The following is a 57,671-nucleotide window of genomic DNA, read 5'->3' on the forward strand; positions in this document are numbered from 1 at the left end:
TCAAAACTATATTTTGCCATGAAAAAACCGACCTCCCAATAGTTAGATTTTTGGTCTAACTTTTGGGGGTCGGTTCAAAAATATCTCTCTACTTTATCAAATCATCAATAAGGTTTGAAACATTTTTAAGCTGTTTCGGTGAAAGTTTCTTTAAGTTAGATATTATACTATTTAATTCTTTTGGATTTGCATTGTCAAAGTCAAAAAATTCTTTTGGTGTGACATCTAAATAAGTACATATATAAAAGAAAACAGTCATTGATGGCAGATTATTTTTGTTTTCAATATTGTTGATATATCCGGCTCCCTGTCCTAACGATAAACTCATATCTCTTGCAGAAACACCTTTCTGATTTCTAAGTTGTGCTAATCTTTTTGCAAATAAATCATCTAAATTCATAAAAAACACTCCTTTTATATACTATTGTACAGTATAAAATTAGAAAAATATCCTGTTGAACCGTCAAAGCGTATTGACATATCCTGTTTAATGGGATATTATTTATATTATTATCCTGTTCAACAGTTTATATGAGCGATTTTTGTTGATTATAGATAATAAAAGTGCAGAAAATTAGATAAAATGACGAAAATACAAGAATAATATACCAATCTACAAAAATATAGTTATAATGGAAGGGAGGAATAAAATGCTTAAGGAGGAAATGGAAATGCGTATTGCTATTTGCGATGATGAAAAAATTGCGTTGGAACAAACATGCAATATTGTAAAAGACGTTTTTGATGAAATGCATTTAAAATATTTTATAGATGTGTATATGGATGCGAATGAACTATTACAAAATAAGGATCAATATGATATAGTTTTTTTGGATATTGAATTAAAAGATTCAGATAAAAATGGTGTATGGGTAGCTAAAATGATAAAACGCTATTATCCTGAAAGTATTATTATTTTTACTACTAATTATGAAGAATATATTGATGAAGTAATAGAGAAGTATGCTTTTAGATATTGGTCAAAACCTATTGATAGATATAGATTGAAAAAGAGCATTGCACCAATTTTGGAAAAGATGCAGACGATTAAAGTTGAAATATATGAGAGTAAACGAAAATTTGAACTGCCTCTTCGTAATATAATGTACATTACTCCAGAAAATAAGCATTGTAAAATTGTAACAATATCTAATGAATATGTGGTTTCTGACTCTTACAAAGAAATAAAGGAAAAATTTCCTACGAGAAATTTTTGTGAATGTCATGGTAGCTATTGTGTAAATTTGAATTATGTAGAGAAATACACAAAAACAACAGTATATTTGGCATATAAAACAAAAAAATATAGCGTTCATATGTCAAGACGTCAGTATCCTTTTTTTAAAGAACAAATGTTTATTATAGGAGGAGAGCAAATATGATAGAAGGAATTAATTTATTAATATCTATTTTTATTGGATGCATTGTGTTTATATATTATACAAATGCATTATTTAAACCAAGAACCAAATATTTATATGCGAATATTAGTATAATAGTAGGATATATGATGTTGTATGCTATTTCTTCATTCTATCAGCCTACTTTAAATGTAATAGCATTTTCTATTGCAACATTTGTGCTTATGTATTTGTGTTTTAAAGTGACATTGAAAAATGCTATTATTCAAGCTTTTATGCTAACTGCAATTATGATGCTTGCAGAAGGGGTTTTGTTTATGTTTACAGGTATAGGTATCTATCCTAAGGGTTTGTTGGATGTATCTTTAAGTGCGCGAATAATCCATGCGGTGTTATCAAAACTCATATATTTTTTAGGTATAATTATTGCAAAACATGTTGCAAAAGGAAAGTCAAAATATGAAGAAATAGATGGTTTTTTGAGCTTGCTAGCAATACCTTTCTTTACAATTTCTCCGTATTTCTTTTAAAAATATATGGTTTTGGAGGGCAAATATGAAGAAATTGATATCAATGGTTATAGTGATTTCATTGATGTGTTCTGCAACAATGGCTTTTGCAAATGGAATAGAGACAGAAGAAGAGACTGTGAATTGTGAGATTATAGAAGAACAGCACAACATAGATGTAAATCAAGGAATAACCGGTTTTGGAAATATAGATGTGGAATGTTGTGAAAATATTTCGGAAGAAGATGAAAAAGATTTTTTGCAAACGTGGGATGAGGGGACAGGAGAAAATGATTCTGATATTATGCTTACATCATTTTCCGGAACAGGATGGCAATCGTGTGGAACTATGACAAGTGAAAGAAGTTATATGTCAAGCGTGGTTGTCAATAACAATATTTATACATTCGGTGGGAGTGAACGTGGGGCAGTCACAAATAAAACTGAGATGTATAATACAATTAGTGAAACATGGACAACAAAGAAAGAGATGCCGTTTGGCAGATATAAACATATGGCTGTAACATCAAATGATAAGGTTTATATTTGTGCAGGATATGACTTGTCAGGAAATGCAGTAAGCACGATTTCTGTTTATGATGTCAACTCAAATAAATGGCTTGAGGAAATTATAACCCCAAACAATAGTACAAATTATTCAGCAGGAATGCATAATGGAGAATTATATATTTTTTCCGGCAAAGAAAATGGCATAAATAGTAATAAAGTATATAAGTATAATTTTGACTCACAAACATGGAAGCAACTTGCATCAATGTCTACTTATGCAATAGATAGTTATGCTGTTCCAACAAATAGAGGCTTTTATGTAATAAACAACCAATACATATATGAATATAATATTAAAGATGATGAATGGACGTATATTGATAAAATGCCGAGAGAAGTATATGATTGTGCGTTTGTAAATCGCGGGGATATGGACACAAACGAATTATATATAACTGGAGGACGTAGTGAAATAAACAGTGGAGTATCAATAGCAAATACTAAATATCGCTATGATACTGATTCCCTATCAACTGTTTCTAATTGGAGAGCAGAATGGTACAATGATTTAAAAATGATACGGGGCTTAGCTTGTCATAATATGGTAATTGCAGACGATGTTATTTATGTGTTTGGCGGACAAGTTACATATGGAGAAGATCAAAAACTAATGTTCAAGCGTAGTATATTTGATGAAAAAGATGATAATCCCGAACGTGTGAAAAATAAATGGGTTAATTATATATATGGTTCAATAAATTCTGTGGATGATGTAGATACTTATCAATTTACTCCTTCAGTGGATGGATATTATGATATTGTACATTGTAACCCTATACAGTCAAATAATCTAAAATATTCATTCAATATAACTATAAAAGAACCGGACGGAAAAAAATTAGTTGATTCTATGTATACAGAATCATTTGGTGCTACTTATTTAAAAGCAGGAAAGACATATAGTATTGATATTTTTGATATTGAACAAACTCATCGCGGAAACTATATGTATCGTATAGGTAAAGTAGAAGATGATGCCTCGGATAATATAGATAATGCTCTAACCATACCAATAGAAACTGAGATTCAAAAATCATTTATAGGTAAGGATGATATAGATTTTCTAAAATTCACTATTCCGACTACAGGAACATATGATATAGAGATTACTACACAAGACCCTATTGATTTCGAGTTAAAAACTCTTGCAGATGCAGTGGTATTCAATGCTAATAAGAAAGAAATATATGATTTTAATACTTATTTTGATAATGTATTTAATTACAAATTTAAAGCAGGAACATATTATATAGCTTTGAAACCATTTAACTTTTATTATAGTAGAAGTACATCAGGCTATGCTATCAATATACATAAAACAGCAAAATTGAACAATTTATATAATAATCGCGCACGACATGGTATGGATAATATAAATGGCAAATTATATGTGTTTGGTGGAGTAGGCAGTAATTACGAGGTGCTAAGTAGTATTGATGTATATGATCCAGATACAAGATTATGGACTCAAGAGGATAATAATACAGAGAACATAAAAAAGGATGCTGCATTTATTACATCGGATAATAAATTATATACTGTTGGCGGATATAGTAACGGAATATATTACAGTGATGTAAGATCATATGATACTGAAAAAAAGGTATGGCGCACAGAAGGAAATATAAATACCAGACGCGGACGAGCAGGTATTGTAACGGATGAGAGATATATTTACATAATAGGTGGAAGGAATTCGGATGGATATGTTAATACTGTGGAAGTGTTTGATACTGCAACCGGAAAGGTATCTCAAACATTCGATTTGCCAGAGCCTATGATGGATGTACAATCTTTTATTAGCGGTGGGACATTATATATCGTAGGTGGTACTACTTATAATGGATACTCTAGAAATGTGTATGCCAGAGTCGATGATATGTGGAAACCTAAGGCAACGATGCCATATGAAAGTGAATATATTAGAGGTAAAGGTTATAATAACGATTTTGTATGTGCTGCAGTGAATAAGAAGGGCAATGTTGATATATTAAAATATGTAACGGATACAAAGTCGTGGAAAATAATTACAAGTAATTATATTAATGATCTTATATATTATGGATTTGATATAATGGATAATCACATCTATTTAACAGGCGGATATTCATATGATTCAAGAGAAGTGTCCGATAAAACATATTCATATGACATTTTGACTGATATAGCAAATCAGAATTCGGATATTCCTGTTAGAACAGTGGGCTTTGAGTACGAACAAACAAATAACAGTGACATTGCAGATGCACCTGAGATTTTAAATGTGAACGCGAAGGTTCTTGATGACAACAAAGGGATATATGAGCTTTATTTAGATGAGGGGGATTATAATTACGATACAAGGTCACTTCCGTTCTTCTTTTGGTCGGCGAGAGAGGGAATGTTCGCTGGTGCAAGTAAAGATTATAGGCGAGTTATATTCTATGCTGACCCAAATACAGGAGATAGAAAAGTTAAAGTGGTCGTAGGCATAGGTGATGGTCGTGGTTACGTTGATAAAAAATCGTTTCTTTTAAACGGAAACAAGGAAAAGAAGTGAGGTGGCACAAATGGTAAAAAAAATTATATCTCTAATTATTATGATAACTATTACAATGATGATGACATCACATGTGTTCGCACAGGATACAGTATTTATTGACGATAATTTTGAAGCATCATCAACCGAAAATTGGATTGATAATACAGGACGTGGGATTAAGTCTGTTGAAGGTGATATATGGAATAAATATATGGTATTGACACATAAAGATTCATCTTTTTATAATTTCCAAGCACGAGATATATATTCTACGGGAGTATTATACTGTGAATTTGATATAAAATTTACGTCTGCAGCTATGCAGATTCAAACTAGAGAGTCAAGAGATATATCTGCTCAGGGTTTTACTATGGCAGGAAGACTTCGAAAAACAGCGGATTATTTAGAATATTATTCTAAAGGTGACTTTCATATCATGTATAAAGCAGATAAGAAAGGATGGTTTACCCTGAGTGATATTTCTAAGTGGTATACTATTAAAATGGCTTTAAATGTGAATACACAGAAGTACAGTATTTATGTTATAGACAGAGATACAAACGATTTACTTGCCCAAGTAGAAAATGCTGATTTTGCTGGAGAATGTAATTATATAAATTACTTCGCATTTTCATCAGAGGATAAGCTATGTATTGATAATGTTCGAATTACAAATGTAGATATTGAAAATCTTTATATTTCTGGTGAGGTATATCCTCAAATTCCTAATAGTGGCAGTGTAACATATAATTATTTTGCCAAAGCAGCTACAAAGAATAATGGCACTGAAATTAGAACAGATGTACATTGGTCACTAAAGACTCCTAAAAGGGGTGTCAGTATTGATTCAAATACAGGAGAGCTAAAAGTAACCTCGTGGGCAGAACCAGGACCAATATTGATATATGTAGAAAAGGATAATCTGAATTTTTTTAATTCAACATATTTAATTGACTTGGAACAATAGATTTACAAGTAGAATTTTGGGAGGAGGAAACAAATGAAAAGGATAATATCATTTATATTAACTTTTTGTATGTTAATGAGTCTAACAGCAGCTTTTGCAGAAAATGACAATGAAATAGAAAACAATGAGAACATTATTGATACAAGCTCGTTGACAGATGAAAATGTGTTGTATAAGGCAATACAGGAGAAGAATGGTTTTTCCCTGTTCGGGCTGGACGATAGTAATGATGAAGGGATTACAACAGATTTTGATGTTGTAATGGGATTTGATATGTCATATTCTATGTATGAATATGACATAAACGGTGATAAGCGATGGATAGATAGCTTTAAATCTATTTCAGAGCAAGTGCCGGAAGATACAAGATATGCGGTACTATCATCAAATTCTGAGGGTTTTACCGACGATTTGGATAAGGCAATATCAGATGTACAGGAAAAGGAATATACAGGGACAAACGATATTATATCTATTTTGGACAGGACAATTAGTGTGTTTGATGAAGAATCAAGCAACAGGAATAAAGTTGTCTTAGTAACAACACATAAAGTAGATGATATTTCGGCTCTTAAAGATAAGATGGACGAGCTGAGCGACTACGGAATAATACCATTTGTATTTGTATTGAATGCAGATACGAATAACGCATTAAATATGGATGGGATATATCAATGTCCTACGGATTTGGATTTAAGATTATCTATATCTGATTTATATTTAGCATTTTGTGAATTTAATATGACAGAAGCAGCGCAGACTTATGCTAATACCATAGATTATAATGTGTATAGAGTATTAAGTGATTTTCGAACTGATAGACATATGTTTGTCGGAGCAGATAACAATGCAGGTTTACAAATGGCATCAATGTTGAATATGTATAAATGTGTACCATTAAAAGCAAGTATAGGAACTAAGAATCAAAGTGAATATGATTTGTTTAATACAAGCAGTTATTCGGGCAATAACATTGATTTAAAGGATAAATTACAGAGTTTTGTTTCTGGAGAAAATGCAAAATTTGGGGAAGTTCCATATGATTTTCAATATGTATGGAATAGTATATTTGGGCAAATATCTAATAATAGGAAAATTATTATTTCAAATCCAGATATAACTCAAGCAGCAACTGTTTTAAGAAAAAATATGAAACGTAGATTCCCTATGATGATGAAACATGATGATGAGTGGGAAATTGTATATGAATACAGAAACCCGATTGGTGGTTCACTAGTAAGGTATAATGAGAATAAAGAGATTGAGTTTAATAAAATTCAGGCTGTGTTTGATACATATGAATATTTGATGTCAACTGTTGGCAAAGCTACAAATTTGTATGAAAAAGTAACAAGAACAAATTCAGAAATTACTGTTGAAATACAATACCCATCAAATTACGATTTTACGATAGACAATGAACAAAATGACTTAAATACAATAAGACGTGAAGCTTTGGACGGTAAATCGGGGTACATAGATTTCAATTCGGTAGATAAAACGCTTTATGTAACCGCGCAGTGTACGGGAGAAAATACAGAACGTAATTTTGTGGTGGGTTCTCTTGTTACATTTACAAATGGTCTGGCTGATATATACGGCGCCAATAAAGTATATTATACAAGGTATTATAGAGATATTACTATCAATGACTGGTTTCATGATTACATCTTTAAAGCAACAAATTTAGGCATTGTTTCGGGTACAGATGAAAATAAGTTTGAACCCAATAATACAATAACGCTAGCACAGTTATTCAGAATGATGTTTGAAAGTGCAAAAGTTGACGGAATATTGACTGCGGATGATAACCCAACAACATATTGGGCATATCCTTATATGAAAAAGGCAAGCGAATTGGGCTTTAAGACAATAGATGATCAAGATATAGATGTTAGTATCAATAAACTTGATAAGTTGATAACCATAGGAGAGACTAAAGTTAGCAGGGGAGAGGCGGCTAAATATATTTGTCAGTTGTTTTTCGATCAAAGAAAAGAAGTCAATGTACCCACCTTATTATACGATAAAGTTGAAAACATAGAGAATGAAAGAAAAAATGCATATAAAAATTTTATTGATGTATCGGGCAATAAGAATGAAAACTACATATATAAGTTGTATATGAATAATATTTTGAACGGTCAGGATAAAAACACAATGGCGCCGGATGCGGATATAAGGCGTTCAGAGATATGCACAATACTTATCAAATGTTTGTTTGACATGGATGAAAACATTCCTGTTATTATAGCAAACATTGAAGAAAATACAGAAGCAGTTCCTGTTGATGTTTATATGACTACTGATGAGAGAATCATTAAGAACATTTCCTTTAATAATAACAATAAGGCTGCCTTTAATATACATATTGAAGATGATGAAGAATACGAAGTGGCAATTGATGGTGGTACAGAAGCAACAATTCAGGGTGAAATGGATTGTATAGAAGGTACAGGCACATTTACCCCTGAAACAACGCAAAAAGGAAATTTTGTTTATACAATTCGCGGACCAGGTGTATTTCAACTAAATTTAGTAAGAACGGGAATAGACATTATTAATTTAAAAATAACTAACATATCTACTCAAAGTCAAGTTATACCATTAAATCAAGTTATCACGCAAGATATGATAAATAGAAATAAACTGTCATTTACTGCTGAGAAAAATGGATGTTATATTATCAATGTTACGCCTGGTACAACCTTTAATTTAACCGACCAAGCAGGAAGAAAAGTGGAAGAATACTATACTGAATTGTATAGGGGATTTAACAGCAACGTACCTCAATTTATAACCCAGAAAATGAGAGGAGTCAATAGAGAGCTTAACTATATAGACAGCAATGGAAACAAAACATCTCTAACAGAGGAGTGTGCTTGCTATAAATATTACCTTGAAAAAGGCACAACAATTACGATAGATAATATTAGTAATAATGAATATAAATTACAAGTGGATGAGCCTCAAGATGGGGATATTGTATTCCATCAACATGAAAATGAAGGCGAATACTTTATTTATTCAGATGCGCCTGAAGCAATAACAGATAATACTTTGGCAGATTATGCTCCTTATGCTTTTATAAGAGAGGAACATTTAGGCAAGGGGAAATATACTTTTATGTCTTGGCATCTTAATTATTCCAGTGAAGATGTCACTATGGATGTGCAACTTTATTCGGAAAATGCTAAAATTAAGGTCAATGCTATTGGTATAAATGCACCTCAAATAGATAGATGGGACTCGGATTGGACATCACCGCAAGCCATTTTGAATATGGAATATTTTAAGTGTGAAAAAATTTTTAAGGTGAAAACCAATGAGTATGATAATAGATTGTATGGTAGAATAGATGAAGGCTACTACACTTTGAATTCGGCAGAAGGTAATTCAGTGTGGCTTCAAGATATCTATAATAAAAAAATATATAATAATGGATATAATAAAAATATATTAGAATATCCTCGATTACCGAAATATAATGATGACCAAATGCCGTTTTATATAATATTTGAATTCGAAGTTTTGGAGGGCGAAGTTGTTCTTAACCAAATGGCATATAACAACAGAGAAAATATTATGAGTATAGGTGAAAATAATGCACCATATATTGGAGAAGGTGCATTTAAAGGAATTTCCAACACTCCTAATGAAGTTATATCGGATTTTTCATATGAAATAAAGGGAGATGAAAAGTATATTCCCGTAAGAACATTTAATCTTAATAATCCTCTCGGATATAAAAGTGTATTTTGGGAGTCCAATGTTAATCCGCAACAGGACGCAACACCAAATGTAAACATTCCAGGTATTGAAGACGGTAATGGTAATTTATATAAGTATAGGGTTAGAGACATTGCAACGGAAACAGAATTGCTAAAGTTTAGATACGTAGATAATAGTAAAAAAGATAGATATGACTATGATACAGACGATAATGTTTGGTATTTCGATGAATTTCATGATAGAAATTATAGTGCTGATAGTAGCATAGTAGGCGATGTTCCCAACCGTTTAATAGCTACTGAGGCGGCATTAAACCGTTATGATGGTGAAAATGAAAGGAATAAACTCCCAATAGCGAATTATTCAGTTATAGAAACATATAACATCAAACTTAAAAATTCAACAGAATCTACAAAAACTATTGAGTTTATATTAGATAGTGAGTCATGTGAATTTTTGTATTTAGAGAATTTGCATAAAAAACCGGTAATGTTATCCAAAGGTTCTCATACAAGAGCGCAAGTAATGTATTATATTGTATTAGAACCCAACCAAGAGATAGAATATAAGATGAAAACAGGTTTATTTACAGCGAATGACGGTAGTATGAGAAATTGTTTTAAAATCTATGAAGGAGAGAAAGATTATGGAGAAATTGTTGGACAAGATGGAGAAAAACACCCCGTGCATATTGTTAATAATTTGCATGATTACGATGATGATTGGAATTATCCACGCCAATGATACATATGCGATTGATTTTGAAAATGAAATAATAAATCCTAAAGATAGAGTTGTATACACAGGTCAAGGGTATTTTTCAGTATATTATGATGGAAAAGCACACAATGCATCGGCATGGGAAGTCACATATTCAAAAGATAAAGTCAACTGGAGGAATGCAGTCACCGATAGTAATTACGAATTTCTGGACAGTTTAGTAAGTTCAAGTAATCGACCCACTTCACAAGTTATTGAAACGAATGATGGATATATGGTTAGGAGAAAAAATTGTATACGTCATGGTCTTAATTATGTGACTAGAGATGATAATATTATTTTATTGGATAAGAATTTTAATGTTTTAAAATCATATTCCGGAGATTATGTCAGCGATATGTCATATATAAATGGAGTGTATTATATAAATACATATTCTCAATATGGTGAATATATCCCTGAAACTCATATGAATGTTGTGTCAGAGGAAAAATCATATTATTCAACGGATTTTGAAAATTGGCATGTATACAATGAGAGTGGTGGTATACCGATTATAAACGACGGACATGAGTTGTTTATTAGAAATGGCAAATTGCAATATAAATATAATCGTTATCTTACGCAAGGATTGGGAGATATTGCATTATCTCAAAATGGGGTTGCGAAGCAGGGTATTATTTATGAGAGTGTAGATATTGGTGAAATTATTCAGGTTCATGATTATTTATTTGCCAATCTTGTGTATGATGGAACAAATTGTCCAGATAAAATAGCCGTATCAAAGGATGGAGTATATTTTACTATCATATCTATCCCAGAAGAAAATTGTTGGCTTAGCGATGTTTTTGAACTAAAAGATAATAGATTTGAATTTGATATAACAAATAGCTCCAAGTACTATTCTTGCCCTATTGAGCAAATAGATGAAGCATTAAATGTAAGTGATATATATGTCCAATTCCAAGACAAAATACTTGGTTTTGAAACACCGCCTGTAATAGAATCCGGCAGTACACTTGTTCCAATGCGCTTCCTGTTTGAGCAGATGGGCGCAGATGTTGAATGGAACGGAGAAACACAAACCGCGACCGCGACACTTGATAACACAGCAGTTACATTTGCGATAGATGATACTAATGCAGAAGTAAATAACACGCCTGCTACTATGGACGTCCCTGCACGTCTTATAAATGGCAAAACGATGGTACCGCTGCGCTTCCTCTCAGAAGAAATGGGCTTTGAAGTTGCGTGGGATGCAGAATCAAGAACGGCAATTATAGAGTAACAAAGATGACGTCAGATGGTTTATAAAACAGTAAACAGATAAAAAATTGAAAGATGAAACCGACATCAGGCTAATGGTGTCGGTTTTGTGTTTACATAGAAGATGTACATAACCACTTTTTCCGTAGAATACTACCATTATTTCCAGAATTATTTACAAATTTTTCGGGGAATTATATAATCATAGTGAAATAGTAGGAGGCAGATATTTATTATGACCGAACAGAAATTAATTTCGCTGGTAATTGATGAAATTATAGAACATAAACTGAGTCATTATCGAATGAAAAATAGGGAGTATAGCAAGCTCAATATAGAGCTGACGCAGTTAGGAAATAAAATGCAATCAGTGTTAGTAGAATTGTCAGCAGAGAAAGCCGATATAATAAATTTGTACATTGCAAAGCACGCAGATTTAGCGGATAAGGACTGTGCATTCTTGTATGCACAAGGAGCAAAAGATTGTGTAAAGTTACTTAAAAGATTAGGAGTGCTTTAGAAGAAAGCGCACTATGCTGTGCGCTTCTTCATTTGGTTTTGATAAGTTCGTGAACAGCGGCAGTTATTGCATTTATAGTCTTTTCATCACACAGATACAGCATATTTACCAGTTCGTCAATAGAAGTATCTATTTTTGGTGATATACTGTGTCGTTCAGGATAAAAAATAGTATCAGCAGGAATGTTCAAGGTTCGTATGAGATTATAAAGTAACCAATATCCAGGTTTTTTCTGTTCATTTTCTATCGCCATAATATGGCGGGAACTGCAGTTTAACATTTCTGCTAGCTGTTCTTGTGATATTCCCTTATGTAGTCTAGCGTTTTTTATTTGTTCGCCTAAAATATCGTGTTTCATAGCACTGAAAATTCACCTCCACATATAGTTTACAATGTTTTCTGTGAAATTAACACGATTAAATGCTTCGTGATAGAGCGAAGTTATAATTCAGAAGCAGCATAAAGCTTCATCAAAAAAAACGATGGTTTGATGAGGCTTATTTGATTGTAAAAACTCCTCAAGCTTAGTTTCTTGGAGGGGTTTTATTGTTTGCAAAACATATGGGGAATGATTTATTAAAAAAATCAATGTGCTTATTTTAGCTGATTTAAAACTCGAACGTGAACAATCGAAGCGTATATACACGAACATATCTAACACGGTTGTGGAAAATCGTGTTTTTTTAGTATTTGAATGTTTTATGAGAGCGCCGCCAATGAGGTCTTTTTCAAAAAATAGGAAAAGGACTAAGATAATGAAAAAAAGTTTGGAATTTTCAAAATTATTTTTTCAAACTCGGAAAAATTTGCGGAGTTTGAGTGGTATACTGCTCCCGAAAGGAGGGGAGCAATGTGAGGGATAAATTATGTGTAAGCGAAAGAAGAACAAAAATACTTGAATTTCTTGTCAAAAAAAAGCAATCAACTCGATGTGAATTGGCGACAGAATTTAATGTTTCTACAGATACAATCGACAGAGATATAGTTTATCTCAGTGGCATTGCTCCTGTTTATACGAAACAAGGTAATCAAGGTGGAATTTATATATTGCCTGAATACAGAAGCTATAAAAACTATCTTACAGACGAAGAGGAAGAATGTCTTTATGCCTTGATAAAAAAATCTGCTAATGATGAGCGAAGAATTATTTGCGGCATTATTACCAAGTTTACAAAAAATACTGTTATGTATAAATAAAATCCTTTCATATACAAAGAAAGCACAGAAGACAATGCTGTAGCATAATAAAGAGCAAACGGATACATTCCAATATGGAAGAGCCTTATACTTGATACGCCAAGACACTGCATAGAGGTAGCCGAGCGATAAATATCACTAGTAAAAATCAAATTGCAAGTTTGAATGGTCAAGACGTCATATTGGTATAATGATACTTCTGCCTAGCCGTAGACCGCGCTTTAAGGGCGTGTATGCAAGCATCGGGGGCAGTCCGGGCAGCGCCGGGAAGGTGAAAATCCTATGGAGCAATTTTGCAAATTGCCGTCCGCGTAGCTTAGATATTTTTATGTTTTTTGAACGTATAAGCTTCTTGTACGCTGAAAAAGGGTTAAAATATTTAATTTGTGAACGAGAATGGATGTGATATGATTGTTGGAAGAATATAAAGATGTGATAAATGTTAAAGATTTGTGCGAAATTCTTAACATCGGTAAGAATACAGCGTATAAATTATTAAAAAACAACGATATACCCAATCGTAGACTGGGCAAGAAATATATAATTCCTAAATTCGGAGTGATTGAGTATTTAAAAGGAGTACAACTTTAAAAAAATATGTTGATAAAGTAGGCTGTTGATGATAAAATAATATTGTCAGCAGACTACCGAAGTTAAGGAGGAATGACATATGAGAGGTAGTCTACAGAAAAAGGGCGGAAAATATTACGCAGTATTCCGTGTTAATAAAAAGCAAAAATGGATAAATCTCTGTATTGATGCAAAGAAAGGTAATAAGCGAGAAGCCGAAGCGGCTTTAACAAGATTATTAGCGGAGTATAATGAAAATCCCAATATGTTTGATAAAATTGACTTTGTGGGATACATAAAAAAGTGGCTTAAAGAAGTGATTACGCAAGTTGATATTATTACATACGAAGGATATAAAACCGATACGGAAAACCATTTAATCCCGTATTTTGAACAAAAGAATTTAATGCTACAAGATGTGAAGATAGCAGATATTGAAAAATATTATAATTATAAGGCGGTTACGGGAAGGTTAGATGGTAAACCTGGCGGATTATCATGTAGAACTCTAAAAATTCACGGTACAATATTAAGTTTGATTTTTAAGAAAGCCATTCGTGAAGAACTAATAAGAGATAATCCATGTCAGTACGCAAGATTGCCTAAAATGCAGAAAACCACTGTAAAACCTTCATTTTACACAGTGGAACAGTGTAATAGGTTGCTTGAAGTTTCTAAAAGTACAATGTTGCACGATATGTTATATATGACTATTATATACGGGTTAAGGCGGAGCGAACTTATGGGGTTACGGTGGGATGCAGTCGACTTTGAGAATAATACCATAGTAATTCAGCATACGGTTGTTCTTCAAAATCAGGTGGTTGCCAAAGATTCTACTAAAAATAAAACAAGTAATCGCGTATATCCTCTTTTGGATGATGTGAAGCCATTGTTAGAAAAACTGTTAGAAAAACAAAAAAAGAATAAAGAATTTTTTAAAAATTGCTATTCTGATAGTGGATATATTTTTGCAAAAGAAGATGGTACACCGTATTATCCAAGTTATCCTAGCCACGAGTTGCAAAAAGTTTTAAAGAAAAATGAGCTTCCGCACATTAGATTTCATGATTTGCGTCATAGTTGTGCATCGATGCTTATTCTCAGAGGGTGGAATATGAAAGATATATCAGAATGGCTTGGACATGCGGATATTAGCACTACAATGAACATTTACGGTCATATAAGCATGAAACATAAGAGAGAATTGGGACAGGGACTAAAGGGTATGTTCAGTGCATAAAAAGTGTTAGAAAAGTGTTAGAAAGTGTTTTAGAGATTGATTAAAAGACAAAACAAAAACCGCTCAAACGTAGTGTTTAAGCGGTATTCGTGGTACGCGATCAGGGGCTCGAACCCTGGACACCCTGATTAAGAGTCAGGTGCTCTACCAACTGAGCTAATCACGCATATTCAGTTTTAATGTCTGACGACAAATAATATGATAGCACATTAAAATTATTTTGTCAATACTTTTTTGCAAAAAATATTGTTTTTTATAGAAAAACAAAAAAATATCCGAACCGAGGTTCGGATATTGTAACTTATGGTACGCCCGGAGGGATTCGAACCCACGACCTAACGGTTCGTAGCCGTTCACTCTATCCAACTGAGCTACGGACGCATATCTGTTTAAGCTACGCATAATATATTACCATAAAGGTGAGGGTATTGTCAAGAACTTTTTTGTAAAAAAAGAAAAAAATTTGATTTATCTATCATATAGTATGAAATTTTTAACCGACAAATTTTGCATTGTTACATTGATATTAAAGGTATATTATTTTTATAAATTAACCCTTTAAAAATTTTTTGAAATGTGCTATAATGATAAGACTGTAACAGAATTATAGATATTTCGTATTATAATCATATGAGAATTATATTATAATGCGAGGTGTTTAAAGTGGGCAAACTTGTTATAGACGGCGGAAATAAGATAAGCGGTGAAATCGGTGTACAAGGTGCGAAAAATGCCGTACTGCCGATACTTGCAGCCACGGTTATGGCTGACGGAGTATGTACTTTGAAAAACTGTCCATATCTTCGTGATGTAGATAAAACAGATTTGGTGCTTGAAAGATTGGGCTGCAGAGTACATAGGGCAGGCAATACCGTAACGGTTGATACAAGAGGTATGTGTGACTGTAAAATATGTGAAGATTTAATGCGTGAGATGCGTTCTTCAATCATATTTTTGGGAGCGATAATTTCAAGGTGCAAAAAAGCGGTTGTAAGTATGCCTGGCGGTTGTCCGATTGGTTTAAGGCCGATTGATTTGCATTTAAAGGCTTTGCGTGAACTCGGTGTCGATATTCAGGAAGAACACGGCTATATAAAATGCAGTACTGATAAGATTGTCGGCGGAAACATACATCTTGATTTTCCAAGCGTCGGAGCAACCGAAAATGCTATGCTTGCCGCAGTTTGTGCGGAGGGTTTTACAACTATTACAAATGCGGCGCGTGAACCGGAGATTGTTGATTTGGGTAACTTCCTGAATTGTATGGGTGCAAAAGTCCGCGGTATGGGCGGCAGTGTAATAAAAATAGAGGGAGTGAGCAAGCTTCACGGTGCGGAGTATACGATAATGCCCGACCGTATTGTTGCCGCAACATATCTGGCCGCATCTGCGATTACGGGCGGAGAGATATGTCTTAAAAATGTCAATCCACGCGATATGGTAGCAATGCTCCATGTTCTTTTGGATATGGGAGTACAGCTCAGAATAGAAAAAGATAAAATTATTCAGAAAGCTCCCAAGAAACTTGAAAGTATACATATAGTAAGAACAATGCCGTATCCGGGTTTTCCGACGGATATACAATCGCCGTTTATGGCGCTTGCAACTGTTGCAAGAGGAACAAGTATATTTATAGAAAATATATTTGAAAACAGATTTCAGCATGTTGATGAACTTACACGAATGGGTGCCGACATAAAAGTAGAAGGCAGAAGTGCCGTTGTAAGAGGCGTAAACGCTTTGCAGGGTGCAAATGTTGTTGCAAGAGAACTGCGCGGAGGCGCGGCGCTTGTTGTTGCGGCACTTGCCGCAAACGGTACAACGACGATTGGCGGCACAGAATTTATAGACAGAGGTTATGAAAATATAGAAAAGTATCTGCTTGAATGCGGAGCGAAAATCAGACGAGAATAATTCAGGGTGATAGTATGGATGAAAATAATCGTAATATACGAGTCGTCAAAACAGGCGGTCGTAAGGTTACAAAAACTACAACTGAATATGATTGGAGCAGGTTAGAGAAAAGAACCTTGAAAGAACATAAAGATGTTCCCGAAAGAAGTGTTCGGCGTGAACCTACACAGCTTGAACGAAAAATTCGCTACCAAAAAAAACAAAAGCAACAGCGTCTTAAAATACAGCGTAGACGTGCATTGCTGGGATTTGTTTTGGCGGTGATTCTTGTAAGCGTGCTCTTATTTATGACACCGATATTTAATATTCGTTCCGTATCGGTTGAGGGAAATGTTCTCGTAACAGCCGAACAGTTCCAAGAAAAGCTAAAACCGCTTGTCGGTCAAAATCTTTTCCGCAGCGGCAGACGAAAAATAAGAAATACGTTAAAAACAATACCATATATAGATACCGTTGATGTGCAGAAAAGGTTATTCCCACCGTCAGTAAAAGTTACGGTGACGGAATATACACCGTCTGCGTATATAAAAATTGACGGTAAGACATTGCTTGTAAATTCTGAATTGAGAGTTTTAACCGATACCGGCAACAACGGTGAAACATTACCGACGGTAACTGGATTGACGGTTACGGATTATAAATTGGGTGAAATTTTAAAAACCGACGAAAACGAAAAATTCGATATTACAAAAATTTCGCTGTCAACGCTTGAGGCAACGGGTATTCTTGATAAGGTTATCGAAATAAATGTTACCGATGTGACTGACATAACAATGAATTACGATAACCGAATAACCGTACAATGCGGTACGCAGTTGGATCTTGAACGTAAAATAAGACTGTTCAGAGAAACTGTTATGAGTAACAGTTTGACTGAAAATGCCCGCGGAACAATGGATTTAAGCGAGTCCGGAAAGGCGATATATACACCGTAAAAATAAAATTGCACAAAAATCGAAAACAAAACGACTATAATATTGTGTAAAAATTTTCGGCGTTTTGAAAATTTGTGGGAAAAAACTATTGAATAAGTTGAAAAAACATAGTAAAATAATATATATGCGGAGATTTCCCTGTTGGATTTGTTGGGGATAAACTACGAAGGAGGATATTTAGATGAGTGATATGCCTATCGGTTTGGAAGAAAACACTACAATAGACGGCGCAAGAATAAAGGTTATAGGTGTCGGCGGCGGCGGTAACAATGCTGTAGACCGTATGATCGAGGCCGGCGTTACAAAGGCAGAATTTATTTGCGTCAATACAGATGCACAGCAGCTTGCAAATGTAAAAGCACCGACTGTACTTAATATCGGCAGAAAGCTTACAAGCGGTTTGGGAGCAGGTGCAAAGCCTGAAATCGGCAGACAAGCGGCTGAAGAATCAAAAGATGAAATCAAGAATCTTGTAAAAGATACAGAAATGGTATTCGTAACAGCAGGTATGGGCGGCGGAACAGGTACAGGTGCCGCACCTATTATCGCAGAGGCTGCGAAATCTCTTGGTGTACTTACAGTTGCGGTAGTAACAAAGCCTTTCTTCTTTGAAGGACCTCAAAGAATGAGAAACGCTGAAGAAGGTATTAAGAACCTTGCAGAAAAGGTTGACGCTATTGTTACTATACCAAACGATCTTCTGTTAAAGATTGCAGACAAAAAGGTTACAATTAAAGATTCATTTAAACTTGCAGACGATGTTCTTCGTCAAGGTGTTCAAGGTATCATTGAAGTAATTACTCAAAGAGGTATTATGAACTGTGACTTTGCCGATGTAAGAACAATTATGAAAGACAGCGGTGTCGCACATATGGGTATCGGTGTCGGCAAGGGTGAAAATGCCGCTCAGGACGCAGTTCGTGCGGCTATTGAAAGTCCGCTTCTTGAAACAAGTATTGAGGGTGCTGAAAACGTACTTCTTAATATCACAGGCGGAAGTGAATTCTCACTTGTTGATATGGGCGAAGTATCAAGCATTGTTCGTGACCTTGTAAGTGAAGAGGCAAATATTATTGTCGGTACTGCTATGGACGATAATCTTAAAGATGAAATTAAGGTTACTCTTATTGCAACAGGTCTTGACGGTTCATTAAGACGCGGTAAGGATAAAGCTAATGATGTAAAGAATATTACACCTAAGTTTACAGGTTCTTCAACATCAAGCGACAGAAAGACTCCGTCTTATTCATCATCAGTTTCTGATTATGATGATAATGCAATTTTCAAGAGAAAGTTAAAGCCGGGAATGGGTAGTATAGATGTTCCCGATTTCTTTAAACCGGGCAGATAATTTAAAAATTAAGTAATATAAAAGCCACGAGTAAACTCGTGGCTTTTTGTGTGCTTTTTGTATGCTTAAAGAATAAATAATGTTTTTATCAAATATATTATTACATATCGTCAAAACTGTTGCTTTCGGATTTTTCAACACTACGGAGTTTTCGCTCCATTGCACGCATTCTGACACCGATAAGTTTATCAAGTTCGTCACCTGTTTGGGTAATTCTTTTTTGTGCCGTTTCAAGAACTGAATAGAATTTTTCAAATTCACCCTTGACTTCGCCTAAGACTTGCCAAACTTCGCTTGAACGTTTTTCAAGTGCAAGTGTACGGAAACCCATTTGCAAAGAATTTAGCATAGCCGCCATAGTGCTTGGACCTGCTATATTTATTTTATATTCACGTTGCAAAACTTCGACAAGACCGAGATTAACTGCCTCGGCATAAAGTCCTTCTGTTGGGAGGAACATTATTGCAAAATCGGTTGTGTACGGCGGTTCAACGTATTTTGTGTGAATATCTTTTGCGAATTGCTTTATTCGCTGAACGAGTGCTTTTGAAGAACGGTTTATAATTTCGCTGTCGCCGGTATCATATGCGTTCAGTAAATCGTTGTAGGCGTCAAGCGGGAATTTTGAATCAATCGGAAGATATATAAATCCTTCGTCGTCGTGCGGAAGTTTAACCGCAAATTCAACAACTGCGGAACTGTTCGGTATGGTTGCAACATTGGTGTCGAATTGCTCCGGTGCAAGTATTTCGTCGAGGATTGCACCGAGTTGTATTTCACCGAGTATACCACGTGTTTTAACATTTGAAAGGACTTTTTTTAAATCACTTACACCTGATGAAAGTGCGGATATATCGGCGAAACCTTTGTACATATCGGCAAGGTGTTTTTCCATACTTTGACGCATACTTTTGATTTCGTTGTCCATTTGTGCAAAACGGTTTGTCTGCATATTGCCGATTACCTGTTGATTTTCCGATATTATGTCGGAAAACATTTTGACAGAACCGTTTATACGTTGTTCAAGTCCCGAATCAGACGGCTTTGAACTGTTTTTTAATGTAAAAATCAGAGTTATAAGTACACATATAATAAGTATAATTAAAAGAATAAGTATCGCTGTTTGCATTATTAATCTCCATTCTGTATTACGATTTTATTAACATTATACTATTAAAATAGTGAACAATCAACAAAAATCCGATTTTTTTCGACGAAAATATTGATAAATTATAAAAAATTAGGTATAATAAAAATGTAAAATATGTATAAAAGGAGATGGCGCGATAATTATGGGAAAATTAAAAAAGTTTATTATGAACAAAATAGAAAAAGTTAACGTGCAAGTTTCAATGCTGACTTGCGGACTTATCATATTTTCTTGCCTGGTTATATATCTCGTTACATCGGGCGTTATGATTTCGATGCTTGCCGACGCATACAATGAACGTGCAAATCTTACTTTTACAACCATAGAATCTCATTTTGACAGCAGACTTTTTACTGAAGATGTGCCTGACGGCGTATACGGTGCGGCACTGAGCTATTTATCCGCGGTAAAGGACAATATGGCGATTTCAGAAATATTTGTTGTGAGAAAAGATAAAAACGGCGATTTCCAATATATACTCGATACGAAAAATGACAAGATAAACACTGTTATAAATAACGAAAAGATAACAGGAAAAATTGAAAAAGAAATAAACGACTTGTATACAACGCATTATGCCGATGCAGGTGCTTTTTATGCGTCGTTGGACGGCTTTCGGTATTTGAATTTTTATCCGATAATGGACGGCGGTACTGTGAAGGCCGTTGCTTGTATAGGAATTGACGCGAACAGGGTATATATTTTCAAGATTATACTTCGCGTTATAGTAATAATACTTATACTTTTGTGTTGCTTGATTTCAGTACGTTTTTCAATGGCGATATTCAAGAGGATTTCAAATCCGCTGTATCAGGATATGTCGAATACGGATACGCTTACAGGTTTGAAAAACAAGAATTCGTTCACTGTTGATATGCACAACATAGAAAGCGGAAACCAATCGCGGTATGCTATTGTTACGATAGACTTAAACGGATTAAAGAATATAAACGACAGTCGTGGACATCAAATGGGTGATATTTATATTCAAAACGGTGCCGACGCGATAAGAAAAGCGATGGAAGGTACTGATTTTATCGGTTACAGAGTCGGCGGCGATGAATTTTCTGTTGTATTAAAAGACTGCGATATTGATATGGTTAAGAATTTTGCGGACAGAATCGCAAGAATGGCAGACAGTATTAATCGCGGAGGAATTAAGACTTCTATGTCAATCGGTTATGCCAAGTTTGACGCGGGAAAAGACAGAAACTTCTCTATGACAATGGAACGTGCCGACGCAATGATGTACGAAAACAAACGTTTGTATTATAAAACTAAAAATTTAAAAAGACGAGAAGAATAGATAAAATAACCTCTGACAAATCATACTTGTGCAGAGGTTATTTTTTGTGCGATTTTACTTTACTTTTTCTGAAAATAATTATATAATATAATTATCTGTATTTAAGGAGAAAAAATATATGGTTGGTTTTAATTTAATAAACATAATAATCAATGTGCCTATAACGCTTATAGCGTTGACGGGACACGAATTTGCACACGGTTGGGTATCGACAAAACTTGGTGACCCGACACCCGAACGTGAGGGAAGATTGACTTTAAATCCGCTTGCACACCTTGACCCTGTCGGTACGTTGTTGATGATTTTGACAGGCTTCGGTTGGGCAAAACCTGTCGGGGTAAATCCGTCATATTATAAAGATACAAAAAAGGGTATGGCACTTACCGCAGCGGCAGGACCGCTTGCCAATTTGATTATGGCTTTTGCGGCATTGCTTATATATGCGATACTTCACGTTTTATGTATAAAGCTCGGTTTCGGTACAAGCGTTCTAAACGGTGTTGCAACTTTTGCACAGCTTTTTGCGATAAGAAATCTATGCTTTATGGTGTTTAACATAATTCCGATACCACCGCTTGACGGTGCAAAAGTACTTGGAATGTTTCTTCCGAACAAAGCATATTACACTATGCTGAGATACGAAAGATATTCTATGCTTTTAATTATGGTGCTTTCGCTTACCGGCGTTCTGAACGGCATAATCGGAACAGGTGTGAATTTCTTCTTTAACGGAATTATCAACCTGTTAAACAGTGCTATTAACTTGATATTATAGGGTGAAAAATGGATAAGATATTATATAAACTTGATACGTTTGAAGGCCCGCTTGACTTGCTTTTGACGCTTATACAGAAAAACAAGGTCAGTATATACGACATACCGATTGTTGAGATAACGGCGCAGTATCTTGAGGCGATTGACGGAATTGAAGAGGCTAATCTTGATAATACAAGCGAATTTCTTGTTATGGCGTCCAATCTTTTGTATATAAAATCGAAAATGTTACTTCCTAAAAATGAGGAAGAAGAGGACGAGGAAGACCCGAGAGAAGAACTTGCGCGTAGGTTGGCTGAATATCAGCAGTTTAAAGATGCGTCAAAGGAGCTTAGGAAGAGTGAGTTTACAACAAAAGAAATGGTATTTCGTGAGCCTGAAAAAATTAAATTTCCTATGCCCGAATACGATATAACGCACGATACGAAAGAACTGATTGATGCGTTTAACAACATATTTCAACGCAGACTTCGCAAGGCAAAACCCGAAAAACGTGCGTTTTCAAAAATTGTCGGCAGAGAAAAAGTTTCGGTTGACGATATGGTTGAAAAGATATGTAAAGTGTTAAAGCATAATAAACGTGTACAGTTTGAATCGCTTTTTAAAGCGGACGATTCACGTCCTGAAATGATTGCGACGTTTTTGGCGGTGCTTGAAATGATAAAGCTGAACAAGCTGTATGCGGACTATGACGAAAAGTCAGATGACTTTATTCTTACAACGGAGAAAAAGAATGGATAATATTAAATATGCAATAGAGGGAATACTTTTTGCGGCAGGGGAGCCTGTTAAGGCGGCAAAATTGGCTGTTGTGCTTGATACGAGCATTGACGAAGTCAATAAGGCGGTCGATGAACTGAAAAAAGAATACAGCGAAAATCACAGAGGATTTAATATAATTGATATTCTTGAGGGTTATCAAATTTGTTCAAGACCTGAATATTATACCTATATACAGGAAATATTAGGAGAACAGAGAAGGCAGCCGCTTTCAAATGCGGCAATGGAGGCACTTGCGATAATTGCCTACAAACAGCCTATAACGAAAGGTCAGATTGAACATATAAGAGGAGTAAATTCGGACGGCTGCGTAAACAGACTTTATGAACGCGGACTGATTGAAGAAAAGGGCAGACTGGACGCACCGGGCAGACCGATTTTATATGTGACGACAGACACGTTTTTAAGGTGTTTCGGACTTACAAAGCCTACCGATTTACCACCGCTTGATTTGAGAAGTCTTAACCTTGAAACATCACAGGGACTGCAGCTTGAAATCGATGAGAACGGTGAAAATATTGCTGCGGAAAACGAAGAAAACACTGAACAATAACAAAAGGAGGACAGCATATGACAGCTTTATATATAATATTAGCCGTCGTGGCTGTTATAATGTTACTTTTGCTTATACCGGCAGACTGTATTCTTGAGTTTTCGTATAATAATAAGGAAAATAACGGATCTGTAATTATAAAGTATGTGTTTTTAAAATTTAAGATTTTTCCGAATGACAAGGTTGAAGAAGAAGTTGAAAACGAAGAAGAAACGACCGACAAAGAAGAAAAGAAAGAAAAATCGGATATTTTAGGGATAATAACGCTCATAAAAGAAGTATATAAACAGTTAAAAAAAGATATATTAAATTTACTTGACTATATAATTTGTCACGCAATTAAGATAAAGGAACTGAATGTATCGTCAAAATTCGGTACGGGAAATCCAATGTATACGGGAATTGCGACGGGTGCGGTCAATGCGGGAGTATATAATGCAGTAGGCTGGATTGACAGACGAATGAAACTTGAAAAGTGGGATGTGTCGCTTGACGCTGATTTTAATAATGCGTGCTTGGATGTGGGCGTATATTGCAAACTTAGGACAAACTGTTTATATGTTTTGACAATAGGATTTAAAACGGTAAAAGTTGTTTTGAAAATACAGAAAATCAATAGGAGGATAAAAGAAAATGGCTAATAAAGTTAGTGAAATGTTTGAGGGATTAACAAATAATTTCAAAGGTATGATTGATGCAAATTCGGTCGTAGGTGAGCCGATAATAGTCAATGACGGAACGATGATTGTGCCTATATCAAAGGTGTCATTTGGTTTCGGCGGCGGCGGCTGTGAATTTGACAGAAAGAAAAACGATACTCAAAGCCTTGACGATAAAAACTTCGGCGGCGGTATGGGCGGCGGTGCGTCGGTTGACGCAATGGCGTTTCTTGTTATAAATAACGGTAACGTGCGTTTGATTCCTATGGAGGGCGGTTCTTCGCCTGTTGACAAACTAATCGACCTTGTACCCGAAGTTGTGGACAAGGTTAACGGATTTTTTGCGGAAAGACGCGAAAGAAAAGCACAGAAAAAAGCTGAAGAAAATGAATGTGCAGACGAAATAATTAATCAGGGAGAATAAAATGATAACAACAAGAGATAAGATATTGTCGGCAGTAATGAAACCGACAAGATATACGGGCGGAGAGCTTAACTCCGTCATAAAAAATCCTGCCGATGTTGATGTGAGATTCGGTTTTTGTTTTGCCGATACTTACGAAATCGCAATGTCGCACTTGGGGCTTAAAATTCTTTACCATACTTTAAACGACCGTGAGGACACATATTGTGAGCGTGTTTTTGCACCTTGGACGGATATGGAAGAAGAAATGAAAAAGCATGGAATGAAGTTGTTTGCACTTGAAACAGGTGACGAAATAACTCATTTTGATATGCTCGGATTTACTTTGCAGTATGAACTCAGCTATTCAAATATAGTGAATATGCTTATGCTTGCGGATATTCCGGTAAGAGCAAAGGACAGAGACGAGAGCTATCCTATTGTTTGCGGCGGCGGTCCTTGTGCGTATAACGCAGAACCTGTGGCGGATATATTTGATTTCTTTATGCTCGGCGAGGGTGAAGATTCGATACATGAGGTTGTTGAAGAGTATGTTAAGTGGAAAAAGAGCGGTAAGAAAAATAAACGTGATTATCTTGAAGCAATAGCCGAAATTGAAGGTATTTATGTGCCGTCATTCTATGATGTGGAATACAATGACGATAATACGGTAAAGAGTGTTACACCGAACAATCCTCATGCTAAACCGAAAGTAAGAAAGCGTATAATGAAAGATTTTAATGCTACATACGCACCGGAAACGATTATTGTACCGTTCGGTGAGGTTGTACACGACAGAGTTATGCTTGAAGTTATGCGCGGTTGCTTGAGAGGCTGCCGTTTCTGCCAGGCAGGCTATATATACAGACCGTTAAGAGAAAGAAAGCCGGAAAGACTGTTGGGTATTGCGGAAAACTTGCTTGCGTGCAGCGGATATGACGAAATATCACTGTCATCGCTTTCAACAAGTGATTTCAGCGGACTTCGTGACCTTACGGACGGACTGCTTAAAATAACCGAAGAAAAGAAAATCGGTTTGTCGCTTCCGTCACTTAGAATTGATAATTTCTCGCTTGAACTTATGGAAAAAGTGCAGAAAGTCAGAAAAACAGGTATTACTTTTGCACCGGAGGCAGGAACTCAAAGACTTCGTGATGTTATCAATAAAAATATAAATGAAGAAGATATTATAAATTCAACAAATATGCTTTTCAGAGGCGGTTGGACAAACGTAAAATTGTACTTTATGATTGGACTTCCTACCGAAACTATGGACGATGTTTGCGGCATAGCCGACCTTGCGCAAAAGGTGCTTGAAGTTTACTTTGCAATCCCGAAAGAGGAAAGAGCAAAGCAGATAAATATAACCGTAAGTACGTCGAGTTTTGTGCCAAAGCCTTTTACTGCGTTCCAGTGGGCAAAACAGGATACACGTGACATGCTTATCGAAAAGCAGAATACATTAAAATCGGCTATCAAGTCAAAAAGAATACGTTATAATTGGCACGATAATAAGACAAGTTATCTTGAAGGTGTTTTTGCAAGAGGCGACAGACGTCTTAGCGAGGTTATAATTAAGGCTGTTGAAAATGGCTGTAAGTTTGACGGTTGGGGAGAGCATTTTAAGTTTGATGTATGGATGCAGACTTTTGACGAACTTGGAATTGACCCTAATTTCTATACGGCGCGTGAACGCAGTTATGAAGAAGTTCTTCCTTGGGACCATATCGACATAGGCGTTACAAAGAATTTCTTGATGCGTGAAAATGAAAAAGCAAAACAATCTGTAACAACACCGAACTGCCGTCAAAAATGTGCAGGCTGCGGTGTTAAATCATTCGGTACGGGGGTCTGTTATGAGTAATTATATATTGAAATATTCGCGAGATGAAAGAGTAAAATATATTTCTCACCTTGACTTTGTGCGTCTGTTCCACAGAACAGTACGTCGTACAGGTATGAATTTTATGTTTTCAAACGGATTTAATCCTCACCCGATTATGATGGTTGCACAGCCGTTGTCGGTAGGCGTGACTTCTGACTGCGAGTATATGAAAGTAGGCTTTGACGGCGATTACAGCGAACAAGAACTTGTCGATACAATCAATAATGCTTTTCCGCCGGGATATAAAATCCTTGCCGCAAAAAAAGTTGAGGGCAAGGAAATTGACCTTACAAAACTTGACAGAGCGGTGTATACGGTTGAACTTGAATATGAGGGCAGTGCGGATATTGAAAAACTTCTTGCACAAAACGAACTCAAAGTAATGAAAAAATCAAAGAGCGGTGTAAAAGAGTCGGATATACGTCCGTATATATACAGCATTGAAAAAATAAGCGAAGATAACGGCATACTTGTGCTTAAAATGTGTATTTCTGTAGGCAGTGCGTATAATCTTAAACCGCAGAGTGTTATTGACGCAATGGAAAAATATTGCGATAATTTCAAAGGCGGTTTTATGAACGTACACAGAAATTCAATGACAATCGGAGATAAAGAGATTTTGTAAAAATATTATATAAATCACTTGAAATAATACAGAAAATATGCTATAATAGATATAGTTATTAATGTTAAATAGGAGTGGTTATAATGGTAAACGGTATTGAACACGTTGCTGTTGTTTCAAAGGACACAGCCGCACTTAAAGATTGGTATATGGAAATGTACGGCGGCAGAGTTGTTTATGACAATGGTAAGGGTACATATTTTCTTCAGTTTGCCGACGGCAGTATGATTGAGTTTGTTACGGCAACAGACGATAAAACCGCTGACGTTGAAAAACAGGCAGGTATCAGACACCTTGCTTTTTCTGTAACTCCGGCGGCTTTTGACGAAATCGTTGCAAAGCTAAAGGCTGATGAAAGAGTTGAAGAAGTACACGATGTATCTGAAAATGCAAAGGGATTAAAGACATATTGGTACAGAGATATTGAAGGCAATTTCTCACACCTTATCTATCGTCCCGAACCGTTAATGTAATTCTTTTTTAAGAATTATTAAATTAGTTAATATTTATATTAAATATAAAAATACAAGGAGGAAAAATTTAAGATGAGTGAGTATTTAAACTTTAGTCTTGAAGGTAAAGTTGCACTTGTAACAGGTGCATCATACGGTATCGGCTACGCTATTGCGTCAGCATATGCAAAGTCAGGTGCTAAGATTGTTTTCTGCGATATTAAGCAGGAATTTGTTGATAAGGGTATGGCTGCATATACAGCTGACGGTATCGACGCTAAGGGTTATGTTTGCGACGTAACTAACGAAGAAATGGTACAGGAAATGGTTAAGAAAATCGAGGCTGAAGTAGGCGTTATCGATATTCTTGTAAACAATGCAGGTATCATTAAGAGAATTCCTATGTGCGATATGACTGCTGACGAGTTCAGACAGGTTGTTGACGTTGACCTTAACGCTCCGTTTATCGTATCAAAGGCAGTTATTCCTTCAATGATTAAGAAGGGTCACGGTAAGATTATAAACATCTGTTCAATGATGTCAGAGCTTGGCCGTGAAACTGTATCAGCTTATGCTGCTGCTAAGGGTGGTCTAAAGATGCTTACAAGAAACATCTGTTCAGAATACGGTGCTAACAACATTCAATGTAACGGTATCGGCCCTGGTTACATAGCTACACCTCAAACAGCTCCGCTAAGAGAAAAGCAAGCTGACGGATCAAGACATCCGTTCGACCAGTTTATCTGCGGCAGAACTCCTGCAGGCAGATGGCTACAAGCTGAAGAACTTACAGGTCCTGCTGTATTCCTTGCTTCAGATGCATCAAATGCTGTAAACGGTCACATTCTATATGTTGACGGCGGTATCCTTGCTTACATCGGTAAACAACCGTGATGACAGCTTAAATACGTTTTTAAACCGACGAAAATTTTTCGTCGGTTTTTTTATATAAAAATGAACCAAATGCCGCCCATGACTATCTAACTAATGTACAAACAAAAAGCGCTGATGTTTATACAGAAAGGTAAAATCCAATGGACAGAGAAAAATTTACACAAGAAGTTCTGAAATCAGAGAATACAATGTACCATATTGCAAAGGGTATGCTTAAAAGTGAAAGTGACTGTGAAGATGTTGTTTCGGAGGCTGTTTTAAAGGCATATACGAAAATTCACACTCTTAAAGAAGAAAAGTATTTCAAAACGTGGCTTATAAGAATTTTAATAAACGAATGTTATAAAAAGTTGCGTGAATATAAAAGGGTTGTTTCGATAGAGGACTGTAACAACAGTTTTGAATATAAGGACAATTCAAACTACACCGAGCTTTATAATGCGGTTAAAAAGCTGAAACACAAAATCAGAATAGTAATAATGCTACACTATATAGAAGGTTATTCTGTCGAAGAAGTAGGGAATATATTAAAAATTCCTGTCGGAACGGTTAAAAGCCGTCTGCATATCGGTCGTAAAAATTTAAAGGAGGAACTTGAAGATGAATAAATATGATTGGAAAAATGCCTTTCCGAAACCGAGTGAAAATTTTCATAATAAACTTTGTATGACGTTGGATAGTTTTGAAAAGGAGAATGTAAAAATGAAAAAAGTATCTTTTAAAAAGAGTATCATTATTGCGGCGGCAGTATTGGCTGTCGGCACAGTGGCATTTGCGTCAAAAGGTGCAGTCAATTATGTTATGGGAAGTACATCGTCAAAGCCGGATTATACAAACATTCCCGCTACGGAAACGCTTAATAAAAATGTGGGCTTTTCACCGAAGATTGTCGAACAATTTTCAAACGGCTATACATTTAAAGGCGGACATAACGGAAAAAATAAGTATGTTGACGAAGAAAACGGAACAGAAGAAAAGTATAAATCGTTTATGGCTGATTATGAAAAAGACGGTGACAAAGTTATGTTAAGCGCCGACACTTACGCGGACAGTCATAAAGACCGAGGCAACAGCGAAGTAAGCGATTATAACGGCATAGCAATAGCATATATATCGTATGTAAATAAGGTTGTTCCGGCTGATTATCAGCAGACTGAACAGGATATGAAAGACGAGGAAAGCGGTAAATATGTATTCAGCTACGGCGCGGAGAAGGTTGAAATTTCACAAGTGCAAGGCGTTGAGTGGGAACAGGACGGAATTTATTACAATATTACGGCAATAGATTCACCGCTTGATAAGCAGGGACTTATTAATATGGCTAAGGAAGTTATTGATAATTAATATGTATTTATAAATCAAAAAGGTGTTGCATATTGCAACACCTTTTGATTTAATTATTCTGTTTTTTGCCAAAAATCAACAGGAGTCATATCGTTCCAAATAAACACTTTATCAGGTTCAAATTGAAGTAAAACAGTAGATTGTCCGGTTGTTGTAGGCGTAATATCGGCTAAGTCTGTCAAAATACCGTTTGAATATTTTGCGGCATATCCTTTCATATCTGTCAGGCAACCGATGTTTAAAGCAACATTCTGACCGTTTACGGTTATTTCGCTTGTAGTGTAATATCTTGCATTTGCAAATTCAACACTTGATGTTGAGTTTGCGTTGGCTTGATTATAAATCTGAACGTATGTGATAGGTGAAGTCCTACCGGTTGCTGAGTCGGAGAAGTTTCTAAGGTTAAGGTCACTCGCCGAGGCAACCGTATTACCTGTTGAATCAATAACAGTCAACGTAACAGTCGCACCGTTTCCGTTGCCGACATTTGTAAAGTTGTAGCGGAAAGTATATGTTTCGCCAAGCTTGATTGTGCCTACGGAAGACGCTCTTGTGTTTTTCCATGCAACATTCAATTCAGTATCAGATTTTTTTGTAAGATACCAGCCGCCGCCTGTTTGCTTGTCAGCCATAAATCTTACGAAAAATCCTGCCGCATTGTTTTTGTCTGTGTTACCGTTTGCAGGGATTGAGTTGATTTTCACTGTATGTTCGAGCGTGAAGTCACCCGCATAACTGCCTATTTGTGCCGTTGTTAATTCTGATGTTGTGCTTGATGTTTCATACAGTTTATTAAGTGCGGCAATGTTTGCGTCCAATAACTGAATTGTTAAATATGCGGTTTTGTCTAAATACGTTACTGTAAGAGTTTGTTTACCAAGCGTGTTTCCAAAACCTGTCACTTCAAATTCGCTTGAGTTTAGCACCGATGAAGTACCGTCAGAGTAATATGCGGTAACTGTAATTGTGTTTTTATCGATATTTTCACCGAGATAGTATGTTGATTTTGAAGTCTGTGCAGTAATTCTTGAAACAGATTTTACCGTTATTTTCAAATCGGTCGTTTTGCCTAAGTACGAAACAATAAGTGTCTGTTCGCCGATTATATCTTTATCAATTTCGGAAACTGTGTAAGTGTTTATTTCATCCGAAGTGCCGTCCGAATAATTAGCCTTTACAACCATACCTGTTCTGTCAAACGATTCGCCCGGAACATATGAAGTTTTTGTAGGCTGTGTTGTTACGACTATGCTTGTAAGTGTTCTTGTTTCAAACACTTCTTTACCCATATAGAAGCCGACGTGCGGAGGTTGATTGTATGCCGTTTGCTCCGCCGCAACACCGCTGCGGTATACAGGGTCTTGCATAAGTGTTTTTATTTTATAATCTGTCGTATCGGTTGTTGAGAATACTCGAAGAGCCGTTCCGTCAGAAGTAGGGTATATAACTTCTTCTCTCCAGTCACCGAAAAGGTCGGCTTGAAGTGACGGATTTGCCTTTGTACCGTTGATTGAAACACAATCATAATTTCCGGCACTGAATATATTGCTCATATTACGACCGTTCCAATCGGTGATATTTGCACCGTCAAGCAAGTTGTCGTATAAATCGCCGTCCCAGAAAATACGGAAATTCATTGAAGGTGTATTTCTGCCTGTAAGCGAAGTTGCAGTTGTGAAATCAGTGCCGCCGTTTGACTGTCTTGCAGAGTTTTTTGCACTCCAAATTTGATAGTATCCGCCGGCACCGACATTTGCCATAACACCGCGGCCTGTGTCGGCGGACGCACCTTCGTGGAACATAATATTGCCTGTTTCGGCGTCAATAACAGACATACCGAAATCCAGAGTTATGTCATTACCGCTAAGGCTGTTTGTTCCGCTGTCCTCGTGGACTGTGAAAAATTCAAAACCGGTATGTGTAGGGTCGTAGTTTCCTATATGAAGCGCGTCACCGTGCTGTAGATATGTACACCATTTAGGACGAAATTCATTGTCGTCATTGACTTCCATACACAATGCACCTGTGATAAATTCGTCTTTGCCGTCATTATCCACGTCGGCAACGGTACAGTTGTGGTTGCCGTTTCCGACATATTGATAAGCACCGTCAAAATATCCCTCTTGACCTTTTTGCGTATCAAAACGATAAGTAGGGGATAAAGCTGTACCGTCCCAGCTTATACCGGCAATACTTGTACGCTGTTTGCCGTTTCTGCCGAAATAGTAGCCCCTTAAATATATTGCATACGGCTTTTCGCCGTCAAGATAAGCAACATCAGATACAAAACGATTTGAACGGTTACCGAAATCGTCGCCGTAGTCTACACCGTTTTCACTTCCGCGAGTTGTCGGAAGATTAATAGTGTCCATTGCGACACCTGTTTCGCCGTTGAATACTGTCAAAAATTCTTTACCTTCGGTAATTCTGCCGTAACCTCTGTAATCGGCAGTTGAATTTTCTTCATCTGTTATTGCTTTAATTTCTTCATCGGTTTGTGCGGCATTTGAAACATATTTGCCTTGTCCGTCCTTTGAACCGAGTGAAGTTTGACACATTACTTCAGATTTGCCGTCGCCGTCAAAGTCGTATACAAGGAACTGAAGTGTGTGTGCACTTGAATATACGTTTTTACCGAGTGCAATATCGTTCTTCCAAAGCTTTGTACCGTCTAATTTGTATGCGGCAAGATGTACCGTGCCGGAATATGCAGGGTCACCAGGCGAACCGACGTCATGTTCGGAAGATGTCCATTTCACGATTATTTCGTACTCTCCGTCGCCGTCAACGTCACCCGTTGAACAGTCGGCAGGGAAGAATGAATATGTAGCAAGCTCATTGCCTGATGGGTCATAAATTGTTTCATCATCAGGTTTTGAAAGCGGTATGTCAAAATAACTGTTTTCATTTACCGTTACTGCGTCGCACTTATCTCCCTCAAAATCGTTCATAACGGGTGCAACACTGTAATTTGTACCAACGGTTGAATCAACATAATTTGTTTTGGTTGCGACTTCGCTTATTTTTTTGCCGTCACGATATACATTAAATGACACATTTTTATCGGCACTGCCGAAAATATTGTCCTCACTGTCAAATAATCGCCAACTTAAATATACACCGCCGTCTGTTTTTATTGCGATAAGACCGCGGTCAAGCTTTTCCATTTGACGTGTGTGCACATTTTCATCGGTATATCCTGTAGAAGAATTATACCAATAGTTGTAGCTTACCTGTTGCGTGTTTGTACTGTCAGCATACGCAGACATATTTAAAGCTGCTGCCGATGATATAGCAAACACTGTCGAAAGTACCGTGCATAAAAGTTTTTTCATAAAAATACCTCCAATTCTCCCTTAAATTTTATCATATCATAAATTGATAAAAATTGATAATTAAATAACAGTGAATTTAGTTTAATATGACGATAAAATTTGTAATGAAAATATAATGAATTTTGTAAAGAATAATGGTTGAAAACTGTTAGTAATGTATGGTATAATGATAAACTGATATAGAGTATTTAAAGTCAGAAGGGATTTTTAATATGAAGAAAAAAATCATGGCGGCTGTTTTATGCACTTCGATGCTGATTCCGACAGTGTGCGTCAATGCGGAAACAAGTGAAAGCGACATAAAAAGTGCTATAGAAAAAGCAATAGAATGGAAAGCTGATAAGGATAGTCCGTTTTACGGAATCGGATCATACAGTTCTGATTTTTATATTATGGCTTTGAACCGAATGGGTAAAAACTATGATTACAGCAGATATTTGGCGGGCCTTGACGGAGTTGCGGCAGGTTACGGCGAAGAACATAATGCCTCGTCTATGCAAAGAACAGTGCTTGCAACGATAGCGTCGGGCGGTGATCCGAGAAATGTCGGCGGACGTGACTTGGTTGCGGACGGTATTTATTACAGAGATAATGTTTCACCACTCGGAAAAGAGGGTGTAAACGGATATTCGTGGGGACTTATTGCTCTTGATTCAAAGAGTTTTGAAACTCCTGAATGGGCATTGTCAAACAGAAACGATATACTTGCAGGGATATTGTCACATCAAAATACGAACGGCAGTTTTGATGACAGCGTGTACAGTACCGCAGTTGCAGTTACGGCGCTTGCACCATATTACGAAACAAGCGGTGCGTATACGATAACGCAAAATCAGACGGGTTATGTGATTGATTTAAGCCCTAAAGATGCGGTTGAGGACGCACTTAATTATTTGTCGGCAGAACAGGACAAAGACGGTGATTGGGGTGACCTTGAATCAACGGCAATGACTGTTATCGCACTTGATACGTTGGGTGTTAATGCTGACAGTGACGGCAGATTTGTGGCTAAAAACGGCAGTGCGGTAGACGGCTTAATGCAGTATCAGCAAAAAGACGGTGGATTTTCGACCGGTAAGGGAAAGAGTAACAGTGAGGCAACATCTTTGGCAGTGTGCGCACTTACAAGCCATTTGAGAAAGTTGCAGAATAAAGCGACATTCTTTAATTTTGACATAAATGATTCGGTTGTGTTTGAAACACCTGCACCGACGAAAGCACAATCTTCAAACAATACGTCAAATAAGACATCATCAAGTACATCAAAATCAAATACGACAACAAAGACAACTACGAAACCGAAAACAACAACAAAGCCTAAAACGACAACAAAACCAAAGACAACGACTAAGGTGACGGGAACAATGAAACCGACAAAAACGGCTTCGCCTATGGAATCATCATCACCAAAGCCGTCCCTGACACCAAGACCGACAAAAAAGCCGGCACTTGTAGGACCGGTTGAGATGCCTGGACCAATGCCGTCATTTGAACCGAATGAAGCACTTCCGCAGGAAAAGGGACATCACGACAGAAAGAGCGGAGGAGCGGCAGTTGCGATTGTAAGCATAGTAGCGGTACTTTGCTTGGCGGCAATAGCGGTTGTATTGTATCTCGGTAAAACAAAGAAATTTGAGGGTAAAGGTATATTTAAGTATCTTGCACCGAAAAAGAAAAAGAAGAACGAAATATATAAGGCAAAACAGCATAGAAGGACAGAACAACACAGACGTTATGAAGAACGTGAAAAGTTTAAAAAACGACGTAAATTCGATAAGCGAAGAAGATAAATAAAAGGTGACTGCATTTTTGCAGTCACCTTTTACATTGCAGACAACCTTTTCAGCCTTCCATATGCTTGCCTAAAAAGCCGGCGGCGGATTCTGCTAATTTTTCTTCAACTTCAGACGCAGTTTCACCATCTTTTAAAATGAATAAAACAGAGCCGATCGTGTCACCCTCCGATACTATCGGAACAACAACGCCCGCGTTGTATTTTTCAACACCGTCAGCGACTGAAACAGGTTTGCCGTCTTTGTAGCTTACAATGATTTTTTCGTTCATTACATTTTCAAGCTCACTGCTTACAGGCTTTTCGATAAGCTCTTTCTTCGGTAATCCCGATACTGCAATGACATTGTCACGGTCGGTTATACAAGCACCGTGTCCGCTTGCTTTGGCAAGTGTTTCAACATAATTTGCGGCAAAGTCACCAAGCTCGCCGATTGGGGAGTATTTTTTGAAAATAACCTCACCGTCTTTTTCTGTATAAATTTCAAGAGGATCGCCCTCTCTGATTCGCATAGTGCGTCGTATTTCCTTTGGAATAACAACTCTTCCGAGATCATCTATTCTTCTTACAATTCCTGTTGCTTTCATCGCTTTTCCTCCAAAATAAATTTATATTTGTGTTAAATATTATTTGCATTGTTTTTTTGATTTATCCATAATTGATAAAAAAAACAAAAATTTTGGAGTTTTAAAAATTAATGTGTAATATTGCCACTGCTGTATGACCATTGAGGTGAGCAGTCGTGAAACGGCAGAGGGGTGGCAAATGAGCAAAATAAAAGGGCGACCATTGGTCGCCCCTACGAAAGTACATTAAATAATCATATCATCACGGATCAAGGTGGTGAATATCTCTTGGGAACAAGCTTGCCTCACGGATATTTGCAAGACCAAGCATTTTCATAACGACACGTTCAAGACCGATACCAAGTCCGCCGTGCGGTGGCATACCGTACTTAAATATATCGGTATATGCACCGAGGTCGCCCTCCTCCATATGATAACGTTTCATTTTTTCAAGAAGTTCGTTATAATCGTGTATTCTCTGACCGCCTGTTGTGATTTCAAGACCTCTGAAAAGCAAGTCAAAACTTTCGGCAAGTTTAGGGTCGTCTGCCGAATCCATTGCATAGAACGGACGTTTTAATCCCGGGAACTTTTCAACGAATATAAATTCACTGTCATAATTCTCTTTTGCGTATTCGCACAATTTAACTTCATCTGTAGGATCAAGGTCAAATTGATTATGTGACTTGCCGAGAATATCAAGTGCCTCAAAGAATGTTACCGAAGGGATTTCATTGATAACAGGCAATGTTGCACCCAAAAGCTCCAACTCGTCACTGTAATGTTTCGGCAAATACTCAACAACATATTTAAGCATAGCCGTTTCCATAGCCATAACATCATGCATATCGTTGATAAATCCTATTTCAAAATCAAGTCCGATATATTCGTTCAAATGACGTGTAGAGTTGTGTTTTTCGGCTCTGTAAACAGGAGCAATTTCAAACACTCTGTCAAAGAATGCTACGCAAGTCTGTTTGTAGAACTGCGGACTTTGTGCAAGATATGCGTCTTTATCAAAGTATTTCAATTTGAATATATTAGCACCGCCCTCAGCACCTGCCGCAACGATTTTGGGTGAATGTATTTCGGTAAAGTTATTGTTTAACATAAATTCACGAAATGCCGACACAACGCCCTCTGCAATTTTAAATACCGCTCTCTGTTCAGGGTGACGAAGTGCGACACTTCTGTGTGCCATTGAAGTTTCGATTGAACAGCCAAGCTTTTTGCTTGAAACGTGAAGAGGGTATTCCTCTGCGGGTTTTGAAAGTATTTCAAACGAAGAAAGAGTTATTTCATAGCCGTGATTAGCACGTTTTTCTTCTTTTACGTCACCTGTGATTTTGATATAAGCACCCTCACAAAGTGAGTTAAAATCGCCTGTACATTTATCCTTTGAATAAACGGATTGAAGAATATATCTTCCCGTACGAAGTATTACAAATGAGAAACCGCTCATTTTTCTAAGCTTATGCACGCAAGCACAAAAGCTTATTGAACCGCCGACAGCTTTTTGCAAATCGTCAAGAGTGATTTCGCTTATAAGCTGTGAACCATCTATTTTCTGCATATTAATTCCACCTTTATTTTAATTTTTCAGTCAATAAGTCCTTAGCAAGTTTAGGGTTTGCACCTTTACCCGCTGTGCGTACCACTTGTCCCATAAGAAAACCGAAAATCTTTTGATTACCGTTTTTGTAGCTTTCAACACTGTCTGCGTTTTCAGCTATAATTTTATCAATAATTTCTTCAAGCCCCGATGTGTCATTGTCCATAATAAAGCCGTTTTCTTTGGCAATATCAATAGGCTTACCGCCGTTATTGAACATAATCTTCAAAATATCCTTAGCGGCATTTTTGGAAACAACGCCGTCTGTTGACATTTTAACGAGTTCTGCCAAATCGGCAGGGGAGAATGTTACATCTGAAATAGTCTTTTCGGAATCGTTAAGGTTTCTGTTAAGTTCAACAAGCATTAGATTAGAAATTTGTTTGTAGTCCGGATTTATTTTTACAGACTCATCGTAAAAATCTGAAAATTCCTTGCTTGATATAATAAGATTAGCGTCATCTGTCGGAAGTCCGTACTTTTCTGTATAACGTACAAAACGGTCTTGTGGCATTTCAGGCATTGACTTTCTTATCTCCTCAATGTCTTCGTCCGATAGGAATACCGGAGGAATATCCGGCTCAGGGAAGTAACGATAATCGTGTGCGTCCTCTTTTGAACGTAATGCCTTTGTATCGCCGTGGTTGTCGTTGTAACGTCTTGTTTCCTGAATAACAGTACCGCCGTTATCAAGAATTTCCGCTTGACGGTTTATTTCATATTCAATCGCACGACCGATTGCTTTTAATGAGTTCAGATTTTTAAGCTCGGCACGGGTACCGAATTCGGTTGAGCCGACAGGCATAATTGAAATATTAACGTCAACACGCATTGAGCCTTGCTCCATTTTTGCGTCACACACGCCTGCATACTTTAAACGCAAAGCAAGTTTTTCAACAAAGTCTTGAACTTCTTCGATTGAACGGAAGTCCGGCTCTGTTACGATTTCAATAAGCGGTACACCGCAACGGTTATAGTCAGCCATTGAAATGCCCTCATAATCGTCATGCACAAGCTTACCCGCGTCCTCCTCAATGTGAATGTGGTTAATTCTGATGTCCTTACCGCCTGTGACGGTTATATAACCGCCTGTACAGATCGGGTGGTCAAATTGTGTTATCTGATATGCTTTAGGCAAGTCGGGATAAAAATAATTCTTTCTGTCGAATGCACTGTAATTATTTACGGTACAGTCAAGTGCAAAACCTGCCTTTGCGGCAAGCCTTACCGCACCTTGATTTAAAAGGGGAAGTGTACCCGGAAGTCCCGAACATCTTGGACATACACGAGTGTTTTCGCTGCCGCCGAATTCATTCTGACAAGTACAGAATACTTTTGAATCTGTCAATAATTCCGCGTGAATTTCAAGTCCTATTACGGGTTGGTATCTCATAGTACAATCTCCTTTCGTTCAAAGTCTTTTTCAAATCTGTCGCATACTGCGATGATTGTCTTTTCGTCAAATGCTTTTCCGATAAGGCTCATACCGATAGGCAAACCTTTTGAATCGTAACCGCAGGTTGTAGAAATTGCGGGAAGTCCGGCAATGTTTACCGTTACTGTATAAATATCGGCAAGATACATTTTAACGGGATCGTTTTCCTGTTCACCGATTTTATAAGCCGTAGTCGGTGCGGTCGGTGTAAGCATAACATCGCACTTGCTGAATATATCGGCATATTCGTTTCTTATTTGCGTTCTTATACGCGTTGCGTTTTTATAATATGCGTCATAGTAACCCGAACATAGTGCGTAGTTGCCAAGCATAATTCTTCTTTTAACCTCTTGACCGAATCCTTCACGGCGTGAATTTTTAATAAGGTCGTTAAAGTCTTCGCCAAGACCGCTTCTAAGACCGTATTTGATACCGTCAAAACGTGAAAGGTTGCTTGCCGCCTCGGCTGATGAAATTAGGTAGTAAGCCGAAACCGCATATTCAAGACTCGGAAGTGAAACGTCAACTATTTCACAGCCAAGTTTTTTGTAATATTCAACGGCATTTAAAACAGCCGTTTTAACTTCGTCATTTAGACCGTCACCGAAAAATTCTTTCGGTACACCGATTTTTAATTTGCTTACATCACTTCCGATAAGTGAATTATAGTTGCCCTCTGATTTTTTGCTTGATGTGGCGTCATTTTCATCATAGCCGTAAATGCCCTCAAGCATATAGCCTGTGTCTTCGGCAGACTTTGCGATAACGCCGATTTGGTCAAGTGAAGATGCGAATGCGATAAGTCCCCATCTTGAAACAGTGCCGTATGTCGGTTTAAGACCTGTAACACCGCAGAATGAAGCAGGCTGACGAACAGAACCGCCTGTATCCGAACCGAGTGCAGCGGCACAAAGGTCGGCACTTACGCTTGCTGCGGCACCGCCGGAAGAACCGCCTGTAACACGAGTTAAGTCGTAAGGGTTTTTAACACCGCCGAAATATGATGTTTGAGATGAACCGCCCATTGCAAATTCGTCCATATTTGTTTTGCCGAGCATAACGATGTTGTCTTTCTTTAATTTTTCCATTACCGTTGCGTTATACGGAGGAATGAAGTCATCAAGCATATGTGATGCACAGGTTGTCTTGACACCGAGTGTACATATGTTATCTTTAACCGAAATAGGCAATCCCGTAAATGCACCGCTGTTGCCACTGTCGATAACTTCCTGTGCTTTCTTTGCGTCCGCAAGTGCGTTTTCTTTGCACACTGTTATATAACTGTTTATTTCTTTATCTGAATTTTCTATTCTGTCAAGATATTGCTCGGTAAGTTCAACCGCACTGATCTCCTTACTGTCAAGCATTTCTCTCAGTTTTTTTAAAGCCACGTTAATCAAATCCTTTCTCTTGACTGTTAAACTACTTTAGGAACTACGAAACTGTTATTTTTAACATTCTTCGCATTCTTAACAATTTCTTCGGTAGGGTACGAATTTCGATGTTCGTCCGCCCTTAAATCTTTATAGTCAACCGCATCAAGTGCATAGGCAGGCTTTGATGTATCAAATTCACATACTTTATCCATGATAGCTATGATATTTGTCATATCAGCCGTCATTTGTTCAAGCTCTTCATCTGTAAATTCAAGCTTTGAAAGCTCTGCAAGGTGCTTTGTCAAATCTGAGTTAAACATATCAATTCTCCGTTCTTTAAATATTTTGTTTTTGTATAATGTTTTTATTATACAAAAAAAGACGTAATATAACAGAGCTTTCGCTCTGTTATACAACGTCTTTGCTGTAAGACTAATATTATAATACCATAATTTAAAAATGTTTGCAAGGGGTAAAATGAAAAAATATTAAGTTTTATATTATTTTCATTTATGCAATTTGCATTATGGCTCGTGCGGCATATATGTACTTGTATTAAGTGTATCGGTTGAGATAAGCTCACCGTTGACATATACATATCTTGTTGAATGAACAACGGTATTTTTGCCGGAAGTTGAAGAAGTGTTTGAAATTTTAACTTCTCTGTGAGGTTCCCAATCAGTACCGATAATGCTTACAGTGATTGTCGCACCGCTTGTGTAAGCCGAAACTTTAATCGGATAGTCGGTGTTGTTTTTAAATTTGAAATCAACTCCGCCGTCCGAAACGGTTGCGTCCTGACCGAGCGGAATATAACCTACGGTCATCATATGGTTAAGACGTTCAACAATTGAAAGGTCGGCATACAATACCGCCGAATAAAGAGTACTGCTGACTTGACAAGTACCGCCGCCGATACCGTCAACGCTCTTGCCGTCAACGTATTCTTTTGCGGTAGAGAAACCGTTTTCGATTGTGCGGTGACCGACTGTGTCGTTGAATGAGAATACATCACCCGGTGCAATTACTTTGCCGTTTATAAGGCTTGCCGCTCTTGCAACGTTGGCACATCTGTTTGCGGTCGAACTGCCGTATGATGTTGAATAACTGCTCAATGTTGCCGAAAATAATTTTTCTCTTAATGTGTTTTCGTCAACGGTCGGATATGAAACGTAGAACGGCAATGTGACAGGTTCACAGCCTTCGTATACATTTCCTATAATTGCTGCAGCCTCATCTTTATTTATGTAACGTCCCGTATCGCCTGCGACTATGTTTACATCATTTCCGTTGACTTCGTATCTTGCGTCTGTCGGGTCTTTGTATACAAGTGCGTCAAGTGATTCGACAGTCATTTCGTCCGGTGGGGCAGAAGCGAATGTTACCGCGATGTTATTAAAAATTTCATTGCTAAGAGCGGTAATAACTTCTTGCTCGGCGGTTGATGGGTCTAAATTATAACCTGTCTTACCGGAATATATTGTAAGCGTACCGTCATCGTTAAATTCAACGTAATGCTGTTTTCTTTCACCAAGTGCAATGTTACCGAATTCGTTAAGCTTTGCGTCAAGCTGTTCGGTATCGACTTGTACGGCAGGAACGATTACGTGCGGTTTGAACATAAGTTCAATAGCGGCAAGTGCATTTTTAAATGTGCTGTCCGATTTGCAGTAATCGAAAGCTTTTTTTGCGGTATCTTCCGCAACGGCTGTAAGTCCTATGTCTGAGCCGTTTATTTCGTATGTCTGACCGTTTGAAGTCAATGTGATTGCAGCATCCTGTAAAAGATATGTTGCGTTTATTGAATCAAGTGCCTCGTCATATGTAAGACCGCCAACGTCCAACTGCTCTATGTACACATTTTTCATAACCTTATCTTCTTCTATAGTAGAAAGGGAATATATGAAAAATGCAATGAAAGTACAAATCAGTACGATAACTGCGATTAAAGCGGGAACAGCCGCTTTTTTTAATCCTGCTTTTATTTTTTTTGTAAGTTCAGCTTTTCTCTGTTCTTTTTCAATATCTGTTTCTGTATCGTCGTCTGCATTGTCGTCTTGCTCAGACGGAGATGTTTCGTCATTTTCTTCGGTAGAAATTGCAAAATCGTCTTCCTCATCGTCAAAACTGTAATTATCGGCTATTTCTTCTTCACTGATTGTATTGGGAACATCAGACTCGTTATTTTCCGTCAATTCGCTTTCGGAAACATTTTCTTCACTGACAGGAGTAACATCTGTTTCTTCTGTATCATTTGTTTCTGTATTTTCGGAATTTTGCATTACATCGTTTGCGTCATTTTCGTTTAGAATTTTCTTATTCTCGTTGTTATTTTCCTGCATTACAATTATATCCTTTCTGAATACTGTTTAATTATTTATAAAAACGCTTAAATTCATCTAAGTATTTTGAATATTCAACCATAAAGGCTTTAAATTGCTTGTTTTTCATAAGTAAAGAAAATGCCTTTTTAATATTTTTAATGAAAACCGCGTCAAAATCTTCAAGATAAAAACCTTTAGCCATAGGACAGACGCCTTTTGCACGTGGGTCAACGATAATATCCATATGACCGTTTTTGTCAAGATACGGTGTAAGCGGAAAAATCCGACAGGCTAACGGACGTTGATATCTGTCACAATAACCTTGACACATAGCTATAGGCGTGGTATATGTTTTTCCGTTATAATCATATGTGAAGTCTGTCTTTTCAATTCGTACCCAATCGGGATTTAACAGATTAAAAACTTCTTTTTCGCCCGGAAAAAGAAACATTCCGCTGTCGTCACCTTTACAGCAAGCCTTGTCGCAAAGCTGACCGCAGTCAACCGGAACAGGCGTTACGTCGTCAAAAAGTTTATACAGCTGAAGATATATATATGCGGTATTCATAGTTAAAACCTCAAATCGTTAAAATTAATGTATTAATAAACTGTATATACATTGTATATACAGTATAATTTTAGCATAAAAAATGTCGTAAAACAATAGGAAAATAATTTTTTTACGCAATGTATCATTTTCTCTGTAATCATTTGGTTGTTTTATCAATGTTGAACAAATAATAAAGAAGTGTGTAACATTCATTTAATCTAAATGTTGCCTTACGGCGTTTGACAAAACAACCTATATAGTAGTATAATTAATAAGATATAATAGTATTTTTATAGCTGAAAGCGAAAATACATGAAAGGACGGTTAGTTTATGCCGAAAAAGAAACAGGAATACGGAAATGACAGCATAACAAGTCTAAAGGGTGCGGACAGAGTAAGGAAGCGTCCTGCTGTAATATTCGGTTCAGACGGTCTTGAAGGCTGTGAACATTCTTTTTTTGAAATATTATCAAATTCAATAGATGAAGCTCGTGAGGGCTACGGAAGTTTAATAGAAGTTACGCGTTTTATGGATAAATCCATAGAAGTAAAGGACCACGGCCGCGGAATACCTCTTGACTATAACGAGGGCGAGGGCAGATTTAACTGGGAGCTTGTATATTGTGAATTGTACGCGGGCGGTAAGTATGACAACAATAAAGGCGGAATGTATGAGTACAGTTTGGGTCTTAACGGTCTTGGCGCATGTGCAACACAGTACAGCAGTGAATATATGGATGTAACCGTTGTGCGTGACAAAACGCAGTATACATTGCATTTTGAAAAAGGCGAAAACGTCGGAGGACTTCAAAAGGCTGAAACTAGAAGCGTTCAGACGGGAACGGTACAAAAATGGAAACCTGACACAGAAGTTTTTACCGATATAAATATACCGATTGAATTTTTCCAAGACGTTTTAAACAAGCAGGCTATGGTTAATGCAGGCTTGAAATTCGTTCTTTACAACGAAACAGAAACAGGTATGGAAATGTTCGAGTATTATTACGAGAACGGTATTGTTGACTATGTTAAAGAAACTGTCGGCGATGACAGCTTTACAACTGTTGAAACGTGGGAAATGGAACGCGAGGGACGTGACAGGGCGGACAAAGAGGATTACAGAATGAAAATGCAAGTTGCATTCTGTTTCTCAAACAAAGTCAATATGCTTGAATATTATCACAATTCAAGTTACCTTGAACACGGCGGTTCACCCGATAAGGCGGTAAGAAACGCATTCGTATATGCGATTGACAGATATTTGAAACAGAATGACAAATATAATAAAAACGATTCAAAAATAACATTTGCGGACGTAGCGGACTGTTTGGCACTTGTTATAAACTCATTCTCAACTCAGACAAGTTACGAAAACCAAACAAAAAAAGCGATAAACAACAAGTTTATTCAAGACGCAATGACGGAATTCTTACGTCAACAGCTTGAAGTTTACTTTATAGAAAACAAAACAGACACCGAAAAAATCGCAAATCAAGTTCTTGTCAATAAAAAGAGCCGTGAAAATGCCGAAAAGGCAAGAATTGATATAAAAAAGAAACTTACGGGTACAATGGATATAACGAACAGAGTTGAAAAGTTCGTTGATTGCAGAAGTAAGGACGTTTCACAGCGTGAAGTTTATATAGTGGAGGGCGACTCGGCTTTAGGTTCGTGTAAATTGGCGCGTGACCCGATGTTTCAGGCGATTATGCCGATTAGAGGTAAGATACTGAATTGTCTGAAAGCCGATTATCCGAGAATTTTTAAGAGCGATATTATAACCGACCTTGTAAAAGTGCTTGGCTGCGGTGTGGAGATTAAGTCTGCTCATAATAAAAATATTGAAAGTTTTAATCTTGACAATTTGCGTTGGGACAAGGTTATCATCTGTACAGATGCCGACGTTGACGGCTTCCAAATCAGAACGCTTGTTCTTACAATGATATACCGCCTTATGCCTACACTTATCGAAAAAGGCAAGGTGTATATTGCCGAATCACCGCTTTACGAAATAACGATTACAAAGACAAAGCGTAAGGGTGAAAAACATTTTGCGTATACAGACGGTGAAAAGGAAGAAATATTAAAGAAATTTACAGAGGACGGATTGTCGAAAGAACGTGACGAATACGATATTAAACGTTCAAAAGGTCTTGGTGAAAACGAGCCTGATATGATGAGTCTTACGACAATGCACCCGTCAACAAGACGGCTTATAAGAGTAACGCCGGAAAATGCGGAAATCACATCGAGAATGTTTGACGTATTGCTTGGCGATAATATTACGGACAGAAAAGAATACATTGCCGACAACGGCGGAAAATATATGGAAATGCTTGACTTATCATAAAGGATAGGAGAATTTTATGGCAAGGAAGAAAAAGAAAGTAGAAGAAAAAGAGATTATATATGCTCCGATAGACGAACAGCCCATTACCGAAACACTTGAGCAGAACTATATGCCCTATGCGATGAGTGTTATCGTATCGAGAGCAATTCCCGAAATAGACGGACTTAAGCCTGCTCACAGAAAACTTTTGTACACAATGTATACAATGGGACTTTTGGGAGGAAAACTTACAAAATCGGCTAACGTAGTCGGACAGACAATGAAATTAAACCCTCACGGTGACAGTGCCATATATGAAACAATGGTACGTTTGACACGCGGTAACGAGGCACTTTTGCACCCGCTTGTCGAGTCTCAGGGTAACTTCGGTAAGCAGTATTCGAGAGATATGGCATATGCGGCGTCAAGATATACGGAGGTAAGACTTGATCCGATATGTGCGGAACTGTTTAAGGATATTAATAAGAATACGGTTGAGTTTATAGACAGTTATGACGGTGAAATGAAAGAACCGACGCTTTTGCCGGTTGCGTTTCCGAATATTCTTATAAATCCAAATCAAGGTATTGCTGTAGGTATGGCAAGTAATATTTGTTCATTCAATCTTAAAGAAGTTTGTGACGCAACTATCGCTTGTATGAAAAACGAAAATGCGGACGTGATTAAATATATGCCTGCACCTGACTTTTCAATGGGAGCGGACCTTATTTACTCTGAAAGCGAAATGCGTAAGATTTACGAAACAGGCCGCGGAAGTTTTAAACTTCGTGCAAAATATACTTACGACAAGGCAAATAACTGTATCGAAATCAACGAAATTCCTTATACAACAACAGTCGAAGCGATAATCGGCAAGATTATGGAGCTTGTAAAAGCGAACAAACTGAAAGAAATTTCAGACGCACGTGACGAAACAGGTCTTGACGGTTTTCAAATCGCACTTGATTTAAAACGCGGCGTTGATCCCGATATGCTTATGACAAAGCTTTATAAGCTGACACCGCTTGAGGACAGTTTTAGCTGTAACTTCAATATCTTGATTAATGCAAGACCTATGGTTCTGGGCGTTAAGCAGATTTTACAGCAGTGGATACTGTTCAGAATGAACTGCGTTAAAAACGGTATTAAATATGATATTGATAAAAAAAGCGAAAAACTTCACCTTTTAACAGGTCTTAAAAAGATTTTGCTTGATATTGACAAAGCGATTGCAATAATTCGTCATACGGAAAAAGATACCGATGTTGTTCCTAATCTTATGGAGGGCTTTGACATTGACGAAGTTCAAGCGGAGTATATTGCGGAAATCAAACTTCGCAGTTTGAACAAGGAATATATCATAAACAGAACCGCAGAGATTGAAAAACTTATGGAGGAACTTGAAGAACTGAACCGTATTTTGGGTGACGATAACGAGGTTAAGAATATTATCGCAGACCAGTTAAAGAAAATCGCAAAGAAATACGGTCAGGAAAGAAAGACGACTTTAATCAGCGGTGAGGAAATAACGGAGTATAACGAAACGGAAAATATAGACGATTATCCGCTTACAATTTTCGTAACGAGAGATAATTATATTAAGAAGATTTCAGCCGTATCACTTCGTTCAAGTACAACGGAGCATAAATTAAAGGAAACAGATGAAATTGTTCAGACAATGGAATCGACAAATAAATCCGAACTTATATTCTTCTCAAATAAGTGCGTTGCATATAAAATGAAAACATATGACCTTGCAGATGCAAAGGTAAGCACTATGGGCGAGTACCTGCCGGGAATACTTGGACTTGAAGAAGATGAAAAAATAGTGTATACTGTTGTAACAACGGATTATAAGGGCGAAATGCTGTTTACGTTTGAAAACGGTAAAATGGCGAAAGTTGCGCTTTCAAATTATGAAACTAAGACAAACCGTAAAAAACTTATCGGTGCATACGGAAATAAGTCGCCGATATGTGATATAAGACTTCTTGATGAAGATAAAGATGTTGTTCTGATGTCGGATAATAACAGAGTGTTATTGGTTAATACGGAAAAAATTCCGCTTAAAGCGACAAAGAGTACACAGGGTATACAGGTAATAACGTTGCGTAAAAAAGACGCAAAGGTTGTTAAGGTTGTAGACAAAGAACAATGCACAGTTGAGGACATTGAGCATTACAGACCGAAAAATATTCCGGCAGCCGGAGGAATTTTAAGGGGAGAGGACAATCAAATAAGTCTGATATAAATTTCAAGCTCTGATATAGCGGAGCGGAAGGGAAGTGGAGATATGTTAAAGGAAGAGGATAAAAAGAGATTACAAGAGAGATTTCAAGAAGAGGCATCAGATGTGTATCAGCCGTTTTCAAAGGAACTTTTTAAGCAGTACAGCGTTAAAAGAGGTTTGAGAAACGATGACGGTACAGGTGTAATGGCAGGGCTTACTTCTGTCGGTGCGGTTTTGGGTTACTATATTGATGACGGTGAAAAAATCCCTATGGAAGGTCATTTGAGATACCGTGGTTATGACCTTACAGATATAGTTAAAAACTGTGAAAAAGAGAAGAGATTTGGTTTTGAAGAAGTAGCATATCTGCTGTTATTCGGACATCTTCCGGATAAAAAGACTTTGGACGATTTTTCAAGACTTATCGGAAATCTTCGTGTATTGCCGGAAGGCTTTGCGGAAGATATGATTTTGAAAGCTCCTAGTAAGAATATAATGAATAAAATTGCCCGTTCCGTACTTGCGTCTTATTCGTATGACTCAAATCCGGATGATATTTCAACGGGTAATATCCTGCGTCAGTCAATAGAATTGATTGCAAGACTTCCTGTAATGGCGGCATACGGCTATCAGGCGAAGAGCCATTATCATGACGGAAAAAGTCTGTATCTTCACACACCGCAGCCAAGATTGTCAACAGCTGAGAATCTGCTTTATATGATAAGACCCGATAATAAATATACTCGTGAAGAAGCGGAAATGCTTGATGTATTGCTTATGATACACGCTGAACACGGCGGAGGTAACAATTCGGCATTTACAACAAGAGTTGTTTCTTCATCGGATACTGATACATATTCTGCTATTGCGGCGGCTATCGGTTCACTTAAAGGTCCTAAGCACGGTGGTGCAAACGCAAAAGTTATGGGTATGATGGAAGAAATCAAGGCAAACGTTAAGCACTGGGAAGATGATGAGGAGGTTAAGGCATTCCTTGCAAAAATTCTTCGTAAAGAGGCTTTTGACGGTTCGGGACTTATATACGGTATGGGACACGCTATTTATACATACAGTGACCCAAGATGTATTTTGCTTAAAGAAAAAGCAGGTCAGCTTGTTTCAAATCACCCTGAATTTGAAAAGGAATTTAAACTGTATTGCAGTGTTGAACGTCTTACACCGGGTGTATTTGCGGAAGTTAAGAATAATCATAAGGTTATGTGTGCGAACGTTGATATGTATTCTGGCTTTGTTTATAAAATGCTCGGCATACCTACCGAAATGTATACACCGCTTTTCGCTATTTCAAGAATTGTCGGCTGGTGCGCACATAGACTTGAAGAAGTTATCGGCTGCGGCAGAATTATCAGACCGGCATATAAGTCGATGGTACACAGTAAGGAGTATACAAAAATAGATAACAGATAATAGATATTCGTAGTGGCGATCATTGGTCGCCAAAAAAACACCCCACAGACGGCAATGCCGACAGCTCCCCTCAATGGGAGCCGAAAAGCCTCTCCTTGAGGAGAGGTGTCACGAAGTGACGGAGTGGTGGCAAATGAGGATGCTCGTAGTGGCGATCATTGGTCGCCCCCAAAAAAGCCACCCCACAGACGGCAATGCCGACGACTCCCCTCAATGGGAGCCGAAAAGCCTCTCCTTGAGGAGAGGTGTCACGAAGTGACGGAGTGGTGGCAAATGAGGATACTCGTAGAGGCGAACATTGGTCACCCTAAAAAGCCACCCCATAGTCGGCAATGGCGACAGCTCCCCTCAATGGGAGCCGAAAAGCCTCTCCTTGAGGAGAGGCGTCACGAAGTGACGGAGTGGCAAATAAAATATATTCAAAGCAAGGAGAAGAACATGGATAAAGTAAACATACTTGGTGTTCACGTTGACATGGTGAACATTTCACAGGCTACTGACTGCATTATGCGTTTTTTGGACGAAGATAAGTTTCATGCGGTATACACGCCTAATTCGGAAATAATTATGCTTGCATACAAAGACGAAAAATTTTGTAAACTTCTTAATAATGCTGACTTGCTTACTGCCGACGGCATAGGCGTTGTGCATGCGTCAAAGATTTTGAAAAAGCCTATAAGCGAACGTGCGGCAGGATATGACATTGCAAGACAGGTTTTGCAAAAAATGAATTACACAGACCACAAGCTGTTCCTTTTCGGAGGTAAGCCGGGTGTTGCGGAAGAGGCAAAGAAAAAGCTTTTGGAAGAATACACCGACCTTAATATTGTCGGTACAAGAAACGGATATTTCAAGCTGGAAGAAGAGGCTGAAATTGTTGAGGAAATCAACAATTCCGGTGCGGATATTGTTTTTGTATGCTTAGGCGCACCTAAGCAGGAACAGTGGATTGAAAGAAACAGAGATGCACTTAAAGTACGCGTTGCGATGGGCATTGGCGGAAGTCTTGACGTATTTGCCGGAAAAGTTGAACGCGCACCTGAAATATTCTGTAAAACAGGTATGGAATGGTTTTACAGACTTTGCAAAGAACCTTGGCGCATAGGAAGAATGATGGAATTGCCTAAATTTGCGGCAACGGTAATTGCAAAAGGAAAAAAATACAAACAAGACTGATTTTAGGAGAAATTATGGGGATACTTATAGCAATTGACGGCGTTGACGCAAGCGGAAAGCAAACACAGACGGAACTTTTAAAAAAACGTCTTGAAAATAACGAATTAAAAATAAAGTCTGTGTCGTTTCCGGCGTATGACAACCCATCGTCAACACTTGTAAAGATGTACCTAAACGGTGAATTCGGCGACAAGCCGTCAGATGTGAATGCGTATGCCACATCAACGTTTTTTGCGGCTGACAGATTTGCGACGTATAAAACCGATTGGGGAAAGGATTACGAAAACGGTACATTGATTTTGGCAGACAGATATGTGTCGTCAAATCTTATACATCAGGCAAGCAAAATCGAAAATCAAGAAGAAAAAGACAAGTTTTTAACGTGGCTTGACGACCTTGAATACAATGTTTACGGACTTCCGCGTCCAAACGTTACGATATTTCTTGATATGCCGCCAAAGTACGGTATAGAATTAATGAAAGACAGGGCGAACAAGTCAAACGGTGGGGATAAAAAGGATATACACGAGAGTGATATATCGTATCTTCAAAAAAGCTATGATAATGCAGTATACGTATCAAAACGTTTCGGCTGGAAACATATTTCATGTGTTGAAAACGGAAAAATAAGAAGTGTCGAAGATATAAATGATGATATTTATGCTGTAATAAAGGAGCGATTATCTTGAAAAAACTGATTGCACTTTTGATAAGCGGAATAATTATGTTGCCGTGCGTAAATGCTTTGGCTAATGACGTTATAGAAGTATATATTGACGGCGAAAAATTGGAATGTGACGTTAATCCGAAGAATATTGACGAACGTGTACTTGTACCGATGAGAGCGATATTTGAGGCTTTCGGTGCAAATGTGTCGTGGGACAATAACGGCAGAACGGTTTGGGCTGAGAGAAACGGCGAATTTATATGCGTGCCTGTTGATAATCAAATTATGAGTACGGGAGTATATAATTCAGACGGTTCGGCAATTTGGGTTGACCAAATTCAGCTTGACGTACCTGCTAAAATAATTGATGACAGAACATATGTTCCCGTAAGAGCGGTTTCCGAAACTTTAGGTGCAACTGTCGGTTGGGACGGTGAAAACAACAGAGTTGTTATAGACAGCCGTATAAACGAAAGCGGTACGGTATACTATGCATCCGATTCTGACTATCAAAAGCTATATTCAGTAGACAAAAACAGTGCAAACAGACAGAAATTATCTGATAACAGCGTCTGTGAACTTGAGATGTATGACAATAATGTTTACTATTTGTCTAAAAATGACAGACACCTTTACCGAGCAAATGACATATCGGGTGAAGAGGAACTTATCAATAAAACGGTCAATAAAATTGCCGTTGATGATGGGTGGATATATTATCAGGAATCGGACGGCGGAAAAAAGAGCGGCATTCTTTATCGTATGAATATTGACAGCGGCGACGTTGAACGACTTACGGACAATTCGGTCAGATACCCTAAAAAGTACAAGGATTACATATATTTCAACTTGGATAATGACAATATAATGTACGGAATTACTCTTGACGGAACGTCACTTGTGAAATTAAGCATGGGTGACAATGATGTTAAGCTGTATCCGTTTAACTGTTTTTATTACGGAGATTATCTGTTTGTCGAAAACGGTGTTTGGTACGGTAATTTGATGAGAATTAGCCGTGACGGAAGTGAAGTTAAGACCTTAAATCAAATTAATTCGCTTATTTGTAAAAAGCAAACGCCGACAGATAAAATTCTGTTTGTAAATCAAGATAACGGAAAAGATATTTATTGTATGAACATAGACGGAACAGATCAACATTTGGTCGTAAAGGGTGACGCGTCATGGATAAATATTGAACTTATTGCACAGTGGGGAGATACGATTTATTATAAAAACCCTTTCCGTGAGGAGGTTTACCGCGTAAATCTTGACGGCAGTGACAATAATTATGTTTGTTATGCAGACGATGTGAAGACTGCGGACGGCAGACTTATAACTTCATATAACGGACTTTATATAGGCAGTCTTGACGCAAGCGACTTGACGTGTATTTATGATAAAGCAGTAAAAAAATTCGATGTTGAAAATGATAAAATTTACTTTGTGGATAAAAAAAGCGGTAAGCTTTATACGTCCGATTTCTCCGGAAACGTAAATGTTGTAACAAACGAATCGGTCGGAGAATGGGTAAGTAATTAAGCCTGTTGACAGTTCCAAAAATCACATCGCAAGATGTGATTTTTGATTATTTTTAGAGAAAGGTATTGACAACACAGACTGGTTATGTTAAAATAATCCTCGCAATTTAATAATGCTTTGGTATATAATTGGAAACGACACATTGTGCTTAACGATGATAACGAACAACACGGATGTGTTGTTTTTTTGCGTAAATTTAAGAAAAGAGGGTAAAAATTTATGCCAAAGACAAAATTTCAAAACATTATTTTCACACTGATTATGGCTTTTATTATGGTGTACGCAATGATATGCTATAATATCAGCCTGAACAAGGGACAGATGAGCAATGAGGTGTTCTTGCTTGCATTTCACGAAATGGTTATAATGTGGCCTGCCGCATTCATACTTGAGTTTTTCGCAGTCGAAAAACTTGCGACAAAGCTTGCATTCAGATTTATAAGACCGGGAGTTGATAATCCGTTCTTTATCACGCTTGCAATTTCGTCAATGATTGTATGTATTATGTGTCCGACAATGAGTATGATTGCAACATTGCTGTTTAAAAATCCGGGCAAAGAAATTGTTGCGGTATGGTTGCAAACAACAGCTATGAATTTCCCAATGGCATTGTGCTGGCAAATATTTTTTGCGGGACCGCTTGCAAGATTGATTTTCAGAACAATATTCAAAAAACAACTTCAGCAATAATAAAAAGCAGTGTTAATCACTGCTTTTTTGATTTCTCTTTTAACATACGTCTGAATTTTTGCGGTGAAACATTGTACACTTGCTTGAAAATTCTTGATAAATGCGCACTTGACGAAAAGCCTGTACGAATAGCGATTTCGTTTAAGTTTAAATTTGTTTCGGCAAGCAGTGAGTGGACGTTTACAAGACGCACATTGTATAAATATTGCAGAAACGTTGCACCCGTTGCTTTGTGGAAAAGTCGTGAAAAATGATATTTGCTGATATGCACGACTTCGGTTATAATGTCAAGGTTTATGTCCTCTTTATAGTGATTGTTTATATAGTCAATCGCCGTAACTATTTCGGACGGAGTATTTTGACTTGTGATAATTTCGGCATTTTTTGAAAGGTCTTTAATTACAGAAACAAGCTGAAAAACACTGCTCAGCGCAAGTTTTTCGGAAAGCAAACCTATTCTGTTTGAAAATGCGTCAATTTTTTTGAAGTAATCGAGAATAAGAGTAAATTGCTCATCATTAAGATGGAATACGCACGACTTGATGTTATCGAAAAGAATGTCGGTTTCTGTTTTTGTCAAAATTCCGCTCAGCATATCACTGCTGAAATTCAAAACATATCTTTCGTAAAAATCAATGTCGCGGCTTTCCATATAGTGAATGTCAAACGGCTTTAAAATTACCAAATCGCCTTGCTTTAACGTGTAACAAATATCGTCAAGGAACAAGTATCGCTCACCGTCCGCCTGCAAATATATTTCATATGCGTCATGGTAGTGCTGTATCTTCATATCATATTTTTCCGATGATTTAACGTGATTTATATACATTTCCGAAAACGGAAAAAACACAGCATTTAACATATACAATATCCTTTCAAATTTATACTATACAGATATTTTAACATTAAACATCAAAATAATCAACAAAATACTTGCAGATTAAGTCAATTATAAGTTATAATAATTTTATATATGAAGGGAGAGTAGAAGATGAGCAAGATTTTAAATATGTTAATGGCATTTGTTATGTCATTCGGAATATCGGGAAGTAATGTAAACCCATCGGATATACCCGAAAATTCAAATTTTGAGGTGCATTTTATAGATGTAGGACAAGCCGATTCGGCGCTTATAGAATGTGACGGCGAAACGATGATGATAGACGGCGGAAATGTTGCGGACAGTAATGTGGTAGCGGCATATTTAAAGAAAGAAGATGTTACGGAGCTTAATTATGTTGTGTGTTCTCATGCTCATGAGGACCATGTCGGCGGTTTGTCAGGTGCGTTGTCGGTAACAAAAGCGGACAACATATATGCACCGAAAACAGAGGCGAATACAAAGGCATATAAAAATTTCAAGAAAAAAGCCGAAGAACAAAATGTTGAAATCAAGCACCCGAATGTCGGTGACGAAATTCAGCTTGGCAGCAGTATGGTTGAATTTTTAGGACCTGTTGACGAAAACGGCAAGGATTTAAACAGTACGTCAATAGTATTAAAAATCACATACGGAAACACATCATTCTTATTTACGGGTGACGCCGAAAGCGACGAGGAAGAAGAAATATTAAACAGCGGTGCGGATTTAAAATCAACGGTGCTTAAAGTTGGTCATCACGGTTCGAGAACGTCAACGTCATATCCGTTTTTGCGTGAAGTTATGCCGCAGTATGCCGTGATAAGCGTAGAAAAAGGCAATTCATACGGTCACCCTAATGAGGAAACTTTAAGTAAACTAAGTGACGCGGGTGTGGAAGTGTATCGCACCGATGAAAGCGGCGATATTGTAATGACAAGTGATGGAAACAGTATAAGCATAACTACATCAAAGTAATACAAAAGGTTAGACGGAATTTCGTCTAACCTTTTTATATTATTTAAGTTTAACCGATATATCCTTATTTCTGTCACATACCAAAACACCGTCTTTAACTTCAAGTTCGGCAACTTGAATTGACGTTCTGCGTTCGTTTCCGATATTATTTTCAAGCATATTTTTTTGTCTGTCAGGGTGAGTGAAGTAGAAAATATATGCGTTGTTGTCAGTTACATATACATCGGCGTGATTTGCGATAACTCCGTCATCTTCTCTTGTACCGCCTACGTCAAGAATACGACCGCTTTGCTTTGTCCAAGTCGTAAGGTCGTCCGAATAATAGACGTCCAAACCGCTCCAACAGTCGGTTATAAGCCAATACTTACCGCCAAATTCAAATACATTAGCGCCCTCGTGCGGAACATCATCGGCGGCACAGTCTTTAACTTCCCAATTATATAAGTCCTTGCTGTCGGCAAAATATGTATGAGAGCCGTTCCGCTCGTCCTTGTACCACATTCTGAAAATACCGTCTGGTAGCCTGAATACACAAGCGTCAATAATCTTTTCTGATGAAAGGTTAAGCTTGCTTTCAAAATTCCAATCAATTAAATTTTTTGAGGTGTAGTGAAGAATGTAACGCGGGTGATTCCAGTCGGCAGGAATTCCCGGAACATAGCTTACATACATATGATAAAGCTCGCCGAAACGTATAACCTCCGGTGCCCAATATGTATTTTTGCCTTCGCCGTATTCAAGGCCTTTGCATATACCTATATATTCCCATGAATTACCGTTGTCTTTACTTTCCGCAATTCCTATATCAGTACCGTGTACCCACATTACGCCTTCTTCTTCAACGTCTGCACGTCTTGCGGTGTAAAGCATATAATGAGTGCCTGTTTCTTCATTATATATAACGACAGGGTCAGCGGCTCCGTTATGAATAGGGTCTTTAAACAATGGTGCGTTTGCTGTTTTCATAATCTATAATCCTTTCTTTATTTATGAATATTTTTATGATATAATATAAAAATATAATAGTCAATACAAAATTTGATTTCCACTGATATTTTTATAAAATTAAGGTGTATTTAAGGTTTATACAGTATTATTTAAGAGGTGATAGAAATGGAATTTCATACAATAGAACCCATATACGATAAAAATTCAAAAATACTTATACTCGGCAGTTTCCCGTCTGTAAAATCACGTGAAGCAAACTTTTTCTACGGTCATCCGCAGAACAGGTTTTGGAAGGTGCTTGCGAATGTTATGAATGACGTCTGTCCGGGCACGACAGAGGAGAAAAAAGCATTTTTGATAAAACATAATATTGCGGTTTGGGATGTTATTGCAAGCTGTGACATAGAAGGTTCGTCCGACAGCTCTATAAAAAATGTTACGCCGAATGATTTAAGACGGATTTTACAAACGGCTGAAATTAAAAAAATCTTTACAAACGGAAATACCGCGTATAAATTGTTTGTAAAATACAATTCTGACTTAAATGCGGTAAAACTGCCGTCTACAAGCCCTGCAAACGCAATGTTTTCGCTTGAAAAATTAATCGAAAGCTGGCGAGTTTTAAAAGATTTTACATAAATTTAAGATAGGCTTGAATACAATTTTACATAGATTATATATAATTAGCTTAGAGGATTTTATAAAATATATAAATAAGGGGATAAAATTATGAACATTTTTGGCTTATTTTCATTGTTCGGAGGACTGGCGATGTTCCTTTACGGAATGAACGTAATGGGCAGCGGTCTTGAAAAGCTTGGCGGCGGTAAGTTTGAACAGATACTTGAAAAACTTACGTCAAATCCTATAAAAGGTGTTGTTTTGGGTGCTGCAGTTACGGCGGTTATACAGTCATCTTCAGCTACTACGGTTATGGTTGTAGGTTTTGTAAACTCAGGCATTATGAAACTCGGACAGGCTATAGGTATTATAATGGGTGCAAATATCGGTACGACTGTTACATCATGGATATTGAGCCTTTCCGGTATACAGGGGGACAGCTTTTGGATTCAACTCTGTAAGCCGGCTAACTTTACTCCGGTTTTAGCACTTATCGGTATTGTATTTACAATGGCTGCAAAGAGCGACTCTAAGAAGAATATCGGTAACATACTTCTTGGTTTTGCGGTACTTATGTTCGGTATGGAAACAATGTCGGCGGCTGTTGAGCCTTTAAAAGATGTTGAGGCATTTACAAACATACTTACAATGTTCCAAAATCCTATTTTAGGTGTGCTTGCAGGTGCTGTTTTAACGGCTGTTATACAATCGTCATCTGCATCTGTCGGTATACTTCAGGCACTTTCTTCTACGGGTAAAATAACGTTCGGTGCGGCAATTCCTATAATTATGGGACAAAATATAGGTACTTGTGTGACTGCACTTATATCATGTATCGGTGCAAGCAAAAACGCAAAACGTGCCGCAATGGTGCATTTGTATTTCAATATTATAGGTACGGTTTTATTCCTTGTATTATTCTATGCGGCAAATGCAATCTTCAATTTTGCATTTGTAAGCGATTCTGTTACACCGTTTAATATCGCAATAGTTCATACGATATTCAATGTTG

49 protein-coding genes and 2 tRNA genes (1 of these 51 running past the window's edge) are annotated in these 57,671 nt (G+C 37.3%); 36 read left to right on the plus strand and 15 right to left on the minus strand.

What is annotated here, in order from left to right; genetic code table 11:
- Positions 1 to 88: 88 nt before the first annotated feature.
- Positions 89 to 400, minus strand: coding sequence for a helix-turn-helix domain-containing protein (locus tag LKE05_RS01450; RefSeq protein ID WP_022229559.1), 312 nt, complete (start codon positions 398 to 400; stop codon positions 89 to 91).
- Positions 401 to 650: 250 nt separating this feature from the next.
- Here LKE05_RS01450 and LKE05_RS01455 point away from each other — a divergent pair, with 250 nt between their 5' ends.
- The 7 genes from LKE05_RS01455 (at position 651) to LKE05_RS01485 (ending at position 12,166) form a co-directional block, all read left to right on the plus strand.
- Positions 651 to 1,382 (plus strand): LytR/AlgR family response regulator transcription factor, encoded by a 732-nt coding sequence (locus LKE05_RS01455; RefSeq protein WP_022229560.1) that lies wholly within the window; start codon positions 651 to 653, stop codon positions 1,380 to 1,382.
- Positions 1,379 to 1,891, plus strand: coding sequence for a hypothetical protein (locus LKE05_RS01460; protein ID WP_022229561.1), 513 nt, complete (start codon positions 1,379 to 1,381; stop codon positions 1,889 to 1,891). Before LKE05_RS01455 ends, LKE05_RS01460 begins: the two co-directional genes overlap by 4 nt.
- Before the next feature lie 25 nt (positions 1,892 to 1,916).
- Positions 1,917 to 4,979 carry a Kelch repeat-containing protein gene (locus LKE05_RS01465; protein ID WP_308455706.1) on the plus strand — a complete coding sequence of 1,021 codons (3,063 nt, stop codon included), beginning with the start codon at positions 1,917 to 1,919 and terminating at the stop codon, positions 4,977 to 4,979.
- A gap of 10 nt (positions 4,980 to 4,989) precedes the next feature.
- Positions 4,990 to 5,928 carry a hypothetical protein gene (locus LKE05_RS01470; protein ID WP_022229563.1) on the plus strand — a complete coding sequence of 313 codons (939 nt, stop codon included), beginning with the start codon at positions 4,990 to 4,992 and terminating at the stop codon, positions 5,926 to 5,928.
- A gap of 33 nt (positions 5,929 to 5,961) precedes the next feature.
- A complete protein-coding gene (locus LKE05_RS01475; RefSeq protein WP_308455707.1) occupies positions 5,962 to 10,404 on the plus strand; it encodes an S-layer homology domain-containing protein in 4,443 nt (1,480 codons plus the stop codon).
- Positions 10,307 to 11,668, plus strand: coding sequence for a copper amine oxidase N-terminal domain-containing protein (locus tag LKE05_RS01480; protein WP_308455708.1), 1,362 nt, complete (start codon positions 10,307 to 10,309; stop codon positions 11,666 to 11,668). Before LKE05_RS01475 ends, LKE05_RS01480 begins: the two co-directional genes overlap by 98 nt.
- Before the next feature lie 213 nt (positions 11,669 to 11,881).
- Complete coding sequence (locus LKE05_RS01485) at positions 11,882 to 12,166, plus strand: hypothetical protein (protein ID WP_022230542.1); 285 nt, start codon at positions 11,882 to 11,884, stop codon at positions 12,164 to 12,166.
- 28 nt (positions 12,167 to 12,194) lie between these two features.
- Here LKE05_RS01485 and LKE05_RS01490 read toward each other — a convergent pair whose 3' ends face one another.
- Positions 12,195 to 12,524: a helix-turn-helix transcriptional regulator gene (locus tag LKE05_RS01490; RefSeq protein WP_178831353.1), complete on the minus strand. Its 330-nt coding sequence runs from the start codon at positions 12,522 to 12,524 to the stop codon at positions 12,195 to 12,197.
- 494 nt (positions 12,525 to 13,018) lie between these two features.
- On the opposite strand from LKE05_RS01490, the gene LKE05_RS01495 reads away from it, so the two are divergent.
- From LKE05_RS01495 to LKE05_RS01505, 3 genes are all read left to right on the plus strand, one after another.
- Entirely contained in the window at positions 13,019 to 13,363 is a 345-nt protein-coding gene (locus tag LKE05_RS01495; RefSeq protein ID WP_178831350.1) for an HTH domain-containing protein, read from the plus strand.
- Positions 13,364 to 13,777: 414 nt separating this feature from the next.
- Positions 13,778 to 13,954, plus strand: a complete 177-nt coding sequence (locus tag LKE05_RS01500; protein ID WP_308455709.1) for a helix-turn-helix domain-containing protein — start codon at positions 13,778 to 13,780, stop codon at positions 13,952 to 13,954.
- 79 nt (positions 13,955 to 14,033) lie between these two features.
- Positions 14,034 to 15,176: a tyrosine-type recombinase/integrase gene (locus tag LKE05_RS01505; RefSeq protein WP_308455710.1), complete on the plus strand. Its 1,143-nt coding sequence runs from the start codon at positions 14,034 to 14,036 to the stop codon at positions 15,174 to 15,176.
- Positions 15,177 to 15,266: 90 nt separating this feature from the next.
- Here LKE05_RS01505 and LKE05_RS01510 read toward each other — a convergent pair.
- Together LKE05_RS01510 and LKE05_RS01515 are read right to left on the minus strand one after the other, a co-directional pair.
- Positions 15,267 to 15,342, minus strand: a tRNA-Lys gene (locus LKE05_RS01510).
- A 138-nt stretch (positions 15,343 to 15,480) separates the two neighbouring features.
- A tRNA-Arg gene (locus tag LKE05_RS01515) sits at positions 15,481 to 15,557 on the minus strand.
- Positions 15,558 to 15,839: 282 nt separating this feature from the next.
- Between LKE05_RS01515 and murA the strand changes: the two genes are divergently transcribed.
- From murA to ftsZ, 3 genes are all read left to right on the plus strand, one after another.
- Complete coding sequence (murA, locus tag LKE05_RS01520) at positions 15,840 to 17,090, plus strand: UDP-N-acetylglucosamine 1-carboxyvinyltransferase (protein WP_308455711.1); 1,251 nt, start codon at positions 15,840 to 15,842, stop codon at positions 17,088 to 17,090.
- A 14-nt stretch (positions 17,091 to 17,104) separates the two neighbouring features.
- Positions 17,105 to 18,025, plus strand: coding sequence for a cell division protein FtsQ/DivIB (locus LKE05_RS01525; protein WP_308455712.1), 921 nt, complete (start codon positions 17,105 to 17,107; stop codon positions 18,023 to 18,025).
- Positions 18,026 to 18,206: 181 nt separating this feature from the next.
- On the plus strand, positions 18,207 to 19,376 hold the full coding sequence (ftsZ, locus tag LKE05_RS01530) for a cell division protein FtsZ (RefSeq protein ID WP_308455713.1): 1,170 nt from the start codon (positions 18,207 to 18,209) through the stop codon (positions 19,374 to 19,376).
- Between the two features lie 100 nt (positions 19,377 to 19,476).
- Here ftsZ and LKE05_RS01535 read toward each other — a convergent pair whose 3' ends face one another.
- Complete coding sequence (locus tag LKE05_RS01535; RefSeq protein ID WP_308455714.1) at positions 19,477 to 20,505, minus strand: DNA recombination protein RmuC; 1,029 nt, start codon at positions 20,503 to 20,505, stop codon at positions 19,477 to 19,479.
- A gap of 163 nt (positions 20,506 to 20,668) precedes the next feature.
- On the opposite strand from LKE05_RS01535, the gene LKE05_RS01540 reads away from it, so the two are divergent.
- The 12 genes from LKE05_RS01540 (at position 20,669) to LKE05_RS01595 (ending at position 30,201) form a co-directional block, all read left to right on the plus strand.
- Entirely contained in the window at positions 20,669 to 21,832 is a 1,164-nt protein-coding gene (locus LKE05_RS01540) for a GGDEF domain-containing protein (protein ID WP_308455715.1), read from the plus strand.
- A 118-nt stretch (positions 21,833 to 21,950) separates the two neighbouring features.
- Complete coding sequence (locus tag LKE05_RS01545) at positions 21,951 to 22,607, plus strand: site-2 protease family protein (protein ID WP_308455716.1); 657 nt, start codon at positions 21,951 to 21,953, stop codon at positions 22,605 to 22,607.
- An 8-nt stretch (positions 22,608 to 22,615) separates the two neighbouring features.
- Positions 22,616 to 23,347, plus strand: a complete 732-nt coding sequence (locus LKE05_RS01550) for a segregation and condensation protein A (RefSeq protein ID WP_308455717.1) — start codon at positions 22,616 to 22,618, stop codon at positions 23,345 to 23,347.
- On the plus strand, positions 23,340 to 23,939 hold the full coding sequence (scpB, locus tag LKE05_RS01555) for an SMC-Scp complex subunit ScpB (protein ID WP_308455718.1): 600 nt from the start codon (positions 23,340 to 23,342) through the stop codon (positions 23,937 to 23,939). Before LKE05_RS01550 ends, scpB begins: the two co-directional genes overlap by 8 nt.
- Positions 23,940 to 23,956: 17 nt before the next feature.
- Positions 23,957 to 24,580, plus strand: coding sequence for a DUF2953 domain-containing protein (locus LKE05_RS01560; protein ID WP_308455719.1), 624 nt, complete (start codon positions 23,957 to 23,959; stop codon positions 24,578 to 24,580).
- Positions 24,573 to 25,022: a GerW family sporulation protein gene (gene ytfJ / locus LKE05_RS01565; protein WP_022229906.1), complete on the plus strand. Its 450-nt coding sequence runs from the start codon at positions 24,573 to 24,575 to the stop codon at positions 25,020 to 25,022. The genes LKE05_RS01560 and ytfJ overlap by 8 nt, the downstream gene beginning before the upstream one ends.
- A gap of 1 nt (position 25,023) precedes the next feature.
- On the plus strand, positions 25,024 to 26,865 hold the full coding sequence (locus LKE05_RS01570; RefSeq protein WP_022229907.1) for a TIGR03960 family B12-binding radical SAM protein: 1,842 nt from the start codon (positions 25,024 to 25,026) through the stop codon (positions 26,863 to 26,865).
- Entirely contained in the window at positions 26,858 to 27,511 is a 654-nt protein-coding gene (locus LKE05_RS01575; RefSeq protein WP_308455720.1) for a TIGR03936 family radical SAM-associated protein, read from the plus strand. The genes LKE05_RS01570 and LKE05_RS01575 overlap by 8 nt, the downstream gene beginning before the upstream one ends.
- A gap of 83 nt (positions 27,512 to 27,594) precedes the next feature.
- Positions 27,595 to 27,984, plus strand: a complete 390-nt coding sequence (locus LKE05_RS01580; protein WP_022229909.1) for a VOC family protein — start codon at positions 27,595 to 27,597, stop codon at positions 27,982 to 27,984.
- 72 nt (positions 27,985 to 28,056) lie between these two features.
- Positions 28,057 to 28,857 (plus strand): gluconate 5-dehydrogenase, encoded by an 801-nt coding sequence (locus LKE05_RS01585; RefSeq protein WP_022229910.1) that lies wholly within the window; start codon positions 28,057 to 28,059, stop codon positions 28,855 to 28,857.
- A gap of 140 nt (positions 28,858 to 28,997) precedes the next feature.
- Positions 28,998 to 29,465 (plus strand): RNA polymerase sigma factor, encoded by a 468-nt coding sequence (locus tag LKE05_RS01590; RefSeq protein WP_022229911.1) that lies wholly within the window; start codon positions 28,998 to 29,000, stop codon positions 29,463 to 29,465.
- Positions 29,458 to 30,201: a hypothetical protein gene (locus LKE05_RS01595; RefSeq protein ID WP_022229912.1), complete on the plus strand. Its 744-nt coding sequence runs from the start codon at positions 29,458 to 29,460 to the stop codon at positions 30,199 to 30,201. The genes LKE05_RS01590 and LKE05_RS01595 overlap by 8 nt, the downstream gene beginning before the upstream one ends.
- A 53-nt stretch (positions 30,202 to 30,254) precedes the next feature.
- On the opposite strand, the gene LKE05_RS01600 is transcribed toward LKE05_RS01595, so the two are convergent.
- Positions 30,255 to 33,536 carry a rhamnogalacturonan lyase family protein gene (locus tag LKE05_RS01600; RefSeq protein WP_308455721.1) on the minus strand — a complete coding sequence of 1,094 codons (3,282 nt, stop codon included), beginning with the start codon at positions 33,534 to 33,536 and terminating at the stop codon, positions 30,255 to 30,257.
- A 212-nt stretch (positions 33,537 to 33,748) separates the two neighbouring features.
- On the opposite strand from LKE05_RS01600, the gene LKE05_RS01605 reads away from it, so the two are divergent.
- Positions 33,749 to 35,326, plus strand: a complete 1,578-nt coding sequence (locus LKE05_RS01605; protein WP_308455722.1) for a prenyltransferase/squalene oxidase repeat-containing protein — start codon at positions 33,749 to 33,751, stop codon at positions 35,324 to 35,326.
- 52 nt (positions 35,327 to 35,378) lie between these two features.
- Here the strand turns inward: LKE05_RS01605 and spoVT are convergent, their stop codons facing one another.
- The 7 genes from spoVT to LKE05_RS01640 all read right to left on the minus strand — a co-directional run bounded on the left by spoVT (position 35,379) and on the right by LKE05_RS01640 (position 43,209).
- Entirely contained in the window at positions 35,379 to 35,915 is a 537-nt protein-coding gene (gene spoVT, locus LKE05_RS01610) for a stage V sporulation protein T (protein ID WP_118446585.1), read from the minus strand.
- A gap of 241 nt (positions 35,916 to 36,156) precedes the next feature.
- On the minus strand, positions 36,157 to 37,467 hold the full coding sequence (gene aspS / locus LKE05_RS01615) for an aspartate--tRNA(Asn) ligase (RefSeq protein WP_308455723.1): 1,311 nt from the start codon (positions 37,465 to 37,467) through the stop codon (positions 36,157 to 36,159).
- 13 nt (positions 37,468 to 37,480) lie between these two features.
- Positions 37,481 to 38,899, minus strand: a complete 1,419-nt coding sequence (gene gatB, locus LKE05_RS01620; RefSeq protein ID WP_308455724.1) for an Asp-tRNA(Asn)/Glu-tRNA(Gln) amidotransferase subunit GatB — start codon at positions 38,897 to 38,899, stop codon at positions 37,481 to 37,483.
- Complete coding sequence (gene gatA, locus LKE05_RS01625; protein WP_308455850.1) at positions 38,896 to 40,308, minus strand: Asp-tRNA(Asn)/Glu-tRNA(Gln) amidotransferase subunit GatA; 1,413 nt, start codon at positions 40,306 to 40,308, stop codon at positions 38,896 to 38,898. The genes gatB and gatA overlap by 4 nt, the downstream gene beginning before the upstream one ends.
- Before the next feature lie 50 nt (positions 40,309 to 40,358).
- A complete protein-coding gene (gene gatC, locus LKE05_RS01630; protein ID WP_022229919.1) occupies positions 40,359 to 40,637 on the minus strand; it encodes an Asp-tRNA(Asn)/Glu-tRNA(Gln) amidotransferase subunit GatC in 279 nt (92 codons plus the stop codon).
- Between the two features lie 204 nt (positions 40,638 to 40,841).
- Positions 40,842 to 42,659, minus strand: coding sequence for a VanW family protein (locus tag LKE05_RS01635; RefSeq protein ID WP_308455725.1), 1,818 nt, complete (start codon positions 42,657 to 42,659; stop codon positions 40,842 to 40,844).
- A 31-nt stretch (positions 42,660 to 42,690) separates the two neighbouring features.
- Positions 42,691 to 43,209 carry a hypothetical protein gene (locus LKE05_RS01640; protein ID WP_308455726.1) on the minus strand — a complete coding sequence of 173 codons (519 nt, stop codon included), beginning with the start codon at positions 43,207 to 43,209 and terminating at the stop codon, positions 42,691 to 42,693.
- 313 nt (positions 43,210 to 43,522) lie between these two features.
- Here LKE05_RS01640 and LKE05_RS01645 point away from each other — a divergent pair, with 313 nt between their 5' ends.
- From LKE05_RS01645 to LKE05_RS01675, 7 genes are all read left to right on the plus strand, one after another.
- The gene (locus LKE05_RS01645) at positions 43,523 to 45,541 is read left to right on the plus strand and encodes a DNA gyrase/topoisomerase IV subunit B (RefSeq protein WP_308455727.1); all 2,019 of its coding nucleotides are present in this window, start codon (positions 43,523 to 43,525) and stop codon (positions 45,539 to 45,541) included.
- 16 nt (positions 45,542 to 45,557) lie between these two features.
- The gene (locus LKE05_RS01650; RefSeq protein WP_022229923.1) at positions 45,558 to 47,771 is read left to right on the plus strand and encodes a DNA gyrase subunit A; all 2,214 of its coding nucleotides are present in this window, start codon (positions 45,558 to 45,560) and stop codon (positions 47,769 to 47,771) included.
- 42 nt (positions 47,772 to 47,813) lie between these two features.
- Positions 47,814 to 49,178 (plus strand): citrate/2-methylcitrate synthase, encoded by a 1,365-nt coding sequence (locus LKE05_RS01655; RefSeq protein WP_022229924.1) that lies wholly within the window; start codon positions 47,814 to 47,816, stop codon positions 49,176 to 49,178.
- Between the two features lie 438 nt (positions 49,179 to 49,616).
- Entirely contained in the window at positions 49,617 to 50,354 is a 738-nt protein-coding gene (locus LKE05_RS01660) for a WecB/TagA/CpsF family glycosyltransferase (RefSeq protein ID WP_308455728.1), read from the plus strand.
- Positions 50,355 to 50,368: 14 nt separating this feature from the next.
- Positions 50,369 to 51,043, plus strand: a complete 675-nt coding sequence (locus LKE05_RS01665) for a dTMP kinase (protein WP_147514923.1) — start codon at positions 50,369 to 50,371, stop codon at positions 51,041 to 51,043.
- Positions 51,040 to 52,563, plus strand: coding sequence for a DUF5050 domain-containing protein (locus LKE05_RS01670; protein WP_308455729.1), 1,524 nt, complete (start codon positions 51,040 to 51,042; stop codon positions 52,561 to 52,563). The genes LKE05_RS01665 and LKE05_RS01670 overlap by 4 nt, the downstream gene beginning before the upstream one ends.
- A gap of 219 nt (positions 52,564 to 52,782) precedes the next feature.
- Positions 52,783 to 53,253, plus strand: a complete 471-nt coding sequence (locus LKE05_RS01675) for a DUF2798 domain-containing protein (RefSeq protein ID WP_022229928.1) — start codon at positions 52,783 to 52,785, stop codon at positions 53,251 to 53,253.
- Positions 53,254 to 53,269: 16 nt separating this feature from the next.
- Here LKE05_RS01675 and LKE05_RS01680 read toward each other — a convergent pair whose 3' ends face one another.
- Positions 53,270 to 54,115 carry an AraC family transcriptional regulator gene (locus LKE05_RS01680; protein ID WP_308455730.1) on the minus strand — a complete coding sequence of 282 codons (846 nt, stop codon included), beginning with the start codon at positions 54,113 to 54,115 and terminating at the stop codon, positions 53,270 to 53,272.
- Positions 54,116 to 54,244: 129 nt separating this feature from the next.
- Between LKE05_RS01680 and LKE05_RS01685 the strand changes: the two genes are divergently transcribed.
- Positions 54,245 to 55,090, plus strand: a complete 846-nt coding sequence (locus LKE05_RS01685) for a ComEC/Rec2 family competence protein (RefSeq protein WP_308455731.1) — start codon at positions 54,245 to 54,247, stop codon at positions 55,088 to 55,090.
- A 39-nt stretch (positions 55,091 to 55,129) separates the two neighbouring features.
- Here the strand turns inward: LKE05_RS01685 and LKE05_RS01690 are convergent, their stop codons facing one another.
- Positions 55,130 to 56,056 carry a glycoside hydrolase family protein gene (locus LKE05_RS01690; RefSeq protein ID WP_308455732.1) on the minus strand — a complete coding sequence of 309 codons (927 nt, stop codon included), beginning with the start codon at positions 56,054 to 56,056 and terminating at the stop codon, positions 55,130 to 55,132.
- A 147-nt stretch (positions 56,057 to 56,203) separates the two neighbouring features.
- Here LKE05_RS01690 and LKE05_RS01695 point away from each other — a divergent pair, with 147 nt between their 5' ends.
- Both LKE05_RS01695 and LKE05_RS01700 read left to right on the plus strand, forming a co-directional pair.
- Complete coding sequence (locus tag LKE05_RS01695; RefSeq protein WP_337869906.1) at positions 56,204 to 56,677, plus strand: DNA-deoxyinosine glycosylase; 474 nt, start codon at positions 56,204 to 56,206, stop codon at positions 56,675 to 56,677.
- Between the two features lie 90 nt (positions 56,678 to 56,767).
- Positions 56,768 to 57,671: the 5' portion of a Na/Pi cotransporter family protein gene (locus LKE05_RS01700; RefSeq protein WP_308455733.1), read on the plus strand. The gene runs 863 nt beyond the window's last position; the window shows 904 of its 1,767 coding nt (coding positions 1-904); it begins with the start codon at positions 56,768 to 56,770; its stop codon lies off the right edge, out of view.

Source organism: Hominilimicola fabiformis (assembly GCF_020687385.1).
Taxonomy (GTDB): Bacteria; Bacillota; Clostridia; order UBA1381; family UBA1381; genus Hominilimicola; species Hominilimicola fabiformis.

What these genes read in the sequence shown, in the direction of transcription:
- LKE05_RS01450 (WP_022229559.1), bottom strand. Translation starts at nt 400, where the DNA reads ATGAATTTAGATGATTTATTTGCAAAAAGATTAGCACAACTTAGAAAT.
- LKE05_RS01455 (WP_022229560.1), top strand. Translation starts at nt 651, where the DNA reads ATGCTTAAGGAGGAAATGGAAATGCGTATTGCTATTTGCGATGATGAA.
- LKE05_RS01460 (WP_022229561.1), top strand. Translation starts at nt 1,379, where the DNA reads ATGATAGAAGGAATTAATTTATTAATATCTATTTTTATTGGATGCATT.
- LKE05_RS01465 (WP_308455706.1), top strand. Translation starts at nt 1,917, where the DNA reads ATGAAGAAATTGATATCAATGGTTATAGTGATTTCATTGATGTGTTCT.
- LKE05_RS01470 (WP_022229563.1), top strand. Translation starts at nt 4,990, where the DNA reads ATGGTAAAAAAAATTATATCTCTAATTATTATGATAACTATTACAATG.
- LKE05_RS01475 (WP_308455707.1), top strand. Translation starts at nt 5,962, where the DNA reads ATGAAAAGGATAATATCATTTATATTAACTTTTTGTATGTTAATGAGT.
- LKE05_RS01480 (WP_308455708.1), top strand. Translation starts at nt 10,307, where the DNA reads ATGGAGAAATTGTTGGACAAGATGGAGAAAAACACCCCGTGCATATTG.
- LKE05_RS01485 (WP_022230542.1), top strand. Translation starts at nt 11,882, where the DNA reads ATGACCGAACAGAAATTAATTTCGCTGGTAATTGATGAAATTATAGAA.
- LKE05_RS01490 (WP_178831353.1), bottom strand. Translation starts at nt 12,524, where the DNA reads ATGAAACACGATATTTTAGGCGAACAAATAAAAAACGCTAGACTACAT.
- LKE05_RS01505 (WP_308455710.1), top strand. Translation starts at nt 14,034, where the DNA reads ATGAGAGGTAGTCTACAGAAAAAGGGCGGAAAATATTACGCAGTATTC.
- LKE05_RS01525 (WP_308455712.1), top strand. Translation starts at nt 17,105, where the DNA reads ATGGATGAAAATAATCGTAATATACGAGTCGTCAAAACAGGCGGTCGT.
- ftsZ (WP_308455713.1), top strand. Translation starts at nt 18,207, where the DNA reads ATGAGTGATATGCCTATCGGTTTGGAAGAAAACACTACAATAGACGGC.
- LKE05_RS01535 (WP_308455714.1), bottom strand. Translation starts at nt 20,505, where the DNA reads ATGCAAACAGCGATACTTATTCTTTTAATTATACTTATTATATGTGTA.
- LKE05_RS01540 (WP_308455715.1), top strand. Translation starts at nt 20,669, where the DNA reads ATGGGAAAATTAAAAAAGTTTATTATGAACAAAATAGAAAAAGTTAAC.
- LKE05_RS01545 (WP_308455716.1), top strand. Translation starts at nt 21,951, where the DNA reads ATGGTTGGTTTTAATTTAATAAACATAATAATCAATGTGCCTATAACG.
- LKE05_RS01550 (WP_308455717.1), top strand. Translation starts at nt 22,616, where the DNA reads ATGGATAAGATATTATATAAACTTGATACGTTTGAAGGCCCGCTTGAC.
- scpB (WP_308455718.1), top strand. Translation starts at nt 23,340, where the DNA reads ATGGATAATATTAAATATGCAATAGAGGGAATACTTTTTGCGGCAGGG.
- LKE05_RS01560 (WP_308455719.1), top strand. Translation starts at nt 23,957, where the DNA reads ATGACAGCTTTATATATAATATTAGCCGTCGTGGCTGTTATAATGTTA.
- ytfJ (WP_022229906.1), top strand. Translation starts at nt 24,573, where the DNA reads ATGGCTAATAAAGTTAGTGAAATGTTTGAGGGATTAACAAATAATTTC.
- LKE05_RS01570 (WP_022229907.1), top strand. Translation starts at nt 25,024, where the DNA reads ATGATAACAACAAGAGATAAGATATTGTCGGCAGTAATGAAACCGACA.
- LKE05_RS01575 (WP_308455720.1), top strand. Translation starts at nt 26,858, where the DNA reads ATGAGTAATTATATATTGAAATATTCGCGAGATGAAAGAGTAAAATAT.
- LKE05_RS01580 (WP_022229909.1), top strand. Translation starts at nt 27,595, where the DNA reads ATGGTAAACGGTATTGAACACGTTGCTGTTGTTTCAAAGGACACAGCC.
- LKE05_RS01585 (WP_022229910.1), top strand. Translation starts at nt 28,057, where the DNA reads ATGAGTGAGTATTTAAACTTTAGTCTTGAAGGTAAAGTTGCACTTGTA.
- LKE05_RS01590 (WP_022229911.1), top strand. Translation starts at nt 28,998, where the DNA reads ATGGACAGAGAAAAATTTACACAAGAAGTTCTGAAATCAGAGAATACA.
- LKE05_RS01595 (WP_022229912.1), top strand. Translation starts at nt 29,458, where the DNA reads ATGAATAAATATGATTGGAAAAATGCCTTTCCGAAACCGAGTGAAAAT.
- LKE05_RS01600 (WP_308455721.1), bottom strand. Translation starts at nt 33,536, where the DNA reads ATGAAAAAACTTTTATGCACGGTACTTTCGACAGTGTTTGCTATATCA.
- LKE05_RS01605 (WP_308455722.1), top strand. Translation starts at nt 33,749, where the DNA reads ATGAAGAAAAAAATCATGGCGGCTGTTTTATGCACTTCGATGCTGATT.
- spoVT (WP_118446585.1), bottom strand. Translation starts at nt 35,915, where the DNA reads ATGAAAGCAACAGGAATTGTAAGAAGAATAGATGATCTCGGAAGAGTT.
- aspS (WP_308455723.1), bottom strand. Translation starts at nt 37,467, where the DNA reads ATGCAGAAAATAGATGGTTCACAGCTTATAAGCGAAATCACTCTTGAC.
- gatB (WP_308455724.1), bottom strand. Translation starts at nt 38,899, where the DNA reads ATGAGATACCAACCCGTAATAGGACTTGAAATTCACGCGGAATTATTG.
- gatA (WP_308455850.1), bottom strand. Translation starts at nt 40,308, where the DNA reads ATGCTTGACAGTAAGGAGATCAGTGCGGTTGAACTTACCGAGCAATAT.
- gatC (WP_022229919.1), bottom strand. Translation starts at nt 40,637, where the DNA reads ATGTTTAACTCAGATTTGACAAAGCACCTTGCAGAGCTTTCAAAGCTT.
- LKE05_RS01635 (WP_308455725.1), bottom strand. Translation starts at nt 42,659, where the DNA reads ATGCAGGAAAATAACAACGAGAATAAGAAAATTCTAAACGAAAATGAC.
- LKE05_RS01640 (WP_308455726.1), bottom strand. Translation starts at nt 43,209, where the DNA reads ATGAATACCGCATATATATATCTTCAGCTGTATAAACTTTTTGACGAC.
- LKE05_RS01645 (WP_308455727.1), top strand. Translation starts at nt 43,523, where the DNA reads ATGCCGAAAAAGAAACAGGAATACGGAAATGACAGCATAACAAGTCTA.
- LKE05_RS01650 (WP_022229923.1), top strand. Translation starts at nt 45,558, where the DNA reads ATGGCAAGGAAGAAAAAGAAAGTAGAAGAAAAAGAGATTATATATGCT.
- LKE05_RS01655 (WP_022229924.1), top strand. Translation starts at nt 47,814, where the DNA reads ATGTTAAAGGAAGAGGATAAAAAGAGATTACAAGAGAGATTTCAAGAA.
- LKE05_RS01660 (WP_308455728.1), top strand. Translation starts at nt 49,617, where the DNA reads ATGGATAAAGTAAACATACTTGGTGTTCACGTTGACATGGTGAACATT.
- LKE05_RS01665 (WP_147514923.1), top strand. Translation starts at nt 50,369, where the DNA reads ATGGGGATACTTATAGCAATTGACGGCGTTGACGCAAGCGGAAAGCAA.
- LKE05_RS01675 (WP_022229928.1), top strand. Translation starts at nt 52,783, where the DNA reads ATGCCAAAGACAAAATTTCAAAACATTATTTTCACACTGATTATGGCT.
- LKE05_RS01680 (WP_308455730.1), bottom strand. Translation starts at nt 54,115, where the DNA reads ATGTTAAATGCTGTGTTTTTTCCGTTTTCGGAAATGTATATAAATCAC.
- LKE05_RS01685 (WP_308455731.1), top strand. Translation starts at nt 54,245, where the DNA reads ATGAGCAAGATTTTAAATATGTTAATGGCATTTGTTATGTCATTCGGA.
- LKE05_RS01690 (WP_308455732.1), bottom strand. Translation starts at nt 56,056, where the DNA reads ATGAAAACAGCAAACGCACCATTGTTTAAAGACCCTATTCATAACGGA.
- LKE05_RS01695 (WP_337869906.1), top strand. Translation starts at nt 56,204, where the DNA reads ATGGAATTTCATACAATAGAACCCATATACGATAAAAATTCAAAAATA.